Genomic DNA, 55,033 nt, shown 5'->3' on the forward strand with positions numbered 1-55,033 from the left:
AGCCCTGGTCACCGCCCTGCTGTCGGTCACCGCCGTCCGCGACGCGCGCACCCCCGCCGGCGAGTACTGGTTCCTGCTGCTGTCCTCCGCCGCCGGCGCCGCCCTGCTGCCCGCCTCCCGCGACCTCGCCACCCTCATCGTCGCCCTCGAAGTGGCCTCGCTGCCCGCCTTCGCCCTCGTCGGCATGCGCCGCGGCGACCGGCTCTCCTCCGAGGCCGCCCTCAAGTTCTTCCTGTCCTCCGTCACCGCCACCGCCGTCTCCCTGATGGGCGTCAGCTTCGTCTACGCCGCCACCGGCTCCCTGCACCTGTCGCAGGTCGCGGGACGGCTCGAAGAGGTACCCGGGCAGCTCGACACCCTCGCCATGGCGGGCGTCGCCCTCACCCTCGTCGGCTTCGCCTTCAAGACCGCCGCCGTCCCCTTCCACTTCTGGGTCCCCGACACCTACGTCGGCGCCCCCCTCCCCGTCGCCGGCTACCTCTCGGTGATCGGCAAGGCCGTCGGCTTCACCGGCCTCATCCTCGTCACGGTGATCGCCTTCCCCGCCTACTCCGACGTCTGGGGCCCGGCCCTGGCCGTGCTCGCCGCGCTCACCATGACCCTCGGCAACGCCGCCGCCCTGCGCCAGTCCGCCGACCGCGCCCACAGCGCCGTACGCCTCCTCGCCTGGTCCTCCGTCGGCCAGGCCGGCTACCTCCTGGTCCCGATCGCCGCGGCCGCGTACACCGACCGCGACCAGATCGGCTCCACCGTCGCCTACGCGCTCATGTACGCGGCCGTGAACCTCGGCGCCTTCGCCGTGGCCGCCCTCGTGGCCCGTACGAAGCCGCTGCACCGGATCAGCGACTACCGCGGCCTGTACGCGCAGCGCCCGGCCGCCGCCCTCGCGATGGCCTTCTTCCTGCTCTGCCTCGCCGGACTGCCGCCGGGCGTCATCGGCCTCTTCGCCAAGGTCGCCGTCTTCCGCTCGGCCGTGGACGCGGGCCTCGGCTGGCTGGCCGTGCTCATGGCCGTCAACGTGGTCGTCGCCCTGTACTACTACCTGCGCTGGACCGCGCTCCTGTTCCGCAGCCCGGAGCCGGGGACGGAGCCCCAGGCCGCCGTGGACGCGCCCGCCCGCACGAAGGCGCCCTGGCCCGTCGCGGCCGCCATCGCCCTCACCGCGGTGACCGCCCTCGTCCTTTCCGGCGCCCCGCAGCTCGTCCTGCGCTTCGCCTCGGGCAGCCTCTTCCCGCTGTAGCCCACCCGGCCGTGCCCCACGGCCGCACCCCCTCCATGGAGACTCACCCGTACGGAGTAACGCCCGCCGCTGCCCCCCGGCCCGTGCCGGCGGGGCAGCGGCCCCGCCGTGCCCTGGGAACCAGACGCCGCCACCTCGCGTTGACCAGGAAGGGAGGGTCCACTGGACCGAAGTCCCTCAGATCCACGACGGGGCTCCCCTGCCGCACCTTTGGAGGGCTTACCGTGCACCGCCGGCACAACGGGCTGAAGACCGCCGTACTCCTCGGCGGGATGTCCGCACTCATCATCGTCATCGGAAGCTTCTTCGGACGGGGCGGCCTGATAGTCGCCGTCCTCGTCGCCCTGGGGACGAACGCCTACGCGTACTGGAACAGCGACAAGCTGGCTCTACGCGCGATGCGCGCCCGCCCCGTGAGCGAGTTCGAGGCACCCGAGCTCTACCGCATGGTGCGCGAGCTCTCCACTTCCGCGCGCCAGCCCATGCCCCGGCTCTACATCTCCCCGACCGAGGCCCCCAACGCCTTCGCGACGGGCCGCAACCCGCGCAACGCCGCCGTCTGCTGCACCGAGGGCATCCTGCGCATCCTCGACGAGCGCGAGCTGCGCGGGGTCATCGGGCACGAGCTGAGCCACGTCTACAACCGCGACATCCTCATCTCGTCCGTCGCCGGAGCCCTCGCCTCCGTGATCATGTTCCTGGTGAACTTCGCCTGGCTGATCCCGGTGGGCCGCTCCAGCGACGACGAGGGCCCCGGCCTCTTCGGCATGCTGCTGATCATGCTCCTCGGCCCGCTGGCCGCGTCCGTGATCCAGCTCGCCATCAGCCGCTCGCGCGAATACGAGGCCGACGCCTCCGGCGCCCAGCTCACCGGAGACCCGCTCGCCCTGGCCGGCGCCCTGCGCAAGCTCGACGCCGGCACCAAGCAGCTCCCGCTGCCCCCCGAGCCCCGCCTGGAGACGGCGAGCCACATGATGATCGCCAACCCCTTCCGGCCCGGCCAGGGGCTCTCCAGGATGTTCTCGACCCACCCCCCGATGGCCGAGCGCATCGCCCGGCTCGAACAGATGGCAGGACACAGCCGGTGAAAACCCTCCTGAACGTCATTTGGCTCGTGCTCAGTGGGATCTGGCTCTTCCTCGGCTACTGCGTCGCCGGCCTGATCCTCTGCATCACCATCATCGGCATCCCCTTCGGGATAGCCGCCTTCCGCATCGCCCTCTACGCCCTCTGGCCCTTCGGCTACACCACGGTCGAACGCCACGACGCGGGCGCGCCGTCCTGCGTCGGCAACGTCCTGTGGCTGGTCCTGGCCGGCTGGTGGCTGGCCCTCGGCCACATCGTCACCGGCATCGCCCTCTGCGTCACGATCATCGGCATCCCCTTCGGCATCGCCAACTTCAAGATGGTCCCCCTCTCCCTGCTTCCCCTGGGCCGCGAGATCGTCCCCACCGACGCCCCCTTCGCCTCCCGGTGACGGCCGGCTTCCGCTTCGCCCTGCGGGGCGAGGACGACGACCACGAGGACGAGCAGCTCTGGGCGCTGTGCGAGGACGCCGAGAACCTCTTCGCCGACCCGCCGGAGCCCCTGCGGCGCCGCTACGAGCTGCGCGGCTTCACCGCGGAGACCGAACTCCCGGCCGCGCTGGGATTCCTCGTACTGCAACCGCTCCACGAGCACGGCGCACCCACACGCGAGTGGTACCTGGAGGACGCCCGCGTCCTCGCCACCCGCGCCCGTGGCGCGTGGCGGGACGTGACCATCGAGGCCGTCCGCTCCGACCACCAGCCGCCCCACCCGGCGGGCGCCGCCACAGCCGTGGGCTTCAGCCTGTCGGACCACCAGGACCGGATCCTGGGCCACTTCCGCGACCTCGCCGAGGTGGGTCCCGTCGAGGAGCCGCCGCCGCACACCGTGCGCCTCCTGGGGTGCACGGTGCGGGGGCCGCTGCTCGACGTACTGGAAGGCCGGGAGGAGCGGCCTCTCGGCTACCGGCACCTGGACGCCCTGGACGCCTCGGGCGGGCTCCTCGCGCGGGCGGGACACCCGCACGTCGTCGACCGGCAGCCCTCCTCGCGCGGCCCCGGCCTGTACGACCTGACCGTGCACATGGACCCGCAGCCGCCCGTCGTCGCCGACGTCTGGGAACTATGGCGCGAGGGCCGCCCGGCCGTCCCCAACCTGTGGGCGCGCTTCGACGGCACCGGCCGTGAGCTCTGGCTGGACCCGGCCCTGGTCCACCCGAGGGGACCGGACCGCCCGGCCGGCGGCACCTATCACCTCGACGGGCGCCACGTCACCGACGCCGAGGGCTTCTTCTGCGCCCTCGGCGAGGCCGTCAACGGCCCGGGCGGCTACTTCGGCCGCTGCCTGAACGGCGTCGCGGACGCCCTGTGCGGCGGGTTCGGAGCCGGGCCGCCGTTCACCCTCGTCTGGCACGACCACGACGTGGCCCGCCGCAGCCTCGGCCTCCAGCCGCTGGTCTGGCCCCCCGCCACCTTCCCTGACCTCCTCGCATTCCTGGCGGAAGAGGGCGTCGAGGTCGTCCTCGCCTGAGTTGTCCACAGGCCGGGGCGGCTGTCAGTGGGGTGCGCCACCATGAACACATGAACGAAACCGAGCAGTTGCTGGAGCAAGTCACCGACCGCGTCCGAGCCTCCGCGCGCGAGCGCGGCAGCCCCCTTCCCGCACCCCTGCGGGACGGCGAGACCGAACGGGCCGAGCAGGCCCTGGGCTTCGCCCTCCCACCCCTCCTCACCGCGCTCTACACGCGCATCGGTGACGGCGGATTCGGCCCTGAATACGGCCTGCTGCCACTGCGTCAGGTCATCAGGCAATACGAGGCCGGCCGCGCGTCCGACTGGGGCTGGCCCGAGGGCGTCCTGCCGATAGCCGACCTGGGCTGCGCCATGTCCGCCTGCGTGGACTGCCGCTCCGAGACCGCCCGGATCCTGCTCTTCGAGCCGAACCCCGGGGATCGCGACCTCGCCTGGTACCTCAAGTCCCCGAGCCTGGCCCACTGGCTGCGCGACTGGCTCGACGGTACCGGCTGGTTCCGCGACGAAGAGGAATGGGACGAGGACGAGATAGGCCTGACCCCGTGGCCGGAGTTCAGCGCCCGGTGCGAGGCCTGAGTCCGACCCGCACCTTGTAGACCAGCGCGCCCACCGCCAGCACCGCCGCCCCCGAGACCGCCGACGCGAGGGGCAGCGCACACGCCAGCACCACACAGCCGGACAGCCCCACCGCTGCCACGGCCCGGTCCTTGACAGCTGAACCGAGGGTCCACGCGGAAGCGTTCGCGATCGCGTAGTAGACGAGCACTCCGAACGAGGAGAAGCCGATCGCGCCCCGCAGATCGGCGGTGGCCGCGAGCACCGCCACGACCGCACCCACCGCGAGCTCCGCGTGGTGCGGCACCTGACGCCGGGGATGTACGGCCGCCAGCGCGCGCGGCAGATGGCCGTCCCGGGCCATCGCCAGGACCGTGCGCGACACCCCGAGCACGAGGGCCAGCAGAGAGCCCAGCGCGGCCAGCGCCGCGCCCACCCGGACCACGGGGGACAGTCCGGGCCACCCGGCCGCCCGCACCGCGTCGGCCAGCGGGGCGGCCGACGCCGCCAGCCCGTCGCTGCCGAGCACCGACAGGGCCGCCACCGCCACGGCGGCGTACACCAGCAGCGCGATCCCCAGCGCGAGCGGCACCGCGCGCGGGATCGTGCGCTCCGGATCACGCACCTCCTCGCCCAGGGTGGTGATCCGGGCGTAGCCCGCGAAGGCGAAGAACAGCAGCCCCGCCCCCTGCAACAGCCCGGCCGCATCCCACTCCCCGCCGGCCAGGGCCCCCGGATCCGCCGCACCGGAGGTCAGGCACACCACGACGACCCCGGCCAGCACCGCCAGTACCGCCGCCACGATCAGCCGGGCGAGCCGGGCCGACTTCTGCACCCCGCCGTAGCCCGCGGCGGTCAGCGCCACCACCGCCGCGACGGCCACCGCGTGCTGCCGGCCCGGCCACACGTACGCCCCGACGGTGAGCGCCATCGCCGCACAGGAGGCCGTCTTGCCGACCACGAAACCCCAGCCGGCCAGGTACCCCCAGAACGGGCCGAGCCGTTCGCGGCCGTAGACGTAGGTCCCGCCGGACGCCGGATACCGGGCGGCCAGCCGGGCCGAGGACCACGCGTTGCAGTACGCCACCAGGGCCGCCACCGCGAGGGCCGCGAGCAGCCCGCCGCCCGCCGCCCGCGCCGCCGGGGCGAGGGCGGCGAAGATCCCCGCGCCGACCATGGCGCCGAGTCCGACCACGACGGCGTCGGAAACCCCCAGAGTGCGCCTCAGTTCGTTGTCCACGGGCGGAGGGTAGCCGTGCCGGGTTACGGGCCGGCTGAGGGGAGGGCCCCCTAGCTGACGCCCTCCCGGCCAGGGAGCGGCATGCGCGCCCGCTCCCACCCCTCCAGGGCGGTCAGGCAGGCGTGGTCAAGGTGCCGCAGGCCGCTGAGGTCCAGCCGCACCGACGGCCCGTGCGGCAGCGCCTCCAGCGCGTCCAGCAGCTTCGGCAGCCGCAGGAAACTGGCGTTCCCCACGACCCGGACGCACAGCTCGTCGCCCTCCCACACCTCCTCGATGTGCACGTGCGAGGTCTCCCAGGCCGCCTTGGCCACCGCCAGGCCCAGCCCGATCAGGACCCCCTCGAAAAGACTGGTGGCCACGATCGAGACGGCGGTCACCACCAGCACCACCGCCTCGCCCCGGTGGCTCCGCCACAGGGCCGCCACCGCCCGGGCCGGCAGCAGCTTCCAGCCCGCGTGCAGCAGCACTCCGGCGAGCGCCGCCAGCGGGACCACCTCCAGCAGCTGCGGAAAGGCCACCGCGAACAGCAGCAGCCAGCCCCCGTGCATGATCCGCGCCGCCCGGGTACGGGCCCCGGCCTCCACGTTCGCCGAGCTGCGCACGATCACGGCGGTCATCGGCAGCGCCCCGAGCAGCCCGCACACGGTGTTCCCGACGCCCTGGGCCACCAGCTCCCGGTCGTAGTCGGTGCGCGGCCCGTCGTGCATCCGGTCGACGGCCGCGGCGCTGAAGAGGGTCTCGGCGGAGGCGATCAGCGCGAGCGCGATCACGGTCCCGACGGCTCCGACCGACCCCAGCACCCCGAAGCCCGACCATCCCGGCGGGGCCACCGCGTCCAGCACCCCCGTCACCCGGACCCGCTCGACCGGCAGCCGCAGCACCGCGGCCACGACGGTGGCCGCAGCCACCCCGACCAGCGCGCCCGGCACCAGCCGCGCCCGGGCCGGCACCCGGCGCCAGAGCACCAGGACGGCGATGGTCCCCGCACCCAGCGCCACGGCGGCCCAGTCGGCCCGCGCCCCCAGCTCGTGCACCGTGGCCACCTTGGCCAGGGTGTGGCCGGGAGCCTCCACCCCGCCCACGGCGTAGAGCTGCCCGGCGATCAGCACGAGCCCGATCCCCGCCAGCATCCCGTGCACCACCGCGACGGAGATCGCCCGGAACCACCGCCCCAGCCGCAGCACCCCCATGCCCAGCTGGAGCACCCCGGCGGCCAGCACCAGCACCCCGAGCGCGGCCAGTCCGTAGCCCTGCACGGCCTCGTAGACCAGCACGGTCAGCCCGGCCGCGGGACCGCTGACCTGGAGGGCGCTGCCGCGGAACCAGCCGGTGACCAGCCCCCCGACCACCCCGGTGACGATCCCCAGCTCGGCCGGTACACCGGAGGCGACGGCCACCCCCACACAGAGCGGAAGCGCGACCAGCGCGACGACGACGGACGCGCCGAAGTCCGCTCGGAAATTGCCGGCCCCGGGCATGCGGGAACCCCCTCGTCACGCGGTGATGGATGTCACCCAGCGTGGTGGGCGCACCCGCCCCCGCCCAGTCACCACCGGGAGGCCGGGCAGGAGCACGCGCCGCTCACGCCCCGCACACACCTTGCGCTCCCCGCCGGGCCCCATGGCGCGCCTGGCGCGCACGGCGCGCATGACGAAGGGCACAACGCGGGCGGCCGCCGGTGCGCCCGGCGATCCGCCCCCGTTGTGCCCCACGGGTCCGCTCAGTGACGCACGTGCGCCTCAGCGGTGGTTCAGCGGTAGTTCACGAACTGGATCGCGAAGTCCAGTTCCTTGCCCTTGAGGAGGGCCTGGACGGCCTGGAGGTCGTCACGGCTCTTGGAGCTGACGCGCAGCTCTTCGCCCTGGACCTGGGCCTTGACGCCCTTGGGGCCCTCGTCCCGGATGATCTTCGCGACCTTCTTGGCGTTCTCCTGGGAGATGCCCTCCTCGATCGACGCGAAGATCTTGTACTCCTTGCCGGACAGCTGCGGCTCGCCGGCGTCCAGCGCCTTCAGCGAGATCCCGCGCTTGACCAGCTTGGTCTCGAACACGTCGAGGACGGCCTTGACGCGCTCCTCGGAGACCGCCTCCATGAGGATCTTGTCCCCGGACCAGGCGATGGTGGCGCCGGTGCCCTTGAAGTCGTAGCGCTGCGAGAGTTCCTTGGCGGCCTGGTTGAGGGCGTTGTCGACCTCCTGCCGCTCGACCTTCGAGACGATGTCGAAACTGGAGTCGGCCATGTGCTGTGGCTCCTTGAAGTCGGCTGTGATGGGCCCCGGAGGGCCGCGGCCGGACATCCCCGGACCGCTCCGCAAAGCCTAGCCACCACGCCCACGTGGGGCGCTGATCAATCCGGTGGCGAACCACCCCCGAGCATCGGGTATCGTTTACGTCGTTGCCAGGGAACGACGCCGGAAGGCGGAGGAACCGAAGCGACATCCCATGGCGGTGTGCCCGAGTGGCCAATGGGAGCGGACTGTAAATCCGTCGGCTTAGCCTACCCAGGTTCGAATCCTGGCGCCGCCACGCGAGTGGAACCCCCGTTCATCTGCGGAAGCGCAGTGGACGGGGGTTTCTTCGCATACCCCGGCCCAAACCCGGCCGCCCCGGACCGGGGCCCGCTCAGGGTGGGGGCGGGGTGACCGTCAGGTGGTACGTCGTGTCGATCCAGAAACCGTTCGACGCCGCAGCCTCCACCTCCAGGACGAACTGGCCCGGCGGGAGGGGATCGAGGGCGCACCACAGCCCCCAGGCCACCTGCGGCATCCCCCTCAGCGGGAAGGGCTTCGAGGAGAACTCGCGGGGCTCCAGCGGAGAGCTGTTCAGAGCCGCCGCGGCCCGGGTCACCTCCAGCCGCCACGGCCGGGTCAGGAACGGCACCGCCGCCCGCTTGGTGTTCAGCACCGGGAAGAACAGCGGCCGCCCCGACGGGATGCTGCACCGGCGCACCACCCGGCCTCCGTAGGTCCCCGCCAGGAACCACACGTCCCGGGGCTGACGCCACCCGGCGTACGCGCCCGTCGTGTCCCCCACCGGGCTCTCCTCGTCCGGCGCGGACAGGGCCCACCGCCACCACCGCGCCGCGAGCCGGCCGCCCTCCGCCGCGCTGACGCGCCACTCGCCGTCGCCCATCCCCCACCCCGGAAACCCGTACGGCCGCCCCCTGCGGCCGATTTCGGGGTGACCCTATCGGCCCCCCGCCACGCACCGAAGCGGTCGGCCGGTCGTTTCACGGGGCATGACATGGACTTCGGACAAACGCGGCAAAGCCGGAGGCGGCGTACTGCTCGCCCTGCTCGGCGCCGGCATCCCCGCCCTGGTCGGAGCCGCGCTGCACGGCAACACGGGAGAGCCCTACCGGGAGACCCGCCTGCACTTCGCCGCACAGCGCCCCGACGGCCGGGAACCCGTCGCAAAAGGGGAGTTCACCCGGTTCCTCGACCGCGAGGTCACCCCCGCCTTCCCCGAAGGGCTCACCCTCCGCGACACGGACGGCCAGTGGCGCGGCGACGACGGCACCGTCATCCGCGAGCCCGGCTACGAGGTCGTGCTGCTCTACCCCCGCACCGAGGCCGACGAGCGCGGCACCCGCGTCGAACGGATCCGCCGGCATTACGAGAAGCAGTTCCGGCAGCACGCCGTCCGGCGCGTCGACGACGAGGTGCAGGCCGGTTTCTGACAGCCGCTCGGCCCACCGCCCACCACCCACCGCGCACCGCCCCCGCCCACCGCGCGTCAGTTGCCCGCCACGTCCTTCACGGCCACCGAGACCGGCGCCGAGCCCGAGACGAGCTCCAGCGTCAGACCCGCCGTCGCCGGCGTCTCGACCAGCTCCGCCAGCACCGCCGCCACGTCGTCGCGCGACACGGGACCCCGGCCCGTGTGGGCCTCCAGCCGGACCAGCCCCGTACCGGCGTCGTCCGTCAGCTGACCCGGCCGCAGCACCGTCCACTCCAGCCCCAGCCGGGTCCGCAGATGGTCGTCGGCGTCGCCCTTCGCCCGCAGGTACACGTCGAAGACCTCCTCGCCCCCGTGCCGCGGATCGGCACCCATCGTGGAGACCATCAGGAAGCGGCGCACCCGCGCCCGTTCGGCGGCGTCGGCGAACAGCACCGCCGCGCCCCGGTCCACGGTGTCCTTGCGCGCCGCACCGCTGCCCGGACCGGCACCGGCGGCGAACACCGCCACGTCCGCGCCCTGCAGGATCCCCGCGACGTGCTCGACCGAAGCCGACTCCAGATCGCACAGCACCGGTTCGGCACCGGCCTCCCGCAGGTCACCGCCCTGCTCCGGATCACGGATGATGCCCGCGACCTCGTACCCGCGCGCGGCGAGCAGGCGCTCCAGCCGCAGCGCGATCCGACCGTGTCCACCCGCGATGACGATGCGCATGCCCCGACCGTACGACGGCCCGCCCGCCCCCGCCCGCGAACGCCCCGCGAAGCACTACGGCCCCGGCTCCGTACGGCCCTGCCGTGGCAGGTCCAGGGCCACCGCCACCGCCGAGTCGCAGTACTCCCGCACTGCACTCGTACGGGCTACCACCCGCCCCCGGTGGATCACGATGCGGCTGTACGCCAGCAACAGCACCCCGGCGATCCGGTCCCCGCGCACGGCCAGCAGCTCCGCCGGGAAGCCGGCCTCCACCCGCACCTCCGGCAGCCCCATCGCCTCCCGGGCGGCGGCACTCACCGCCTCGTAGGCCTCGCCCGGGCGCAGACCGCCCTGGGAGGCCAGCAGGTACGCCGCTTCGAGCGGATCGCCCCGACCCACCGGATTCCCGGCGTCCCGTATCGCCTTGCTGCCTGCCGCGACACGCACCCCGGCCGAGCGCAGCAGCCGGACGGGGGCCGTGCGCAGCCCGCGGCGCTCCAGGGCCGCGCAGTCCCCCTGGGGCAGGCAGGTGACGCGTACGCCGGCGGCGGCGAGCCGGTCTGCCGCGCGGGTGGCCGAGTCCAGCGGGAGCCGGGACAGGCCGCCGCACGGGCCGATGGTCACCCCGGGCCGCAGCCCCCCGGCCATGGCCGCCAGCCGGGCCAGCCGGCCCGGGTCGTCACCGTCGGTGTGCAGGTCCACCGGGCAGCCGTGCTCCGCGGCCAGCTCCAGGACCGCCTCCAGGAAGCCCGTCGGGTCGGGGTCGAGGTCCGGACAGCCGCCGATCACCGAGGCGCCCATCTTCACGGCGTCGCGCAGCATGGAGAGCCCGTCCGCGCCGGCCACCCCGGTCAGCAGCCGGGGCACCGCCACCGTCGTCAGGTCCGCCAGCCCGCGCAGGGAGCGGCGGGCCTGGAGGACGGCCTCCATGGGTCCCAGCCCGTGCACGTCGCCGATCCGGACGTGGGAGCGCACCGCGGTGGCGCCGTGGCCGAGCTGGAGCAGGGCCGCCTCGGTGGCGCGGCGCTGCACCTCGTCGGGGGCGTACGAGACCGGCCCCTCACCGTCGGCGGTCAGCGCGGTGTCCCCGTGGGCGTGCGGCTCGGCGGGGGCGGGCAGGAGCAGGTAGCCGCGCAGGTCGACCCGCGACAGGGCGGGGGCGGGCAGGCTGCCCGCGGTGCCCACGGCCTGGATGCGGCCGCCGCTGAGCCGGACGTCGACGGTCCGGCCGTCGGTGAGCCGGGCCCCGGTGAGCAGGAGTCCCGTCGCCTCGGCGGCGGGTCCGCCGACGGGATGGCGCGGGGACGGGGAGGGCTGCTGCGGCTGGCTGTCGGACATCGCGCTCCTGCGGTGGCTCGGGCGGTTCCTGTGCCGTGGCCGCAGCCGGCGGCCCAAGATCACGCAGCGTGCTCCGAGCCTAGGGCGCGGGGGTCCCGGGTTCGCGGAGGAGCGCAATAGTCGTACCGGTGTGGCCGGGGGGAGCGGAGTGTGACCCCGGGCACAAACGGGCCGGTTTCCGGGGCGGGGGAGGCCCGAGAGCCCCGTGGGAATGGCCTGGTGGGCGCTTCGGAGCCCAGGCGCCCCAAAGGATTTGGGCGATCGGCTGGCAACCGTGTAATGTCTTCCTCGCTCGCCCCAATAGCTCAGTCGGTAGAGCGTCTCCATGGTAAGGAGAAGGTCTGCGGTTCGATTCCGCATTGGGGCTCTGGTGAGAGAGGTTCCCCACCCTCGGGTGGGGAACGGATCTCATCAAAGCGGCGTAGCTCAGTCGGTAGAGCAAGCGGCTCATAATCGCTGTGTCACCGGTTCAAGTCCGGTCGCCGCTACACCCAGTAGCCGATTGCGGGGTCGGTCTCCCGATCGGCTACTCTTTTATGCGTTCATCCGTCCCAATCCGTCAAGGAGCACTCACGTGGCTGCCACCGACGTCCGCCCGAAGATCACGCTGGCCTGCGTGGAGTGCAAGGAGCGGAACTACATCACCAAGAAGAACCGGCGTAACAACCCGGACCGCATGGAGATGAAGAAGCACTGCCCGCGCTGCAACTCGCACACCGCGCACCGCGAGACCCGCTAGTCATTGGCGAAGTCTCCAATATAGGCACCGTCATGAGGTCGTCCCCTTCAATGGGGGCGGCCTCGTGTCGTTTCCGCACCAGATCTTGATCAGGTGTGCGGTACGCCGCCCCGGGCGCGGCCGGAGCACTCGATTCGTGCGGGCTTCGAGCGCGCCCCTTCACCATGTCCGTGCAACGTGTCCAAACGCGTCCAAACGTGTCCCTGCAACAGGAGGCAGTGAGCCATGGCCCTCGATCAGACCTTCGTGGGGCGGACCTACCCGCCCACCGAGCCGTACGAGGTCGGCCGGGAGAAGATCCGCGAATTCGCGGTCGCGGTGGGTGACGAGAATCCCGTCTACACCGATCCCGAAGCCGCCAAGGCGTTTGGTCACCAGGACGTGATCGCCCCGCCGACTTTCGTGTTCGCCATCACCTTCGCGGCCGCGGGTCAGGTCATCGAGGACCCGCAGCTGGGCCTGGACTACAGCCGCGTCGTGCACGGCGACCAGAAGTTCGCGTACGTCCGCCCCGTGCGGGCGGGTGACCGGCTCACCGTGACCTCCACCATCGAGGCCGTGAAGTCGCTCGCCGGCAACGACATCATCGACATCCGTGGCGAAGTCCACGACGAGTCCGGCGAGCACGTGGTGACGGCGTGGACCAAGCTCGTGTCCCGCGCCCCCGAGGAGGCCTGAGATGACCGCGCAGATCCACTACGCCGACGTCGAGGTCGGCACCGAGCTCCCGGCGGCGTCCTTCCCCGTGACCCGCGCCACCCTCGTCCGCTACGCCGGCGCCTCGGGTGACTTCAACCCGATCCACTGGAACGAGAAGTTCGCCAAGGAGGTCGGACTGCCGGACGTGATCGCCCACGGCATGTTCACCATGGCCGAGGCGATCCGCGTCGTGACCGACTGGGCGGGCGACCCGGGCGCGGTCGTCGAGTACGGCGTCCGCTTCACCAAGCCGGTCGTGGTCCCGAACGACGACCAGGGCGCGCTGATCGAGGTCACCGCGAAGATCGCCGCCAAGCTGGACGACAACCGCGTACGGGTCGACCTGACGGCGCTCAGCGCCGGCCAGAAGGTCCTGGGCATGTCCCGCGCCGTGGTGCGGCTGGCCTGACGGGGCGGGGCCGGTGCGGGCCGGCCATCTCCCCCTCGACCCCCCGGGGTGGGGGTTGCCCACCCGCCTCCCTGTCTGCGGGCCGGTGGTGCGGGGAGCGGTGTCCCCTGAGACCGCCCCGGGGGACGCCGCCCCCGCACCCCCCCTGCTTGACATAGTTAGTGATTGAGTACTAACTTATTGGCATGGCAAGGATGAGTGCGGACGAGCGGCGCGAGAGCGTCATCCGCGCGGCGATCGTGGAGTTCGCCTGCGGCGGCTACTACGGGACCTCCACCGAGGCGATCGCCAAGCGGGTCGGGGTCTCGCAGCCGTACCTCTTCCGGCTGTTCCCCAGCAAGCAGGCCATCTTCCTCGCGGCGGCGGCTCGCTGTATGGAGCGGACCCGGGAGGTGTTCGCGCAGGCGGCCGACGGGCTCGGGGGCGAGGACGCCCTGCACGCCATGTCCGCCGCCTACAACAAGCACATCGCCGACGACCCGCAGGTCGTCCAGATGCAGTTGCAGATGTACGTCACCGTCGCGTCCGCCGAGGCGGCCGGGGACCAGGAGTTCGGCGAGCTGGTGCGTGCCGGCTGGCTGGAGCTCTGGGACACCGTCATGGCCCCGCTCGGCGGGGACGCCAACGAGACGACCACCTTCATGGCCTACGGAATGCTCATCAACACCCTCACCGCGATGGGCTTCCCGCCCAGTCATCGCGTCTGGGAGGGGTTCCCCTCGGCGAGTCCCGAGTGCTGACCCCCGCCCCTGACGGCTCCGCCGTCTTTTTTTGCCCGCGAAAGTTAGTCAGCAATAACTAACAATCCCCAGGGGGGAACCCGTGAACCAGCCAGCCGAGACGAAGCTCAGCAGGCCCGCGATCTGGGCCCTAGTCCTCACGGGCGCCGCCAGCTTCATGGCCGCCCTCGACAACCTCGTCGTCACCACCGCCCTCCCCGCCATCCGCGCCGACCTCGGCGGCGGGCTGGAGGACCTGGAGTGGACGGTGAACGCCTACACGCTCACCTTCGCCGTCCTGCTGATGTTCGGCTCCGCCCTCGGTGACCGCTTCGGCCGGCGCCGGCTCTTCATCGCCGGCCTCGCCGTCTTCACCGGCGCGTCCGCCGCCGGCGCCATGTCCTCCGGGATCGACGCGCTCATCGCGGCCCGCGCCGTGCAGGGCGTGGGCGCGGCGATCATGATGCCGCTCAGCCTCACCCTGCTCACCGCCGCCGTTCCCGCCGCCCGGCGGGGCGTGGCCCTGGGGATCTACGGAGCCGTGAGCGGACTGGCCGTCGCCACCGGGCCCCTCGTCGGAGGCAGCATCACCGAGCACATCTCCTGGCAGTGGATCTTCTGGCTCAACGTGCCCATCGGCCTCGCCGTGATCCCGCTCTCCCGCCTGCGCCTCGCCGAGTCCACCGCCCCCAACTCCCGCCTCGACATCCCCGGCACCCTCCTGATCAGCGGCGGCCTCTTCGGCATCGTCTACGGCCTGGTCAACGCCAACATCCACGGCTGGACCAACGCCACCGTCCTGACCTCCCTCATCGCCGGCGGCGTCCTCCTCGCGGGCTTCGTGGGCCACGGCTTCCGCAGCGCCAACGCCATGCTGCCCATGCGGCTCTTCCGCGACCGGGGCTTCTTCGGGATCAACATCGCCAGCCTGATGATGTACCTCGGCATGTTCGGCTCGATCTTCCTGCTCAGCCAGTTCCTCCAGGGCGTCGTCGGCTACTCGCCCGCCGAGGCAGGCCTGCGCATGCTCCCCTGGACCGGGATGGCGGTCATCGTCGCCCCCATCGGCGGAGTGCTGTCCGACCGGATCGGCGGCCGCCCCGTCGTCGTCGCCGGTCTGGCCTTCCAGGCCGTCGGCCTCGGCTGGTTCGCCATGATCCTGAGCACGGACGTCTCGTACGCCGCCCAGCTCCCGGCGCTCGTCCTGAGCGGGATCGGCATGTCCCTGTTCTTCGCCCCCGCCGGCAACCTGCTGATGTCCACGGTGACCACCGCCGACCAGGGCAAGGCCTCCGGCGCCAACAACGCCCTGCGCGAGGTCGGCGGCGCCCTCGGCGTCGCGGTCCTGGCCTCCGTCTTCTCCGCCCAGGGCGGCTACGAGACCCCCCAGGCCTTCACCGACGGCACCGTCCCCGCCCTGTGGATCGGCGCGGCGGTCCTGGCCGTGGCCTCCGCCCTCGCCCTGCTGCTCCCGCGCAAGGCCGAGATCGCCGCACCCCAGGAGCAGGCCCCGGCCGAAGAGGCCCCGGCCCCGGCTCCGGCGGCCGCCGCCCCCACGCCGGTCCGCGTCGGCTGATCCAGGAGCGCACATGCCCCACCCGCACCTGTACTACCCGCAGAGAAGATGAACCGCTGACGCCGCGTGCGAAGGAGACCCCGTCATGCCCGACATCCCCTGGCTCACGCCCACCCAGGCCGCACCCGGCGCCGAGGTCTACGTCATGGCCTCCCGCTTCGAGACCGCCACGCTCCTCGGCGCCGTCCGGTTCTTCCTCAAGGCGCCCGGCATCATCAGCCAGATCCGCAAGGCCCCCGGCGCCCACGGCGCGGCCCTCCGGGCCCGCGTCCTGGGCCGGACCTTCCTCACCCTCTCCGCATGGGAGGACCGGGAAGCGCTCTACCGCTTCGCGCGCAGCGAGCCGCACCGCTCCAGCGCCCGCGCCGCCAGCGCCTACATGAAGGAATCCGCCTTCACCTTCTGGACCGTCCCGGCCTCCGGACTCCCCATCACCTGGGACGAGGCCGAGCGCCGCCTGGCGGAGCGGAAGCAGGGCTACTGAGTGCCCCGCCGGGATGCGAGGGGGACGGACCGTACTCTTGTCCACGTGCAGGAACTCCACGACGCCCCCCTCGCCCCGCTGACCACCTTCCGCCTCGGCGGCCCCGCGGCCCGGCTGGTCACCGCGACCACCGACGCCGAAGTGGTCGAAACCGTGCGCGCCGCGGACGAGAGCGGTACCCCGCTCCTGGTCATCGGCGGCGGCAGCAACCTGGTCATCGGAGACCAGGGCTTCGCCGGAACCGCCCTGCGCATCGCCACCACCGGGTTCACCCTCGACGGCACCACCCTGGAGCTCGCCGCCGGCGAGAACTGGTCCGACGCCGTCGCCCGCACCGTCGAGGCCGGGCTCGCCGGCATCGAGTGCCTCGCCGGGATCCCCGGCTCGGCCGGCGCCACCCCGATCCAGAACGTGGGCGCGTACGGTCAGGAAGTCTGCGACACCATCACCGAGGTCGTCGCCTACGACCGCACCACCCGCGAGACGGTCACCCTGACCGCCGCCGAGTGCGCCTTCCGGTACCGCAACAGCACCTTCAAGGACCAGCCCGACCGCTACGTCGTCCTCCGCGTGCGCTTCGCGCTGGAGGACGCGGGCGGCCTCTCCGCCCCGATCAAGTACCCCGAGACGGCCCGCGCCCTCGGCGTCGAGGCCGGCGACCGCGTCCCGGCCGCCCTCGCCCGCGAGACCGTACTGCGCCTGCGCGCCGGCAAGGGCATGGTCCTGGACCCCGCCGACCACGACACCTGGTCGGCCGGCTCCTTCTTCCACAACCCGATCCTGACCGACGAGGCCTACGCGGCCTTCCTGGCCCGCGTCCAGGACCGCCTCGGCGCCGACACCGCCCCGCCCGCCTACCCGGCCGGCGAGGGCCGTACGAAGACCAGCGCGGCCTGGCTGATCGACAAGGCCGGCTTCACCAAGGGCTACGGCACCGGTCCCGCCCGCATCTCCACCAAGCACACCCTGGCCCTCACCAACCGGGGCGAGGCCACCACCGAGGACCTGCTGACCCTCGCCCGGGAAGTCGTCGCGGGCGTCCACGCGGCCTTCGGCGTCACCCTCGTCAACGAGCCCGTGACGGTCGGCGTCGACCTCTGACATGCACTGCCCCCTGCACGGGGCCGGTACGGACCCCACACGGCTGGTGGGGCGCGAGATCCGCCGGGTCGTCGCGTCCTGGCACATCTGCGAAGGCGAGCGCTCCGAGGCACCGCTCGACGTCTGGCTGATCGACAGCGTCGGCGAGTGCACGCGCATCACGACCGGGTCCGACCAGTGCCTCATCGTCGAGTGCGCCGAGCCGCACGAGCCGTACGACCTGGGGGAGTGGGGCCGGATCGAGGTCGGCGAGGACCTCGGCGAGCACCCCTTCCTGCGCCACCTCGGCCAGACCGTCGAATCGGTCGCCGAGTTCGCGCTGCCCGAGCAGGGGCGCACCCACCTGGAGATAGGCTTTCCCGACGGTCACCGGGTACGGGCCGACTGCCACGAGGGCGACCTGCGGCTCACCCGGCCAGCCAGTGCTCGATCCCGTCCAGAAGCTTCGCCTTGACCTCCTCCGGCGCCGCCGACCCCCGCACCGACTGACGGGCCAGCTCGGCGAGCTCCGCGTCCGTGAAGGCGTGGTGGCGGCGCGCGATCTCGTACTGGGCCGCGAGCCGGGACCCGAAGAGCAGCGGGTCGTCCGCACCCAGCGCCATCGGCACCCCGGCCTCGAAGAGGGTCCGCAGCGGCACGTCCTCGGGCCGCTCGTACACGCCGAGGGCGACGTTGGACGCCGGGCAGACCTCGCAGGTGATCTGCCGGTCGGCGAGCCGCTTCAGCAGCCGGGGGTCCTCGGCGGCCCGTACGCCGTGCCCGATGCGGGCGGCGTGCAGGTCGTCGAGGCAGTCGCGGACCGAGGAGGGGCCGGTCAGCTCGCCGCCGTGCGGGGCCGCGAGCAGGCCGCCCTCGCGGGCGATGGCGAAGGCCCGGTCGAAGTCGCGGGCCATGCCGCGGCGCTCGTCGTTGGAGAGCCCGAAGCCGACGACGCCGCGGTCGGCGTAGCGGACGGCGAGGCGGGCCAGGGTGCGGGCGTCGAGGGGGTGCTTCATGCGGTTCGCGGCGATCAGGACCCGCATGCCGAGGCCGGTCTCGCGGGAGGCGCTGTCGACGGCGTCGAGGATGACCTCGACGGCCGGGATCATCCCGCCGAGGAGGGGCGCGTAGGAGGTGGGGTCGACCTGGATCTCCAGCCAGCCGCTGCCGTCCCGGACGTCCTCCTCGGCCGCCTCGCGGACCAGCCGCTGGATGTCCTCGGGCTCGCGCAGGCAGTTGCGGGCGGCGTCGTAGAGCCGCTGGAAGCGGAACCAGCCGCGCTCGTCGGTGGCGCGCAGCTTGGGCGGCTCCCCGGCGGTCAGGGCGTCGGGGAGGCGGACGCCGTACTTGTCGGCGAGCTCCAGCAGGGTCGACGGGCGCATCGAGCCCGTGAAGTGCAGGTGGAGGTGGGCCTTCGGCAGAAGCGTGAGATCGCGTACGTGCTCCATCTGGTGATCCTGCCGTATCGGTCACCCGATTGGCAGCGGATTACCTGAACGGGACGTTGCCCGAACATGAATCTGACGCCGTGGGGGCGGGGGCGGGGTGCCGCTGCGCGGGGCCGTCCCCTACCCGCCCTTCCTCCGTTCCCCGGGGCTCCGCCCCGGACCCCGCGCCTCAAACGCCGGCGGGGCTGGTGGGGATCCGGGGGCTCCGCCCCAAACCCCGCGCCTCGGACGCCGGCGGGGCTGGAAATGCCGGAGCGGCGTCGCCCCCGTGGGGGTGACGCCGCTCCGGGTCACGCGGAACCGCCGGAGGCCTAGGCCTTGGCCTCCGCCAGGAGGTTCTGGATGCGGGACACGCCCTCGACCAGGTCCTCGTCGCCCAGGGCGTAGGACAGGCGCAGGTAGCCCGGGGTGCCGAAGGCCTCGCCCGGGACGACCGCGACCTCGGCCTCGTCCAGGATCAGCGCGGCCAGCTCGACGGAGGTCTGCGGGCGCTTGCCGCGGATCTCCTTGCCGAGCAGCTCCTTGACCGACGGGTACGCGTAGAACGCGCCCTCGGGGGTCGGGCAGAAGACGCCGTCGATCTCGTTGAGCATCTTCACCATCGTCTGGCGGCGGCGGTCGAAGGCCTTGCGCATCTCGGCGACGGCGTCCAGGTTGCCCGAGACGGCGGCCAGCGCGGCGACCTGGGCCACGTTGGAGACGTTGGAGGTGGCGTGCGACTGGAGGTTGGTCGCGGCCTTGATGACGTCCTGCGGGGCGATGACCCAGCCCACGCGCCAGCCCGTCATGGCGTACGTCTTGGCGACGCCGTTGACGATGATGCACTTGTCGCGCAGGGCCGGGACCAGCACGGGCAGCGAGGTGAACTTCGCGTCGCCGTAGACGAGGTGCTCGTAGATCTCGTCCGTGAGGACCCACAGGCCGTGCTCGGCGGCCCACTCGCCGATCGCCTTCGCGTCGTCCTCGCTGTAGACCGCGCCGGTCGGGTTGGAGGGGGAGACGAACAGGACGACCTTGGTGCGCTCGGTGCGCGCGGCCTCCAGCTGCTCGACGGAGACGCGGTAGCCGGTGGTCTCGTCGGCGACGACCTCGACCGGGACGCCGCCGGCGAGGCGGATCGACTCCGGGTAGGTGGTCCAGTACGGGGCGGGGACGATGACCTCGTCGCCCGGGTCGAGGATCGCGGCGAAGGCCTCGTAGATGGCCTGCTTGCCGCCGTTGGTCACCAGGACCTGGGAGGCGTCGACCTCGTAGCCGGAGTCGCGCAGCGTCTTGGCGGCGATGGCCTTCTTCAGCTCGGGCAGGCCGCCGGCGGGCGTGTAGCGGTGGAACTTGGGGTCGCGGCAGGCCTCGACCGCCGCCTCGACGATGTAGTCGGGCGTCGGGAAGTCGGGCTCGCCCGCGCCGAAGCCGATCACCGGGCGCCCGGCGGCCTTGAGGGCCTTGGCCTTGGCGTCGACGGCGAGGGTGGCGGACTCGGAGATGGCGCCGATGCGGGCAGACACCCGGCGCTCGGAGGAAGGCGTTGCAGAGGTCATGGGGCCAATCGTCCCAGACGGCCGAGAAGGCCCGCACACCGTTTCAATCACCGGACGGAGCAGATCCGGATGGCTTCTGTTCGACGTCACGGCCCGGACCACGTACACTCACCTGTCGTTGGCCCTCACCAGCCGCCCCAGAGCGTGAGCACTCCGTGCACCCGCCCGGATGCGGTAGGTTGGGGAACGCAACAAAGGGTCGTAGCTCAATTGGTAGAGCACTGGTCTCCAAAACCAGCGGTTGGGGGTTCGAGTCCCTCCGGCCCTGCTTCACACTCCTTCTCGGATGTGTGCGCAGGTACGTACTTCGATGCAACGCCGTGCGGCGCAACCGGGCGCGGCTACGGCCACGACCCGGATTCAGGTGAGAGACGTGACGGACGCCCTGGGCTCCATCGACATGCCTGACGCCGACAGCGACACTCGCGAGAAGAAGGCCCGCAAGGGCGGCAAGCGCGGAAAGAAGGGGCCCCTGGGCCGCCTCGCGCTGTTCTACCGCCAGATCGTCGCGGAACTCCGCAAGGTCGTATGGCCCACCCGTAACCAGCTCTCGACGTACACCACCGTGGTGATTGTCTTCGTCGTCATCATGATCGGTCTGGTGACCGTGATTGACTATGGGTTCCAGGAAGCCATCAAGTTCGTCTTCGGCTGATCCCCGCGGAGGGCGGCGCCTTGATGGGTGCCGCCTTTTTTCGCATGTTCCACCACCTTTTGTATCCAGGAAGAAGCAGCCACCGTGTCTGACCCGAACCTGAACGCGAGCCACGACTCCGTCGAGTCCGTCGAGGACCAGCTCGACATCGTCGAGGCGGCGGACGCTGTGGACCCCGACGAGGTCGAGCTCGCCGACGCCGAGGCGGGCATCGCCGCCGAGGAAGCCGCGCTGCACGTCGAGGACGAGGTCGACGCCGAGGCTGACGAGGAAGTCGACGAGGACGCCGAGGACGAGGGCGACATCGAGGACGAGGCCGCCGTCGAGGCCGACGCCGACGTCGAGGCCGAGGCCGCCGAGGAGGCCGCCCCGGCCGAGCCCGTCGACCCCATCCAGGCCCTGCGCGACGAGCTGCGCCTGCTGCCCGGCGAGTGGTACGTGATCCACACCTACGCGGGCTACGAGAAGCGCGTGAAGGCCAACCTGGAGCAGCGCGCCGTCTCGCTGAACGTCGAGGAGTTCATCTACCAGGCCGAGGTGCCCGAGGAAGAGATCGTCCAGATCAAGAACGGCGAGCGCAAGAACGTCCGGCAGAACAAGCTGCCCGGTTACGTGCTCGTCCGCATGGACCTGACGAACGAGTCCTGGGGCGTCGTCCGCAACACCCCGGGTGTCACGGGCTTCGTCGGCAACGCGTACGACCCGTACCCGCTGACCCTCGACGAGATCGTCAAGATGCTCGCCCCCGAGGCGCAGGAGAAGGCCGCCAAGCAGGCCGCGGAAGAGGCCGGCCTGCCCGCGCCCGCCGTCAAGCGCACCATCGAGGTCCTGGACTTCGAGGTCGGCGACTCGGTCACCGTCACCGACGGCCCGTTCGCCACGCTCCAGGCGACGATCAACGAGATCAACCCGGACTCGAAGAAGGTCAAGGGCCTCGTCGAGATCTTCGGCCGCGAGACCCCGGTCGAGCTGAGCTTCGACCAGATCCAGAAGAACTGATCTTCCGGATTCAAAGCTTCCGAAACAGGTCAGACCAGCCCGTAAAGGGCGGTCTGACCTGCTCGGTTTTTAGCCCCGCGCCCATACCCGTTATCGTGGTGCGGTATGCCTCCATCCGGATGACCGGACGGACGGCTGAAAACTCTCACTAGGACCCGGAGAGAGCAATGCCTCCCAAGAAGAAGAAGGTCACGGGGCTTATCAAGCTCCAGATCAAGGCCGGTGCGGCCAACCCGGCTCCGCCGGTCGGCCCCGCGCTCGGTCAGCACGGCGTCAACATCATGGAGTTCTGCAAGGCCTACAACGCCGCGACCGAGTCGCAGCGTGGCATGGTCGTGCCGGTGGAGATCACGGTCTACGAGGACCGTTCCTTCACCTTCATCACCAAGACGCCGCCGGCCGCGCGCCTCATCCTGAAGAGCGCCGGCATCGAGAAGGGCTCCGGCGAGCCGCACAAGACCAAGGTCGCGAAGCTCACGCGTGACCAGGTCCGCGAGATCGCCACGATCAAGATGCCCGACCTCAACGCGAACGACATCGACGCCGCCGAGAAGATCATCGCCGGCACCGCCCGTTCGATGGGTATCACGGTCGAGGGCTGATCCAGCCCCTCGCAGTTCCCCAGTGGTAGGGCCAAGCGCTGGTCCGTACCACGACTCCATGCCTGAAGCACTTACACAGGAGCAGAAGTGAAGCGCAGCAAGACTCTCCGCGCTGCGGACGCCAAGGTCGACCGGGAGAAGCTGTACGCCCCGCTCGAGGCCGTCCGTCTCGCCAAGGAGACCTCCACCACCAAGTTCGACGCCACCGTCGAGGTTGCCTTCCGCCTGGGTGTCGACCCGCGCAAGGCCGACCAGATGGTCCGCGGCACCGTGAACCTCCCGCACGGCACCGGTAAGACCGCCCGGGTCCTGGTCTTCGCGACCGGTGACCGTGCTGCGGCCGCGGAAGCCGCCGGCGCCGACATCGTCGGCGACGACGAGCTGATCAACGAGATCGCCAAGGGCAACCGCCTCAACGAGTTCGACGCCGTCGTGGCGACCCCGGACCTCATGGGCAAGGTCGGCCGCCTCGGCCGCGTGCTCGGTCCGCGTGGTCTCATGCCGAACCCGAAGACCGGCACCGTCACCATGGACGTCGCCAAGGCTGTCACCGAGATCAAGGGTGGCAAGATCGAGTTCCGCGTCGACAAGCACTCGAACCTGCACTTCATCGTCGGCAAGGTCTCCTTCACCGACGAGCAGCTGGTCGAGAACTACGCGGCCGCTCTGGACGAGATCATCCGTCTGAAGCCGTCCGCCGCCAAGGGCCGCTACATCAAGAAGGCCGCCCTGAGCACCACGATGGGCCCCGGCATCCAGCTGGACTCCAACCGCACCCGGAACCTCCTCGTCGAGGAAGACCCGGCTGCTGTCTGAGCCCCACGGCTCGCCTGAGTGGCTGAACGGGCCCCTCGCTCCCTCGGGAGCGGGGGGCCCGTTTCCGTTTCTCCTGGCCGATATTCCGTACGACCTTTGCGTGTATCTGCCATATGGTCGGACGGTTCGACGATCACACCAGGGGTGGGGACTCCATGCTCACGTACCGCAAGAAGACCGCAGGTGCCGCGCTGGCCGCCGTACTGCTCGTGGGCGGGGCCACGACGGCCTGCGAGGACGGGAAGAAGGCCGACGGCGGCAAGGCGGCGTCCGCGCCGTCCGCGCAGGCCTCCCCGTCCGCCTCCAAGGCGGCCGGGGGCGCCGCGGACGCCACGCCGGCCGCGTTCCTGCAGAAGGCCAAGAAGACCTCCGAGGAGATCACCTCCCTCCGCTACACCCTGACGGGGACGGCCTCGGGCCAGCAGGTCTCCTCCGAGGCCTCCATGCGGCTCAAGCCGTCCGTGGCGATGTCGATGAAGGCCACCTCGCAGGGCGCCGAGTCCGGCACCGTCGAGATCCGGATGATCGACGGGGCCATGTACCTGGGCTCCGAGGGCACGTGGCTCAAGTTCGACATGAAGGCACTCGACCCGGCGACGGCCAAGAAGATGGAGAGCGCCCAGGGCGGCGCGAGCAGCTCCGGCGAGAACCCGGGGGACCGGGCCGACCAGCTGATGGGCGCCAAGGACCTCAAGACGGTCGGCGAGGAGAACGTCGACGGCGTGAAGACCACGCACGTCTCCGGGACCATCACGACCGAGCAGATGCGCGCCGGCGTCGCGACGACCTCCACCCCGGAGGCCCGGGAGCGCCGGGAGAAGAGCCTCAAGCAGCTGGAGGGCGAGGGCATCAAGAGCCTCGCCGTCGACATGTGGATCGACGAGTCCGGCCACACCAAGCAGGTCCGTACCCGCGGTGAGGGCACCAAGGGCCCGCTGGACACGACGATCAAGTTCCTGGACTTCAACAAGCCGGTCGAGATCACGGCCCCGTCGGCCGACCAGGTCGTCGACCTCGCCGAGATGATGAAGCGCTCGCGCGAGGGCTCCGGCACGGAGCAGGGCTGACCAGGCACGACGTGCGAGCGGATCCGCCGTACGGGCGGATTTGCTCTGCAACGGATGGTTCGCGTACTCTTCCTGAGAAGCCAAAGACCGCTGGTCGTTGCCGCGCCTGGAAGGGTGCGGTGGCCGAAGGATCCGTTGAGTGCGGACGACCCGCGTAGGTGACTGTGGAAGGTTCCCGGAATCTCGTTCCGGTTGAGCCGTGCCCTGGCGCCTGCGCCGGGGCGTTTCGTTTTTCAGCCCCTTCTGAGCGGTCCTCATCACCCGGAAGGAGGCGAACGCACCATGCCGACGCCCAACAAGGCTGCATCGGTAGCCGAGCTCAAGGACGCGTTCCAGAGCTCGAACGCCGCCGTGCTGACCGAGTACCGGGGTCTCACCGTCGCGCAGCTCAAGACGCTGCGTCGCTCCCTTGGTGAGAACGCCCAGTACGCCGTGGTGAAGAACACGCTGACCAAGATTGCGGCCAACCAGGCCGGGATCACCGCGCTGGACGAGCACTTCGCTGGTCCGACCGCGGTCGCCTTCATCACCGGTGACCCGGTGGAGTCGGCGAAGAGCCTGCGTGACTTCGCCAAGGACAACCCCAACCTGATCATCAAGGCGGGTGTCCTTGATGGTAAGGCGCTCTCCGCCGATGACATCAAGAAGCTTGCGGACCTCGAGTCCCGCGAGGTTCTGCTCAGCAAGCTGGCCGGCGCGTTCAAGGGCAAGCAGTCTCAGGCTGCCCAGCTCTTCCAGGCGCTGCCGTCGAAGCTCGTCCGCACCGTGGACGCGCTCCGTGCCAAGCAGGCCGAGCAGGGCGGTGCCGAGTAATTCGGCTCGCGCATTGATCCACGCCGCCTAGTGCGTGGGTCGTAGCGGGCCGTTACGCCCGCCTCTATACACATCCGGCACCTGCCGAATTAGTGGAAGGATCGCCCATCATGGCGAAGCTCTCTCAGGACGACCTCCTCGCCCAGTTCGAGGAGATGACCCTCATCGAGCTCTCCGAGTTCGTGAAGGCCTTCGAGGAGAAGTTCGACGTCACCGCCGCCGCGGCCGTCGCCGTTGCCGCCCCGGGTGCCCCCGGCGCCGTGGCCGAGGCCGAGGAGGAGAAGGACGAGTTCGACGTCATCCTCACCGGTGCCGGCGACAAGAAGATCCAGGTCATCAAGGTCGTGCGCGAGCTGACCTCCCTGGGTCTGAAGGAGGCCAAGGACCTCGTCGACGGCACCCCGAAGCCGGTCCTCGAGAAGGTCAACAAGGAGGCCGCTGACAAGGCCGCCGAGGCCCTCAAGGCCGCCGGTGCGGGCGTCGAGGTCAAGTAACACCTCTGAGGCCGTCTGACGGCCTCTGCGAAGGGCGATCACCCGTAAGGGTGGTCGCCCTTTGGCGTATCCGCAGTGCCTGACTTGCCCTCCTCTCGTTGGGGAGTAGGGTGATCTTCGTTGTCCCGAAGCAGGGTCCGGAGATGATCCGCTCGGAGCACGGGGCCTTGACGAACGGCCAGCGGCGCGCAATTCTCAGTCCCGTCGTGAGGTCGGCCGGTGCGATCCGAGATCCGAGGCATGGATCGAGGCATGGATCGACTACGAAGAGGGCAGTACTGATACGCGCTCTGTGAACGAGAGCCGCAGCGTGTTGGTTGAACAACGGTAGGGAAGGGCCTGTTGCCGGTTTCCGGAAACCTGGTCTGGACATCAGTGAGCCGAGTGGCTACACTGACCCTTTGCGCTGCCTGTTAGCTGTCCCCTGCCCGTCGCCAGGGGCATGCCCACGCTCGAGCACATCTGACTGACCGCCTCTGACCTGGTCTTTTGCCAGATCGGGAGCACCTTGTCTTCTGTGTCGGCTGGGACCGGTACGCGCGTAGTGAGTCCGAGCCCTCGGAAGGACCCCCTCTTGGCCGCCTCGCGCAACGCCTCGACCAATACGAACAACGGTGCCAGCACCGCCCCGCTGCGCATCTCCTTTGCAAAGATCAAGGAGCCCCTCGAGGTTCCGAACCTCCTGGCGCTGCAGACCGAGAGCTTTGACTGGCTGCTCGGCAACGCCGCCTGGAAGTCCCGCGTCGAGTCGGCGCTTGAGAGTGGACAGGACGTCCCCACCAAGTCCGGTCTGGAAGAGATCTTCGAGGAGATCTCGCCGATCGAGGACTTCTCCGGGTCGATGTCGCTGACGTTCCGCGACCACCGGTTCGAGCCGGCGAAGAACTCCGTCGACGAGTGCAAGGAGCGCGACTTCACGTACGCGGCGCCGCTCTTCGTCACGGCCGAGTTCACGAACAACGAGACCGGTGAGATCAAGTCTCAGACGGTCTTCATGGGCGACTTCCCGCTCATGACCAACAAGGGCACCTTCGTCATCAACGGCACCGAGCGCGTCGTCGTGTCGCAGCTCGTCCGTTCCCCGGGTGTCTACTTCGACTCCTCCATCGACAAGACGTCCGACAAGGACATCTTCTCCGCCAAGATCATCCCGTCCCGGGGTGCCTGGCTGGAGATGGAGGTCGACAAGCGCGACATGGTCGGCGTCCGCATCGACCGCAAGCGCAAGCAGTCCGTGACCGTCCTCCTGAAGGCTCTCGGCTGGACCACCGAGCAGATCCTCGAGGAGTTCGGCGAGTACGAGTCCATGCGCGCCACCCTGGAGAAGGACCACACCCAGGGCCAGGACGACGCGCTGCTCGACATCTACCGCAAGCTGCGCCCGGGCGAGCCGCCGACCCGCGAGGCCGCTCAGACGCTGCTCGAGAACCTCTACTTCAACCCGAAGCGCTACGACCTCGCCAAGGTCGGCCGCTACAAGGTGAACAAGAAGCTCGGCGCCGACGAGCCGCTCGACGCCGGTGTGCTCACCACCGACGACGTGATCGCGACGATCAAGTACCTCGTCAAGCTCCACGCGGGCGAGACCGAGACCATCGGTGAGTCGGGCCGTTCGATCGTCGTCGAGACCGACGACATCGACCACTTCGGCAACCGTCGTCTGCGCAACGTCGGCGAGCTCATCCAGAACCAGGTCCGCACGGGTCTGGCTCGTATGGAGCGCGTCGTGCGCGAGCGCATGACCACCCAGGACGTCGAGGCGATCACGCCCCAGACCCTGATCAACATCCGGCCGGTCGTCGCCTCCATCAAGGAGTTCTTCGGCACCAGCCAGCTGTCGCAGTTCATGGACCAGAACAACCCGCTGTCGGGTCTGACGCACAAGCGTCGTCTCTCGGCGCTGGGTCCCGGCGGTCTGTCCCGTGAGCGGGCCGGCTTCGAGGTCCGTGACGTGCACCCGTCGCACTACGGCCGCATGTGTCCGATCGAGACCCCCGAAGGCCCGAACATCGGTCTGATCGGCTCGCTCGCGTCCTACGGCCGCGTCAACGCGTTCGGTTTCATCGAGACCCCGTACCGCAAGGTCGTCGACGGCCAGGTCACCGACGAGGTCGACTACGTCACCGCCGACGAGGAAGACCGCTTCGTCATCGCCCAGGCGAACGCCCGCCTGGACGACGAGCTGCGCTTCACCGAGAACCGCGTCCTGGTCCGCAAGCGTGGCGGCGAGGTCGACTACGTCGAGCCGTCCGACGTGGACTACATGGACGTCTCGCCGCGCCAGATGGTGTCCGTCGCCACCGCGATGATCCCCTTCCTCGAGCACGACGACGCCAACCGCGCCCTCATGGGCGCGAACATGATGCGCCAGGCCGTTCCGCTCATCAAGGCGGAGGCCCCGCTCGTCGGCACCGGCATGGAGTACCGCTGCGCGGTCGACGCCGGCGACTCGATCAAGGCGGAGAAGGACGGTGTCGTCCAGGAGGTCTCGGCCGACTACATCACCGTCGCCAACGACGACGGCACGTACACCACGTACCGCGTCGCCAAGTTCTCCCGCTCGAACCAGGGCACCTCGGTCAACCAGAAGGTCATCGTCAACGAGGGTGACCGGATCATCGAGGCCCAGGTCCTCGCCGACGGTCCGGCGACCGAAGAGGGCGAGATGGCCCTCGGCAAGAACCTGCTCGTCGCGTTCATGCCGTGGGAAGGCCACAACTACGAGGACGCGATCATCCTGTCGCAGCGCCTCGTGCAGGACGACGTCCTCTCCTCGATCCACATCGAGGAGCACGAGGTCGACGCCCGTGACACCAAGCTGGGCCCCGAGGAGATCACCCGGGACATCCCGAACGTCTCCGAGGAGGTCCTCGCCGACCTCGACGAGCGCGGCATCATCCGCATCGGTGCGGACGTCGTCGCCGGCGACATCCTCGTCGGCAAGGTCACGCCCAAGGGTGAGACCGAGCTGACCCCCGAGGAGCGCCTGCTCCGCGCGATCTTCGGTGAGAAGGCTCGCGAGGTGCGTGACACCTCGCTCAAGGTCCCCCACGGTGAGATCGGCAAGGTCATCGGCGTCCGCGTCTTCGACCGCGAGGAGGGCGACGAGCTTCCCCCGGGCGTGAACCAGCTGGTCCGCGTCTACGTCGCCCAGAAGCGCAAGATCACCGACGGTGACAAGCTCGCCGGCCGCCACGGCAACAAGGGTGTTATCTCGAAGATCCTTCCGATCGAGGACATGCCGTTCCTCGAGGACGGAACTCCGGTCGACATCATCCTGAACCCGCTGGGTGTCCCGTCCCGAATGAACCCGGGACAGGTCCTGGAGATCCACCTCGGCTGGCTCGCCAGCCGCGGCTGGGACGTCTCCGGCCTCGCGGACGAGTGGGCGCAGCGCCTCCAGGCGATCGGCGCCGACCAGGTCGCCCCCGGCACCAACGTCGCCACCCCCGTCTTCGACGGTGCGCGTGAGGACGAGCTGGCCGGCCTGCTCCAGCACACGATCCCGAACCGCGACGGCGAGCGCATGGTGCTCCCGACCGGTAAGGCGCGTCTGTTCGACGGCCGCTCCGGCGAGCCGTTCCCGGACCCGATCTCGGTCGGGTACATGTACATCCTCAAGCTGCACCACCTGGTCGACGACAAGCTCCACGCCCGTTCGACCGGTCCGTACTCGATGATCACGCAGCAGCCGCTGGGTGGTAAGGCGCAGTTCGGTGGTCAGCGCTTCGGTGAGATGGAGGTGTGGGCGCTCGAGGCGTACGGCGCCGCTTACGCGCTCCAGGAACTCCTGACGATCAAGTCCGACGACGTGACCGGCCGCGTGAAGGTCTACGAGGCCATCGTCAAGGGCGAGAACATCCCCGAGCCGGGCATTCCCGAGTCCTTCAAGGTGCTCATCAAGGAAATGCAGTCGCTCTGCCTCAACGTGGAGGTGCTGTCCTCGGACGGCATGTCCATCGAGATGCGCGACACCGACGAGGACGTCTTCCGCGCGGCGGAGGAGCTCGGTATCGACCTGTCCCGGCGCGAGCCGAGCAGCGTCGAAGAGGTCTGACGGGCCTGGCCGGGGGATCCGCGTGATCCCCCGGCCGCCCCGGGACCGTTCAGACCATGATTGAGACTCGACCCCGAAAGAGGGATTGACGCACAGTGCTCGACGTCAACTTCTTCGACGAGCTGCGGATCGGCCTTGCCACCGCGGACGACATCCGAACCTGGTCGCACGGCGAGGTCAAGAAGCCGGAGACCATCAACTACCGCACCCTCAAGCCCGAGAAGGACGGACTCTTCTGCGAGAAGATCTTCGGTCCGACCCGGGACTGGGAGTGCTACTGCGGCAAGTACAAGCGTGTCCGCTTCAAGGGCATCATCTGTGAGCGCTGTGGCGTCGAGGTCACGCGCGCCAAGGTGCGCCGTGAGCGCATGGGCCACATCGAGCTCGCCGCTCCCGTCACCCACATCTGGTACTTCAAGGGCGTCCCGTCGCGCCTGGGCTACCTGCTGGACCTCGCGCCGAAGGACCTCGAGAAGGTCATCTACTTCGCCGCGTACATGATCACGTTCGTCGACGACGAGCGCCGTCAGCGCGACCTGCCGTCGCTGGAGGCCCACGTCTCCGTCGAGCGCCAGCAGATCGAGAACCGCCGTGACGCGGACCTCGAAGGCCGTGCCAAGAAGCTCGAGAGCGACCTGGCCGAGCTGGAGGCCGAGGGCGCCAAGGCCGACGTGCGCCGCAAGGTGCGCGAAGGCGCCGAGCGCGAGATGAAGCAGCTCCGCGACCGCGCCCAGCGCGAGATCGACCGCCTCGACGAGGTGTGGAACCGCTTCAAGAACCTCAAGGTCCAGGACCTCGAGGGCGACGAGCTCCTCTACCGCGAGCTGCGTGACCGCTTCGGCACGTACTTCGACGGTTCGATGGGTGCGGCTGCTCTGCAGAAGCGCCTGGAGTCCTTCGACCTGGAGGAGGAGGCCGAGCGCCTCCGCGAGATCATCCGTACCGGCAAGGGCCAGAAGAAGACCCGTGCGCTCAAGCGCCTCAAGGTCGTCTCCGCGTTCCTGCAGACCAGCAACAGCCCCAAGGGCATGGTCCTGGACTGCGTCCCGGTCATCCCGCCGGACCTGCGTCCGATGGTGCAGCTGGACGGTGGCCGCTTCGCGACCTCCGACCTGAACGACCTGTACCGCCGCGTGATCAACCGCAACAACCGCCTGAAGCGCCTTCTCGACCTCGGTGCCCCCGAGATCATCGTGAACAACGAGAAGCGCATGCTCCAGGAGGCGGTCGACGCCCTCTTCGACAACGGCCGTCGCGGTCGCCCGGTGACGGGCCCCGGCAACCGTCCGCTGAAGTCCCTCAGCGACATGCTGAAGGGCAAGCAGGGTCGATTCCGTCAGAACCTCCTCGGCAAGCGCGTGGACTACTCCGCGCGTTCCGTGATCGTCGTCGGTCCGCAGCTGAAGCTGCACCAGTGTGGTCTGCCCAAGGCCATGGCGCTGGAGCTCTTCAAGCCGTTCGTGATGAAGCGCCTGGTCGACCTGAACCACGCGCAGAACATCAAGAGCGCGAAGCGCATGGTCGAGCGCGGCCGCACGGTCGTGTACGACGTGCTCGAAGAGGTCATCGCCGAGCACCCGGTGCTGCTGAACCGTGCGCCCACGCTGCACCGTCTCGGCATCCAGGCCTTCGAGCCCCAGCTGGTCGAAGGCAAGGCCATCCAGATCCACCCGCTCGTCTGCACCGCGTTCAACGCGGACTTCGACGGTGACCAGATGGCCGTCCACCTGCCGCTCTCCGCGGAGGCGCAGGCCGAGGCCCGCATCCTGATGCTGTCCTCGAACAACATCCTCAAGCCGGCCGACGGCCGTCCGGTCACGATGCCGACGCAGGACATGGTCCTGGGTCTGTTCTTCCTGACCACCGACGGTGAGCTCCGCGACGTCAAGGGCGAGGGCCGCGCGTTCGGCTCGACCGCCGAGGCGATCATGGCGTTCGACGCCGGCGAGCTCGCGCTGCAGTCGTCCGTCGACATCCGCTTCCCGGTGGGCACCATCCCGCCGCGCGGCTGGGTGCCGCCGGTCGCCGAAGAGGGCGAGCAGGAGTTCCAGCCGGGCGACAGCTTCCGTCTGAAGACGACCCTGGGTCGCGCGCTCTTCAACGAGCTGCTGCCCGAGGACTACCCGTTCGTCGACTACTCGGTGGGCAAGAAGCAGCTCTCCGAGATCGTCAACGACCTGGCGGAGCGCTACCCCAAGGTCATCGTGGCGGCGACGCTCGACAACCTGAAGGCGGCCGGCTTCCACTGGGCGACCCGTTCGGGCGTCACCGTGGCCATCTCCGACGTCGTCGTGCCCGAGGCCAAGAAGGCCATCGTCGCGGGCTACGAGGCTCAGGACGAGAAGGTCCAGAAGCAGTACGAGCGCGGTCTGATCACCAAGGACGAGCGCACGCAGGAGCTCATCGCGATCTGGACCAAGGCGACCAACGAGGTCGCCGAGGCGATGAACGCGAACTTCCCCAAGACGAACCCCATCTTCATGATGGTTGACTCGGGTGCCCGAGGAAACATGATGCAGATGCGACAGATCGCCGGTATGCGTGGTCTGGTGTCGAACGCGAAGAACGAGACCATCCCGCGTCCGATCAAGGCGTCCTTCCGTGAGGGCCTCACCGTTCTGGAGTACTTCATCTCCACGCACGGTGCCCGTAAGGGTCTGGCGGACACCGCCCTGCGTACCGCCGACTCGGGTTACCTCACCCGTCGTCTGGTGGACGTCTCGCAGGACGTCATCATCCGCGAGGAGGACTGCGGCACCGAGCGCGGCCTCAAGCTCAAGATCGGTGTCAAGGACGAGACCGGTGTCCTCCGCAAGGCGGACGACGTCGAGACCTCCGTGTACGCCCGCATGCTGGCCGAGGACGTCGTCATCGACGGCAAGGTCATCGCGCCGGCGAACGTGGACCTCGGCGACGTGCTCATCGACGCCCTCATCGCGAACGGCGTCGAGGAGGTCAAGACCCGCTCGGTCCTGACCTGCGAGTCCGCGGTCGGCACCTGTGCCTTCTGCTACGGCCGCTCGCTGGCCACCGGCAAGCTCGTCGACATCGGCGAGGCGGTCGGCATCATCGCCGCCCAGTCCATCGGTGAGCCCGGTACCCAGCTGACGATGCGTACCTTCCACACCGGTGGTGTGGCCGGTGACGACATCACGCAGGGTCTGCCGCGTGTCGTCGAGCTCTTCGAGGCCCGTACCCCGAAGGGTGTCGCCCCGATCTCCGAGGCCGCCGGCCGCGTGCGGATCGAGGAGACCGAGAAGACGAAGAAGATCGTCATCACGCCCGACGACGGCAGCGAGGAGACGGCCTTCCCGATCTCCAAGCGCGCCAAGGTCATCGTGCACGAGGGCGACCACGTCGAGGTGGGCCAGAAGCTCACCATGGGTGCCACCAACCCGCACGACGTGCTGCGCATCCTCGGCCAGCGTGCCGTCCAGGTCCACCTGGTCGGCGAAGTCCAGAAGGTCTACAACTCGCAGGGCGTGTCGATCCACGACAAGCACATCGAGATCATCATCCGGCAGATGCTGCGCCGCGTGACGATCATCGAGTCCGGCGACGCGGAGCTCCTGCCGGGCGAGCTCGTCGAGCGCTCGAAGTTCGAGACCGAGAACCGTCGCGTGGTCACCGAGGGCGGTCACCCCGCCTCCGGCCGCCCGCAGCTGATGGGTATCACCAAGGCCTCGCTGGCGACGGAATCCTGGCTGTCGGCCGCCTCCTTCCAGGAGACGACCCGAGTCCTGACGGACGCGGCGATCAACGCCAAGTCCGACAGCCTCATCGGCCTCAAGGAGAACGTCATCATCGGTAAGCTCATCCCGGCCGGTACGGGTCTGTCCCGCTACCGCAACATCCGGGTCGAGCCGACCGAGGAGGCCAAGGCCGCGATGTACTCGGCCGTCGGTTACGACGACATCGACTACTCCCCCTTCGGCACCGGCTCCGGCCAGGCTGTCCCGCTGGAGGACTACGACTACGGCCCGTACAACGGCTAAGAGCTCGTAAGACGAAGCCCCCCACCGCTCCGAGAGGAGTGGTGGGGGGCTTCGTCGTGTCCGGGGCCGCCGCGCGGGCTCCGGTGAGGGGAGGCGGCCCGGGGGCCGCCTCCCCGGCCGGTCAGGCGCCGCGCCGGCGCCTGACGTAGGCCGCCGTGGTCACCGAGGTCAGGGTGAGGAGGGCCAGGGCGGCCGCTGCGAGGCCCGGGGGGAGGCCCTTCGGGGTGAAGGTGCAGGAGAGGGTGCGGGTGGCCGGGGTGACCGGGAGGGAGAGGAGGCCGTGGAAGTCGCGGATCGGGGCCGAGCACTGCCAGCCGGGGATGTTCGTCACCGCGAGGACGGCGGTGCCGGTGGTGTCCGGGGGGAGGGTGGCTTCCAGGGTGTGGCCGCCGACGTGGACCGAGGTGGCGCCCGTCGACTTCAGGGCGGCGACCCTGGCGTCCAGGGCGGCGCGGTCCAGGCAGCCGATGGGGGTCGTGCCGGCCGTGGCGTTCTCCGTGCGGGTCTCCACCGTCGCGGTGACCTCGCCCGAGGCGGGGACCGGGCCCAGGGGGACGACGCCCGTCATGCGGTCCATGAGGGGGAGTTCGGAGGTCGGCGTGCGGAGGGTGCCGTAGAGCTCGGGGGAGTACCAGTAGGCCTCGGCGCCGGGGGTGCACCGGGCGGCGTACGTCTGGCTGGTGGGGGTGCCCGTGCGGGTGGTCCGCGGGACCTCGTAGACCGTCGCGCCCAGGACGTTCTCCTGGTGGGCGTAGACCGAGTCCGCGGGGTTGGGGGAGGTGTAGGGGGTGGTACGGAGCGTGACCAGGGGCGGAGCGGGCTGCTTCATCGTCGTCCAGCTGCCCGGGGTGGGGCCCGGGTGGACGCGGGCGCCGATCGAGAAGATCGCGTCGAGCACCGGGTTGTCGGCGCCGAAGAAGGTCCGGCCGTCGTTCTTGAAGCCGTAGCCCAGGGGCTCCAGGGCCCGGTACGTGGCCTCGGGGAGGTAGCTGCTGTAGTACTGCGGGCCCTCGGCCCGCAGGGCGAGGGCGTCGTTGTACGAGGTCTGCGGCGCGCCCGAGTCCGTCCGGTAGGCGGGCCAGCCGTCCACGCTCCGGACCGCTTCGAAGTGGTTCGTGATCGAGCGGTTCGAGGTCGGGACGGGGGCCGCCCAGCGCTCGCGGGAGCGGCGGGCGTCCGCGTTGGCCGCGGCGACCGTGGATTCGGCGAAGACCACGCCGGTCATGAGGAGGGCCGCCAGGGGGAGGAGGGCCCGGTGCTTGTCCGCCCTCGTGAGGAGGAGCAGGGCGAGCAGGGAGGCCGCGCCGCCGGCCAGGACGGCCGGCCAGGTCCAGCCGCCGAAGTCGTTCGTGTGGCGCAGGACGAACGTGGCCAGGAGCAGCAGGGCCGCCGACAGGGCCAGGTGGAGGGGGCGGGGGCGGTTGGCCAGGGCGAGCCAGGCCAGGACGACGACCATCCCGCTGAACACGAACGCCTCGCGGTACGGGTTGCCGTTCGGCACCGCCAGCCCGTGCCACACGTACTGCGTCGGGGGGAACTGGAAGGAGACGAGGACGAGGAGGGTGGCCGCGGCCCACGTCAGGCGGGTACGGGCCGCGATGCGGGTGTTCAGGAGGAAGCTGCCTGCCAGGATCAGGCCCAGCGAGGCCACGTACAGGCGCGGGCGGCCGCCCCACAGGTGCGTGGCGGGGAGCATGCCCGCGAGGAAGACCTCGATCCGGACGGGGTCGAAGGCGCCGGCCTTGGTGGGCTGCGCCGCCCCGCTGGACAGGAACGACGGCAGCAGGAGCGGGAGGGTCAGGAGGATGCCCACCCCCGCCGCGGTCGCCGCGCGCCACAGGGCGCGCAGGCGCTGGGCGCCGGTCAGGTCCAGGGTGATCAGGCGGACGGCCAGCAGTACGCAGGCGGCCATCGTGGCCATCATGGCGGTGTAGAAGTTCCCGAACCAGGCGAGGGCGACCAGCAGCGCCACCCCCGTCCAGCGGCGTCCTTCCAGGCACCACTCGACGGCGATGCCGAGCAGCGGGAGGGCCACCAGGCCCCAGAGCCACATGGGGATGTACGAGGCGTCGCTGAGGGCCCAGCCGCACAGGCCGTACGTGGCCCCGAGCACGCCGCGCTGCCACCACGGGCCGGGGTGCAGCTTGCCGAGGTAGACGGCCATCACCGCGGCCGCGGTGCCCATGGTGACCGGGGTGACCACGAAGACGGCGAGGTCGACGTGCTCGCGGGGCACGAGGACGGCCAGCCAGGAGAAGGGGTTGCCCAGGTAGGTGTAGTAGTCGGACAGGAACTGTTGTCCGAAGCCTCCCCGCCAGGTGAAGAGGACGTCGCCGGCGGCCTGGCCGTGGACCAGGTCCCACAGGGCGCGGTGGAAGGGGACGTACTGGTTGGCCTGGTCGTTGATGGCCCGGCCCTTGTCCCCGAAGGGGAAGGTGCCCCGGGCCGCCCAGGCGGCGCAGAAGGCACCCGAGGCGAGGAGGAAGGCGAGCAGGGGCCCGTACAGCCGGGAGAGCGCGGCGCGCCGCCGTGACGTGGGGGTTCGGCCGCCGTCGGGGGGCGGGTTCTCCGCCGTCGTCGGCTGCGGTGTGACCGTCCCCAATGTCCTGCTCCTGGCGCTCGTACGTTTTGGACTGACTCGCTGGGATTCGCTGGGCAGTGTAGTTCGCCCTCCCTACCACGCCGGTGCGCGGTCCGCGCGCCGACCCCGCCCCGGGCCGTCCCGCCCGTGCGGCGCCTGAGCTGTGCGGTCGTCGCGGCGGTGGCGGTGCGGCTTATGTTTTGACCGGAGTGGATGCGGTGGGTACGCTCAGACCTTGTGCCTGGGGTGTGCCTGGGCTCCCGTGCGTGTCCATCAACCGCACGCGAGCGTCAACGGCCACCGCGATCCATGCGTCTTTCCGCACGTGCGGGGAGGTCCGCCGGATCCGACACACCCGACCGCGTGGGTCGGCAAAGTTCCAGGTTAGCTTCACTACACGGCACACAGAAACCGGAGAAGTAGTGCCTACGATCCAGCAGCTGGTCCGTAAGGGCCGGCAGGACAAGGTCGAGAAGACAAAGACCCCCGCGCTCGAGGCCTCGCCCCAGCGCCGCGGCGTCTGCACGCGTGTGTTCACGACCACCCCGAAGAAGCCGAACTCGGCGCTCCGTAAGGTCGCGCGTGTGCGTCTGACCTCCGGCATCGAGGTCACCGCTTACATTCCGGGTGAGGGACACAACCTGCAGGAGCACTCGATCGTGCTCGTGCGTGGTGGCCGTGTGAAGGACCTGCCGGGTGTTCGTTACAAGATCATCCGCGGTGCGCTTGACACCCAGGCTGTCAAGAACCGCAAGCAGGCCCGCAGCCGCTACGGCGCCAAGAAGGAGAAGTAAGAATGCCTCGTAAGGGCCCCGCCCCGAAGCGCCCGGTCATCATCGACCCGGTCTACGCATCTCCTCTGGTGACCTCGCTCATCAACAAGATCCTGCTGAACGGCAAGCGCTCCACCGCCGAGCGCATCGTCTACGGCGCCATGGAAGGCCTCCGCGAGAAGACCGGCAACGACCCGGTCATCACGCTGAAGCGCGCGCTGGAGAACGTCAAGCCGTCCCTCGAGGTCAAGTCCCGCCGTGTCGGTGGCGCGACCTACCAGGTCCCCGTCGAGGTCAAGCCGGGTCGCCAGTCGACCCTGGCCCTCCGCTGGCTCGTGGGTTACTCCCGCGCCCGCCGCGAGAAGACCATGACCGAGCGCCTGATGAACGAGCTTCTCGACGCCTCGAACGGCCTCGGTGCGGCCGTCAAGAAGCGTGAGGACACGCACAAGATGGCCGAGTCCAACAAGGCCTTCGCGCACTACCGCTGGTAGTCCCCACCCACATCGAGACCGAGAGAAGACTGAGCCGATATGGCTACCACTTCGCTTGACCTGGCCAAGGTGCGCAACATCGGCATCATGGCCCACATCGACGCGGGCAAGACGACCACCACCGAGCGCATCCTGTTCTACACCGGTGTGTCTTACAAGATCGGTGAGGTCCACGACGGCGCTGCCACGATGGACTGGATGGAGCAGGAGCAGGAGCGTGGTATCACCATCACGTCCGCCGCTACGACCTGCCACTGGCCGCTCGAAGAATGTTGACCACACCATCAACATCATCGACACCCCCGGTCACGTCGACTTCACGGTCGAGGTAGAGCGTTCGCTCCGCGTCCTCGACGGCGCCGTCACCGTCTTCGACGGTGTCGCCGGTGTCGAGCCGCAGTCCGAGACCGTTTGGCGTCAGGCGGACCGCTACGGCGTCCCGCGCATCTGCTTCGTCAACAAGCTCGACCGCACCGGCGCCGAGTTCATGCGCTGCGTCGACATGATCAAGGACCGCCTCGGTGCGGTTCCGATCGTGATGCAGCTCCCGATCGGTGCCGAGGCCGACTTCCAGGGTGTCGTCGACCTCGTCCGCATGAAGGCCCTCGTGTGGTCCGCCGAGGCCACCAAGGGCGAGATGTACGACGTCGTCGACATCCCGGCCTCGCACACCGAGCTGGCCGAGGAGTGGCGCGCCACCCTCGTCGAGCAGGTCGCCGAGAACGACGAAGAGATGATGGAGCTCTTCCTCGAGGGCGTCGAGCCCACCGAGGAGCAGCTGCACGCGGCCGTGCGCCGCATCATCCTCGGCTCCGGCAAGGGCAAGGGCGAGCCCACGATCACCGCGGTGTTCTGCGGTACGGCGTTCAAGAACAAGGGCGTCCAGCCCCTGCTCGACGCCGTCGTGCGCTACCTCCCGTCGCCGCTCGACATCGAGGCCATCGAGGGCCACGACGTCAAGGACGCCGAGGTCGTCGTCAAGCGCAAGCCGTCGGACGAGGAGCCCCTCGCCGCGCTCGCGTTCAAGATCATGAGCGACCCGCACCTCGGCAAGCTCACCTTCGTCCGGGTTTACTCGGGCCGCCTGGAGGCCGGCACCGCGGTGCTGAACTCCGTCAAGGGCAAGAAGGAGCGCATCGGCAAGATCTACCGCATGCACGCGAACAAGCGTGAGGAGATCGACGCGGTGGGCGCCGGCGACATCGTCGCCGTCATGGGCCTGAAGCAGACCACCACCGGTGAGACGCTTTGCGACGAGAAGGCCCCCGTGATCCTGGAGTCCATGGACTTCCCGGCTCCGGTCATCCAGGTCGCCATCGAGCCCGCCTCGAAGGGCGACCAGGAGAAGCTGGGTGTCGCCATCCAGCGCCTCGCGGAAGAGGACCCGTCGTTCCACGTCCACTCGGACGAGGAGACCGGCCAGACCATCCTCGGCGGTATGGGCGAGCTGCACCTCGAGGTGCTGGTCGACCGTATGAAGCGCGAGTTCAAGGTCGTCGCCAACGTCGGCAAGCCGCAGGTCGCGTACCGCGAGACGATCCGCAAGGCCGTCGAGCGTCACGACTACACCCACAAGAAGCAGACCGGTGGTACCGGTCAGTTCGCCAAGGTGCAGATCGCGATCGAGCCGATCACGGACGCCGATGGTCCGGCGTACGAGTTCGTCAACAAGGTCACCGGTGGCCGCGTGCCGAAGGAGTACATCCCTTCGGTCGACGCCGGTGCGCAGGAAGCCATGCAGTTCGGCATCCTGGCCGGCTACGAGATGACTGGCGTTCGCGTCACGCTTCTCGACGGTGGCTACCACGAGGTCGACTCCTCCGAGCTCGCCTTCAAGATCGCCGGTTCGCAGGCCTTCAAGGAGGCCGCGCGCAAGGCTTCTCCCGTGCTCCTCGAGCCGATGATGGCCGTCGAGGTCACCACGCCGGAGGAGTCCATGGGTGACGTCATCGGCGACATCAACTCCCGCCGTGGCCAGATCCAGGCCATGGAGGACCGTCACGGAGCCAAGATCGTCAGGGGCCTCGTGCCGCTGTCGGAGATGTTCGGCTACGTCGGCGACCTCCGCAGCAAGACCTCGGGTCGCGCCAGCTACTCGATGCAGTTCGACTCCTACGCCGAGGTTCCCCGGAACGTCGCCGAGGAGATCATCGCGAAGGCCAAGGGCGAGTAACTCTTCCGAGTACACGCTTTAGGCTTGTCACCGGAGCCTCTGGGGCAACAGGAGCAAACCTCCCGTTGCCCCGGGGAACCCGGCTTTCCAGCAAAGATCACCTGGCGCCGATCTGTAAGGCGTACAGAACCACTCTCCAGGAGGACCCCCGTGGCGAAGGCGAAGTTCGAGCGGACTAAGCCGCACGTCAACATCGGCACCATCGGTCACATTGACCACGGTAAGACGACCCTCACGGCCGCCATTACCAAGGTGCTGCACGACGCGTACCCGGACCTGAACGAGGCCTCGGCCTTCGACCAGATCGACAAGGCTCCTGAGGAGCGCCAGCGCGGTATCACCATCTCCATCGCGCACGTCGAGTACCAGACCGAGGCGCGTCACTACGCCCACGTCGACTGCCCGGGTCACGCGGACTACATCAAGAACATGATCACCGGTGCCGCGCAGATGGACGGCGCCATCCTCGTGGTCGCCGCCACCGACGGCCCGATGCCGCAGACCAAGGAGCACGTGCTCCTGGCCCGCCAGGTCGGCGTTCCGTACATCGTCGTCGCCCTGAACAAGGCCGACATGGTGGACGACGAGGAGATCCTGGAGCTCGTCGAGCTCGAGGTCCGTGAGCTGCTCTCCGAGTACGACTTCCCGGGCGACGACCTGCCGGTCGTCCAGGTCTCCGCGCTCAAGGCGCTCGAGGGCGACAAGGAGTGGGGCGAGAAGCTCCTCGGCCTCATGAAGGCCGTCGACGAGTCGATCCCGACCCCGCCGCGTGACACCGAGAAGCCGTTCCTCATGCCCGTCGAGGACGTCTTCACGATCACCGGTCGTGGCACCGTCGTCACCGGTCGTATCGAGCGTGGTGTCCTGAAGGTCAACGAGACCGTCGACATCATCGGCATCAAGACCGAGAAGACCACCACCACGGTCACCGGCATCGAGATGTTCCGCAAGCTGCTCGACGAGGGCCAGGCCGGCGAGAACGTCGGTCTGCTCCTCCGTGGCATCAAGCGCGAGGACGTCGAGCGCGGCCAGGTCATCATCAAGCCCGGTTCGGTCACGCCGCACACCGAGTTCGAGGCCGCCGCGTACATCCTGTCGAAGGACGAGGGTGGCCGTCACACCCCGTTCTTCAACAACTACCGCCCGCAGTTCTACTTCCGTACCACGGACGTGACCGGCGTCGTTACCCTCCCCGAGGGCACCGAGATGGTCATGCCGGGCGACAACACCGACATGTCCGTCCAGCTGATCCAGCCGGTCGCCATGGAGGAGGGCCTGAAGTTCGCCATCCGTGAGGGTGGTCGCACCGTCGGCGCCGGCCAGGTCACCAAGATCACGAAGTAATTCGTGTTCTGACCTGGTAGCCCGCACCCGTGGGCACCATGTTTGAGGCGAGGGCCCCTTTCCCACCGCTCCGGCGGCGGGGGAGGGGCCCTTGTCGTACCCCCCGGTAACGGCGGGACGGCGGGGCCGTGAGAGGCTCCGGCGCGGATCGAGTACGGACGTTCGGGGTGGGGAGCATGGGGCGACAGGACGCCGGGGGGTCGGGGATCTCCGACGAGGAGTGGGAGCGGTTCGGCGAGCAGATCGCGCGGGAGGTCCGGGAAGCCGCGGACGCGCCCAAGGAGCCCTCGGCGCGGGCGCGGATGGTCACCGAGCGGCTGCGGCGCGAGGAGCGGGAGCGGGCCGCGGCGGCCGGGCGGCGCGGCGCCTCGGGGCGCCGGGGGCGGCCCGCGCCGAGCGACCCGCCGGGGTGGCGCACGGGCCCGTCCTGGCAGGAGGCGGAGGTCCGCAGGCGGCGGCGGGGCCTCATGGCCGCCGCCGCGATCGTGGGCATCGCGGCCCTGGCGCTGGTCGTCGTACGGCCGGGGCTGCTCATCGACCGGCTGACCGGCAAGACGGAAGCCCGTGAGGCGGCCGCCGGGGCCTCGCCGCTGCCCGGCGAGTCGGTACGTCCGACCGCGGCCCCGGACGCCGTGTACCCGGACCGTCCGACCCTGAAGGAGCCCTTCCGGGGTTCGCCGGCCGCCCAGTGGGCCGACGGCGCCGCCGGCATCGAGGTCCCGGAGGCGGCCGCGGTCGGCGGGTGGTCCCGCGAGGCTGTGGCGGACGCCCTGTCGAAGGCCAAGCGGTTCCTGGTCGCGGCCAACCTGGATCCGAGGACCCTGCGGGGGGAGCGTCCGGAGGCCGCGATGGCGCTCCTCGATCCCCGGCAGCCCGAGGTTCCCGCCCGGCTGGAGCGGTCGCTGACGCAGCCCGGCGCCGGCGAGAACAGCCCCGCCATCCTGTTCACCCGCTTCGACCCCGCCGAGGCCCAGCCGGTGGGCGACGTGGTGAAGGTGCGCGGGGGCATGCGCGCGGAGGCGGGGGACCCCGGCGAGCTGCTGGTGGTGACCGACTACACCTTCGTGCACCCGATGGCGCGGGCGGACCGGAGCGTCCAGCGGACGATCGTGCGCCGGCAGATCACCTTCTCGGTGCTGGACCCGGCGCGCTGGCGGGCCACTGCTGGGCGGCTGCAGCTGCACACGTACAAGGCGGAGTGGTCGAACGTGCGGTGCGAGCCCACCGGCGGGTTCCTGCACCCGGACTTCCCGCAGGACCGGACGGGCGGAACTCATCCCTCCGGGCCGGCCACGGATCCGTACGACCGCAGCGGGGACATTCAGGGCGAGGGGTGCGGGACCGTCACAAGGTCCTGACCAGGGATCCCCGCCGCGTGGCGCGGTTTGACGTGTCCGCGTGGCGGGGTATTCTCTTCGGCCCGATTGGCCAGGTACGTGTCTCGTATGGCAGACTACTCAAGTTGCTCGGTTGAGTGCCGATGCTGTGCGCCTCCCGCCGGGAGGACCGGAAGCGAGTCCCACAGTACTCGTCGTCCTTAATCTGCCTTTCGGGGCAGCAATGAGGGCGGACGTACGGGAATCTTCTGGGAAGTGTCAGCACGGTGCCCACCAGGCACTCGGTGGGTGTTTCTCCCCCGAGACGCGGTCAGGACCGCATCCCCTTGGACGAGGGAATTTCCGTATGGGAATTTTCTGTAGAGGGTGTGCGACACGCCCGACCGCGTGGGTCGGAGAGAAGCCGCGGAACCCCGTTCCGCAGCCTCCCGGGAGCCAGAGCGTTTCCACACAGAGACAGGACTACGGAGTAGCCATGGCGGGACAGAAGATCCGCATCCGGCTCAAGGCCTACGACCACGAGGTCATCGACTCCTCGGCGAAGAAGATCGTCGAGACGGTGACCCGCACTGGTGCGTCGGTCGCGGGCCCGGTGCCGCTGCCCACTGAGAAGAACGTGTACTGCGTCATCAAGTCGCCGCACAAGTACAAGGACTCGCGCGAGCACTTCGAGATGCGCACGCACAAGCGCCTGATCGACATCCTCGACCCGACGCCCAAGACCGTTGACTCGCTGATGCGCCTGGACCTTCCGGCCGGCGTTGACATCGAGATCAAGCTCTGAGAGGCGTCGAGAAGATGGCAAAGCAGATCAAGGGCGTCCTGGGCGAGAAGCTCGGCATGACCCAGGTCTGGGACGAGAACAACCGTGTCGTCCCGGTGACCGTCGTCAAGGCCGGACCCTGCGTCGTGACCCAGGTCCGTACGAACGACATCGACGGCTACGAGTCGGTCCAGATCGCCTTCGGCGAGATCGACCCGCGCAAGGTGAACAAGCCCCTCAAGGGCCACTTCGCCAAGGCCGACGTGACCCCCCGCCGCCACCTGGTGGAGCTCCGCACCTCCGACGCCAGCGAGTACACGCTCGGCCAGGAGATCACTGCTGAGGTGTTCGAGTCCGGCGTCAAGGTTGACGTCACGGGCAACAGCAAGGGCAAGGGCTTCGCCGGTGTCATGAAGCGGCACAACTTCCGGGGCCTCGGCGCCGGTCACGGTGTGCAGCGCAAGCACCGCTCCCCCGGTTCGATCGGTGGCTGCGCCACCCCTGGGCGTGTCTTCAAGGGCATGCGCATGGCCGGTCGCATGGGTAACGAGCGCGTCACCACCCAGAACCTGACCATCCACGCGGTTGACGCGGAGAAGGGTCTGCTCCTCATCAAGGGCGCGGTCCCCGGTCCGAACGGCGGCCTCGTCCTGGTCCGTACCGCGGCCAAGGGGGCTTGAGGTAATGAGCACCATTGACATCCTTTCGCCGGCAGGCGACAAGGCCGGTACCGTCGAGCTCCCCGCGGAGATCTTCGACGCGAAGACCAGCGTTCCGCTGATCCACCAGGTCGTCGTCGCCCAGCTGGCAGCTGCCCGTCAGGGCACGCACAAGACCAAGACCCGTGGCGAAGTCCGTGGTGGTGGCAAGAAGCCTTACCGCCAGAAGGGCACCGGCCGCGCCCGTCAGGGTTCGACCCGCGCTCCGCAGTTCGCCGGCGGTGGCGTCGTCCACGGCCCGCAGCCGCGTGACTACTCGCAGCGGACCCCCAAGAAGATGAAGGCCGCCGCCCTCCGCGGTGCCCTCTCGGACCGTGCGCGTCACTCCCGCATCCACGTCGTCACCGGCGTGGTCGAGGGTGCCGCCTCCACCAAGGCCGCCAAGACGCTGTTCGGCAAGATCTCGGAGCGCAAGAACCTGCTCCTGGTCGCCGAGCGCTCTGACGAGCTGGCGTGGCTGTCCGCCCGCAACCTGCCCCAGGTTCACATCCTGGAGCCGGGCCAGCTGAACACGTACGACGTGATCGTCTCTGACGACGTGGTCTTCACCCAGGCCGCGCTCGAGTCCTTCGTGTCTGGCCCCAAGGCCGATGAGACCGAAGGGAACGAGGCCTGATGTCTGAGGCGACCGTTACCAGCAAGACCTTCACCGACCCGCGCGACCTGCTGATCAAGCCGGTCGTCTCGGAGAAGAGCTACGCGCTGCTGGACGAGAACAAGTACACGTTCATCGTCGCGCCCGGCGCCAACAAGACCCAGATCAAGCAGGCCGTCGAGGCGGTCTTCTCGGTCAAGGTCACCGGGGTCAACACGATCAACCGTCAGGGTAAGCGCAAGCGCACCAAGACCGGTTTCGGCAAGCGTGCCAACACCAAGCGCGCCATCGTGACCCTTGCCGAGGGCAACCGTATCGACATCTTCGGCGGCCAGGCCTCCTAACGGAGGTCTAGTCGTCCGGAATCGGACGAGGACTGAGAAATGGGTATCCGCAAGTACAAGCCGACGACCCCGGGCCGTCGTGGCTCCAGCGTCGCCGACTTTGTCGAGATCACGCGGTCCACGCCGGAGAAGTCGCTGGTCCGCCCCCTGCACAGCAAGGGCGGCCGTAACAACACCGGTCGTGTGACCGTTCGCCACCAGGGTGGCGGACACAAGCGCGCCTACCGCGTGATCGACTTCCGTCGTCACGACAAGGACGGCGTGCCGGCCAAGGTCGCGCACATCGAGTACGACCCCAACCGCACCGCGCGCATCGCGCTGCTGCACTACGCCGACGGCGAGAAGCGCTACATCATCGCGCCGCGCGGTCTGCAGCAGGGTGACCGGATCGAGAACGGCCCCACGGCCGACATCAAGCCGGGCAACAACCTCGCGCTCCGCAACATCCCGGTCGGTACCACGATCCACGCGATCGAGCTCCGTCCCGGTGGCGGCGCCAAGTTCGCCCGCTCCGCCGGTGCCTCCGTGCAGCTGCTCGCGAAGGAGGGCGTGATGGCCCACCTCCGCATGCCGTCCGGTGAGATCCGTCTCGTCGACGCGCGCTGCCGCGCCACCGTCGGCGAGGTCGGCAACGCCGAGCAGTCGAACATCAACTGGGGCAAGGCCGGCCGCATGCGCTGGAAGGGCGTCCGCCCGACCGTCCGCGGTGTCGCGATGAACCCGGTTGACCACCCGCACGGTGGTGGTGAGGGCAAGACCAGCGGTGGTCGCCACCCGGTCTCCCCGTGGGGTCAGAAGGAGGGTCGTACTCGCTCGCCGAAGAAGGCTTCGAGCAAGTACATCGTCCGCCGCCGCAAGACGAACAAGAAGCGCTAGGAGCGGGTTTAGATGCCGCGCAGTCTCAAGAAGGGGCCCTTCGTCGACGACCACCTCGTAAAGAAGGTGGACGCCCAGAACGAAGCCGGCACCAAGAACGTCATCAAGACCTGGTCCCGTCGCTCGATGATCATCCCCAGCATGCTGGGTCACACGATCGCGGTGCACAACGGCAAGACCCACGTCCCGGTGTTCGTCACCGAGTCGATGGTCGGCCACAAGCTCGGCGAGTTCTCGCCGACTCGCACCTTCCGCGGCCACGTCAAGGACGACCGGAAGTCGAAGCGCCGCTAATCGCGGGGTGGTTTACGACTATGACTAACACCGAAGGGACAACCATGGAAGCCAGGGCCCAGGCGCGGTACATCCGCGTCACGCCCATGAAGGCCCGCCGCGTGGTGGACCTCATCCGTGGCATGGATGCCACGGAGGCTCAGGCGGTCCTGCGTTTCGCCCCGCAGGCCGCGAGCGTGCCGGTCGGCAAGGTGCTTGACAGCGCCATTGCCAACGCCGCGCACAACTACAACCACCCGGACGCCTCCACGCTGGTCATCAGCGAGGCGTACGTGGACGAGGGCCCGACCCTGAAGCGGTTCCGTCCGCGTGCCCAGGGCCGTGCCTACCGGATCCGCAAGCGGACCAGCCACATCACCGTGGTCGTCAGCAGCAAGGAAGGTTCCCGGTAATGGGCCAGAAGGTAAACCCGCACGGGTTCCGACTCGGCATCACCACGGACTTCAAGTCCCGCTGGTACGCCGACAAGCTGTACAAGGACTACGTCAAGGAAGACGTCGCCATCCGTCGGATGATGACGTCCGGCATGGAGCGCGCCGGCATCTCGAAGGTTGAGATCGAGCGCACCCGTGACCGCGTGCGTGTGGACATCCACACCGCCCGTCCCGGCATCGTCATCGGCCGCCGTGGCGCCGAGGCCGACCGCATCCGCGGTGACCTCGAGAAGCTCACGGGCAAGCAGGTCCAGCTGAACATCCTCGAGGTCAAGAACCCCGAGCTCGACGCTCAGCTCGTTGCCCAGGCCGTTGCCGAGCAGCTCTCCTCCCGCGTCTCCTTCCGTCGTGCCATGCGCAAGAGCATGCAGGGCACCATGAAGGCCGGCGCCAAGGGCATCAAGATCCAGTGTGGTGGCCGTCTCGGCGGCGCCGAGATGTCCCGCTCCGAGTTCTACCGCGAGGGTCGTGTGCCGCTGCACACGCTGCGCGCGAACGTGGACTACGGCTTCTTCGAGGCCAAGACCACCTTCGGCCGTATCGGTGTGAAGGTCTGGATCTACAAGGGCGACGTCAAGAACATCGCCGAGGTTCGCGCCGAGAACGCTGCGGCCCGTGCGGGTAACCGCCCGGCCCGTGGTGCCGGCGCTGGCGACCGTCCCGCCGGCCGTGGTGGCCGTGGTGGCGAGCGCGGCGGCCGTGGTGGCCGCAAGCCGCAGCAGGCTGCTGGTGCCGAGGCCCCCAAGGCCGACGCTCCCGCCGCCGCTCCGGCTGAGAGCACCGGAACGGAGGCCTGACCGACATGCTGATCCCTCGTAGGGTCAAGCACCGCAAGCAGCACCACCCGAAGCGCAGCGGTATGGCCAAGGGCGGTACTGAGGTCTCGTTCGGCGAGTACGGCATCCAGGCGCTCACCCCCGCCTACGTGACGAACCGCCAGATCGAGGCGGCTCGTATCGCGATGACCCGCCACATCAAGCGTGGCGGCAAGGTCTGGATCAACATCTACCCGGACCGTCCGCTGACGAAGAAGCCTGCCGAGACCCGCATGGGTTCCGGTAAGGGTTCCCCGGAGTGGTGGATCGCGAACGTGCACCCGGGCCGGGTCATGTTCGAGCTGTCCTACCCGAACGAAAAGATTGCGCGTGAGGCTCTCACTCGTGCGGCCCACAAGCTGCCGATGAAGTGCCGCATCGTCAAGCGCGAGGCAGGTGAGTCGTGATGGCGACGGGAACCAAGGCGTCCGAGCTCCGCGAGCTCGGCAACGAGGAGCTCGTTGCCAAGCTGCGCGAGGCCAAGGAGGAGCTGTTCAAGCTCCGTTTCCAGGCGGCCACCGGCCAGCTGGAGAACAACGGCCGGCTCAAGTCCGTCCGTAAGGACATCGCTCGCATCTACACCCTGATGCACGAGCGTGAGCTCGGTATCGAGACGGTGGAGAACGCCTGATGAGCGAGAACAACGTGACTGAGAAGACCGAGCGCGGTTTCCGCAAGACCCGTGAGGGTCTGGTCGTCAGCGACAAGATGGACAAGACCGTCGTCGTCGCCGTCGAGGACCGTGTGAAGCACGCGCTGTACGGCAAGGTCATCCGCCGTACGAACAAGCTCAAGGCGCACGACGAGCAGAACGCTGCCGGCGTCGGCGACCGCGTCCTCATCATGGAGACGCGTCCGCTGTCGGCGACGAAGCGCTGGCGCATCGTCGAGATCCTCGAGAAGGCCAAGTAATCACTTGAAGGGGTAACCCTTCAGGTTCGTTCCGCCAGGCTCGGCCGGGGCTTCTGTGAAGCCCCGGCCGGGAACCGGCAGACAAACAGGAGATAGACGTGATCCAGCAGGAGTCGCGACTGCGTGTCGCCGACAACACTGGTGCCAAGGAGATCCTTTGCATCCGTGTTCTCGGTGGCTCCGGTCGCCGCTACGCGGGCATCGGTGACGTCATCGTCGCCACCGTCAAGGATGCGATCCCCGGTGGCAACGTGAAGAAGGGTGACGTCGTCAAGGCGGTCATCGTTCGCACCGTCAAGGAGCGCCGCCGCCAGGACGGCTCGTACATCCGCTTCGACGAGAACGCCGCCGTCATTCTGAAGAACGACGGCGACCCTCGCGGCACCCGTATCTTCGGCCCCGTCGGCCGTGAGCTGCGCGAGAAGAAGTTCATGAAGATCATCTCGCTCGCGCCGGAGGTGCTGTAAGCATGAAGATCAAGAAGGGCGACCTGGTCCAGGTCATCACCGGTAAGGACAAGGGCAAGCAGGGCAAGGTCATCGCGGCCTTCCCGACCGAGTCCCGCGTCCTCGTCGAGGGTGTCAACCGGGTCAAGAAGCACACCAAGGCTGGCCAGAACCAGGCCGGTGGCATCGTGATCACCGAGGCCCCGGTCCACGTCAGCAACGTTCAGCTGGTTGTGGAGAAGGACGGCAAGAAGGTCGTCACCCGCGTCGGTTTCCGCTTCGACGACGAGGGCAACAAGATCCGCGTTGCCAAGCGCACGGGTGAGGACATCTGATGGCTACCACTCCGCGTCTGAAGACGAAGTACCGCGAGGACATCGCGGGCAAGCTGCGTGAGGAGTTCTCCTACGAGAACGTCATGCAGATCCCCGGCCTCGTCAAGATCGTCGTGAACATGGGTGTCGGCGACGCCGCCCGTGACTCGAAGCTGATCGACGGTGCCATCCGCGACCTGACGACGATCACCGGTCAGAAGCCGGCCGTCACGAAGGCCCGCAAGTCCATCGCGCAGTTCAAGCTGCGCGAGGGTCAGCCGATCGGCTGCCACGTCACCCTCCGTGGTGACCGCATGTGGGAGTTCCTGGACCGTACGCTGTCGCTCGCGCTGCCGCGTATCCGTGACTTCCGTGGTCTGTCGCCGAAGCAGTTCGACGGCCGTGGCAACTACACCTTCGGTCTCACGGAGCAGGTCATGTTCCACGAGATCGACCAGGACAAGATCGACCGTACCCGGGGTATGGACATCACCGTGGTCACCACGGCGACCAACGACGACGAGGGCCGCGCGCTCCTTCGTCACCTCGGCTTCCCCTTCAAGGAGGCGTAAGCGAGATGGCGAAGAAGGCTCTCATCGCGAAGGCTGCCCGCAAGCCCAAGTTCGGTGTGCGTGCGTACACCCGCTGCCAGCGCTGCGGTCGCCCCCACTCCGTGTACCGCAAGTTCGGCCTGTGCCGCGTGTGCCTTCGTGAGATGGCTCACCGTGGCGAGCTGCCGGGCGTGACCAAGAGCTCCTGGTAATTCCCTCCAGTCCGTAAGGACTTGGGGAAGTTCCAGAGACTCTCGGTAAGCATCTGGTCGGCGGATGCCCGGCCGCGCATGCCTTAGGCTTGTGTGGTTGGGCGTCCGCCGCCCATAACGACTTACTACGCCGTAGGTCCCCGCACCGCACCCGTCCCGCCTCTGAGCGGGGAGAGGGATGGCGCATACAGGAAACCCCGGCGAGAGAGGCCGAAGGCCACTTCATGACCATGACTGACCCGATCGCAGACATGCTCACGCGTCTGCGTAACGCTAACTCGGCGTACCACGACACCGTCGTGATGCCGCACAGCAAGATCAAGTCGCACATCGCGGAGATCCTCAAGCAGGAGGGTTTCATCACCGGCTGGAAGGTCGAGGACGCCGAGGTCGGCAAGAACCTCGTCCTCGAGCTGAAGTTCGGGCCGAACCGTGAGCGCTCCATCGCGGGCATCAAGCGGATCTCGAAGCCCGGTCTGCGCGTGTACGCGAAGTCCACCAACCTGCCGAAGGTCCTCGGTGGCCTGGGCGTGGCGATCATCTCCACGTCGCACGGTCTCCTGACCGGCCAGCAGGCAGGCAAGAAGGGCGTAGGTGGGGAAGTCCTCGCCTACGTCTGGTAGTCGGGAACGGAGGAAAAGCAATGTCGCGAATCGGCAAGCTCCCCATCCAGGTTCCCGCCGGTGTGGACGTCACCATCGATGGCCGCACGGTTGCGGTGAAGGGCCCCAAGGGTCTGCTCACCCACACCGTTGCCGCGCCGATCGAGATCGTCAAGGGTGAGGACGGCGTTCTGAACGTCACCCGTCCGAACGACGAGCGTCAGAACAAGGCCCTGCACGGCCTGTCCCGCACGCTGGTGGCGAACATGATCACCGGCGTGACCCAGGGATACGCCAAGGCCCTCGAGATCAGCGGTGTCGGTTACCGCGTGGCCGCGAAGGGCTCCGACCTGGAGTTCCAGCTCGGCTACAGCCACCCGATCCTGGTCACGGCGCCCGACGGCATCTCGTTCAAGGTCGAGTCCCCGACCAAGTTCTCGGTCGAGGGCATCGACAAGCAGAAGGTCGGCGAGGTCGCCGCCAACATCCGCAAGCTGCGGAAGCCCGACCCGTACAAGGCCAAGGGTGTCAAGTACGCCGGCGAGGTCATCCGCCGCAAGGTCGGAAAGGCTGGTAAGTAGCCATGGCATACGGTGTGAAGATCGCCAAGGGCGACGCGTACAAGCGCGCTGCCAAGGCTCGCCGCCACATCCGCATCCGCAAGAACGTCTCGGGTACGGCGGAGCGTCCGCGCCTCGTCGTGACGCGTTCGAACCGCAACATCGTTGCTCAGGTCATCGACGACCTCAAGGGTCACACCCTTGCGTCGGCGTCGACCCTGGACGCTTCGATCCGCGGTGGCGAGGGCGACAAGAGCTCCCAGGCCCAGGCCGTCGGCGCGCTCGTCGCCGAGCGTGCCAAGGCCGCGGGTGTCGAGACCGTCGTCTTTGACCGCGGTGGCAACCGATACGCCGGGCGCATTGCCGCTCTGGCTGACGCCGCCCGCGAAGCCGGGCTGAAGTTCTAAGCCCCGGTTCCGGGACTCACGGACGTAACAGAGAGAGGTAATCCAATGGCTGGACCCCAGCGCCGCGGCAGCGGTGCCGGTGGCGGCGAGCGGCGGGACCGGAAGGGTCGCGACGGTGGCGCTGCCGCCGAGAAGACCGCTTACGTTGAGCGCGTTGTCGCGATCAACCGTGTCGCCAAGGTTGTCAAGGGTGGTCGTCGCTTCAGCTTCACCGCGCTCGTCGTGGTGGGTGACGGTGACGGCACCGTAGGTGTCGGTTACGGCAAGGCCAAGGAAGTTCCCGCGGCCATCGCCAAGGGCGTCGAGGAAGCCAAGAAGAACTTCTTCAAGGTTCCCCGCATCCAGGGCACCATCCCGCACCCGATCCAGGGCGAGAAGGCGGCCGGCGTTGTCCTGCTGAAGCCTGCTTCCCCCGGTACCGGTGTTATCGCCGGTGGCCCGGTGCGCGCCGTTCTGGAGTGCGCCGGCGTTCACGACATCCTGTCGAAGTCGCTCGGCTCCGACAACGCGATCAACATCGTGCACGCGACCGTGGAGGCCCTGAAGGGCCTGCAGCGTCCCGAGGAGATCGCGGCTCGCCGTGGTCTGCCGCTCGAGGACGTCGCTCCCGCGGCCCTGCTTCGTGCGCGCGCTGGGGCGGGTGTCTGATGGCCCGCCTCAAGATCACGCAGACGAAGTCGTACATCGGCAGCAAGCAGAACCACCGCGACACCCTCCGTTCGCTCGGGCTCAAGCGCCTGAACGACGTGGTCGTCAAGGAGGACCGCCCCGAGTTCCGCGGAATGGTGCACACCGTCCGCCACCTCGTGACGGTTGAGGAGGTTGACTAATCATGGCTGAGAACAGCCCGCTGAAGGCTCACAACCTCCGTCCGGCCCCCGGTGCCAAGACCGCGAAGACCCGTGTGGGTCGCGGTGAGGCGTCGAAGGGTAAGACGGCTGGTCGTGGTACCAAGGGTACGAAGGCCCGCTACCAGGTTCCGCAGCGCTTCGAGGGTGGGCAGATGCCCCTCCACATGCGCCTGCCGAAGCTGAAGGGCTTCAAGAACCCGTTCCGCACCGAGTTCCAGGTCGTGAACCTGGACAAGCTCGGTGCCCTCTACCCCGAGGGTGGAGAGGTCACGGTGGCCGACCTGGTCGCCAAGGGCGCGGTTCGCAAGAACAGCCTCGTCAAGGTCCTGGGCCAGGGCGAGCTCTCCGTGGCGCTGACGGTTTCGGTTGACGCCGTCTCCGCCTCCGCCAAGGAGAAGATTGCCGCCGCCGGCGGCACCGTCACCGAGCTCGTCTAAGACGAAACTCTTGTGACAAATAGCTAGAAACCCGACCGGGGATGCCTCACAAAAGGGGCATCCCCGGTTGGTCGTTCCACGGGGGGTGCACTCGCCGGTAAGGTGGCGTGCACCTTTGCTTGTACGTATTCGTCGATCCTTCAGACCGTCACCTCTGACGCAGTAGCGCGGGGGTCGCAGGAGGCACCGTGCTCACCGCGTTCGCCCGGGCGTTCAAGACGCCCGACCTGCGCAAGAAGCTGCTCTTCACACTCGGCATCATCGTGCTGTATCGGCTCGGGTCCCACATCCCGGTACCCGGCGTGAGCTACAAGAACGTCCAGATCTGTGTCGACCAGATGGGGAGCAGCAACAGCCTCTTCGGTCTGGTCAACATGTTCAGTGGCGGTGCGCTGCTGCAGATCACGATCTTCGCGCTCGGCATCATGCCGTACATCACGGCGAGCATCATCCTGCAGCTGCTGACCGTGGTCATCCCGAAGCTGGAGAACCTCAAAAAAGAGGGTCAGTCCGGCACGGCGAAGATCACTCAGTACACGCGCTATCTGACGGTCGCGCTCGCGATCCTCCAGGGCACCGGCCTCGTCGCCACCGCGCGTACCGGCGCCCTCTTCGGAACCTGCCCGGTCGCTCGCGAGATCGTCCCGAACCACTCGATCTTCACCACCATCACCATGGTGCTGACCATGACCGCCGGTACCTGTGTCGTCATGTGGCTCGGTGAGCTGATCACCGACCGCGGCATCGGCAACGGCATGTCCATCCTGATGTTCATCTCGATCGCGGCCGGCTTCGTCGGCGCCCTGTGGACCATCAAGCTCCAGGGCAAGATCGCTGATGGCTGGGTGGAGTTCGCGGTCGTCATCCTCGTGGGTCTCGCGATGGTGGCGCTGGTGGTCTTCGTCGAACAGGCGCAGCGCCGGATCCCGGTCCAGTACGCGAAGCGCATGATCGGCCGCCGGGCTTACGGCGGTACGTCCACCTACATCCCGCTCAAGGTGAACCAGGCCGGTGTCATCCCGGTCATCTTCGCCTCGTCGCTGCTGTACATCCCGGCGCTGATCGTGCAGTTCAGCGGCTCGACGGCGGGCTGGGCGACCTGGATCCAGAAGCACTTCGTCAAGGGCGACCACCCGTACTACATCGCCGCCTACTTCCTCCTGATCGTTTTCTTCGCGTTCTTCTACGTGGCGATCTCGTTCAACCCCGAGGAAGTTGCCGACAACATGAAGAAGTATGGTGGGTTCATCCCGGGCATCCGCGCCGGCCGGCCTACCGCCGAGTACCTGAGCTACGTACTCAACCGGATCACTTGGCCGGGGTCGCTGTACCTGGGTCTGATCGCTCTTGTGCCGACGATGGCGTTGGCCGGCTTCGGAGCGAACCAGAACTTCCCGTTCGGCGGGACGAGCATCCTCATCATCGTGGGTGTCGGTCTGGAAACCGTGAAGCAGATCGAGAGCCAGCTCCAGCAGCGCAACTACGAAGGGTTCCTCCGCTGATGCGAATCGTCCTCGTCGGGCCCCCCGGTGCGGGCAAGGGAACGCAGGCCGCGTTCCTTGCCAAGAACCTGTCGATCCCGCACATCTCCACGGGTGACCTCTTCCGCGCCAACATCAGCCAGAACACCGAGCTGGGCCGCCGCGCGAAGGCGTTCATGGACGCCGGTGAGCTCGTCCCGGACGAGATCACCATCGGCATGGCCAAGGACCGGATGGAGCAGCCGGACGCCAAGGGCGGCTTCCTGCTCGACGGCTTCCCGCGCAACGTCGCCCAGGCCGAGGCGCTCGACGCGATGCTCAAGGAAGCGGGCATGAAGCTCGACGCCATCCTCGACCTGGAGGTCGAGGAGGACGAGGTCGTCAAGCGGATCGCCGGCCGGCGCATCTGCCGCAAGGACTCCGCGCACGTCTTCCACGTGATCTACGCGGCGCCGGAGGTCGAGGGCGTCTGCGACAAGTGCGGGGGCGAGCTCTACCAGCGCGACGACGACTCCGAGGCCACGGTCCGCAACCGGCTGGAGGTCTACCACACGCAGACCGAGCCGATCATCGACTACTACAAGGCCCAGGGCCTGCTGGTGACCATCTCCGCCCTCGGCGAGGTGCACGAGATCACCAAGCGGGCGATGGACGCCCTCAAGAAGTAGTCACTCCAGTTCGTGACCGACAGTACGGCCGCGGTGTCCCTCGGGCATCGCGGCCTTACTGTTGATGAAGACCCGTTTTCGAAGGTGGAAGGTCCCCGTTCATGGTTCAGCTGAAGACCCCCGAGCAGATCGCGAAGATGCGGGAGGCAGGGCTGGTCGTCGCCGCGATCCACGCGGCGACCCGTGAGGCGGCCGTGCCGGGCTCCACGACGCGGGACCTGGACATGGTGGCCCGGAAGGTGATCGCCGACGCCGGCGCGAAGTCGAACTTCCTCGGGTACGGCGGTTTCCCCGCGACCATCTGCACCTCGGTGAACGAGGTCGTCGTCCACGGCATCCCGGACGACAAGACGGTCCTGAAGGACGGCGACGTCATCTCCATCGACGCCGGCGCGATCGTGGACGGCTGGCACGGCGACGCGGCGTACACGGCCTTCGTGGGCACCGGACACGCTCCGGAGCTGGTCGAGCTGTCCCGCGTCACGGAGGAGTCGATGTGGGCCGGCATCGCGGCCATGAAGCTCGGCAACCGCCTGGTGGACATCTCGAAGGCGAT

60 protein-coding genes, 4 tRNA genes and 1 pseudogene (1 of these 65 running past the window's edge) are annotated in these 55,033 nt (G+C 68.9%); 56 read left to right on the forward strand and 9 right to left on the reverse strand.

Annotated elements, in window-relative coordinates; genetic code table 11:
• The 5 genes from SSNG_RS20790 to SSNG_RS20810 all read left to right on the forward strand — a co-directional run.
• Positions 1-1,240, forward strand: a 1,240-nt coding sequence (locus SSNG_RS20790; RefSeq protein ID WP_063749964.1) for an NADH-quinone oxidoreductase subunit N, incomplete at its 5' end; no start/stop codon positions are given.
• A gap of 224 nt (positions 1,241-1,464) precedes the next feature.
• Positions 1,465-2,328, forward strand: a complete 864-nt coding sequence (gene htpX, locus SSNG_RS20795) for a zinc metalloprotease HtpX (protein ID WP_007265862.1) — start codon at positions 1,465-1,467, stop codon at positions 2,326-2,328.
• Entirely contained in the window at positions 2,325-2,717 is a 393-nt protein-coding gene (locus SSNG_RS20800; RefSeq protein WP_007265863.1) for a YccF domain-containing protein, read from the forward strand. The genes htpX and SSNG_RS20800 overlap by 4 nt, the downstream gene beginning before the upstream one ends.
• A complete protein-coding gene (locus SSNG_RS20805) occupies positions 2,714-3,796 on the forward strand; it encodes a barstar family protein (protein ID WP_007265864.1) in 1,083 nt (360 codons plus the stop codon). Before SSNG_RS20800 ends, SSNG_RS20805 begins: the two co-directional genes overlap by 4 nt.
• A gap of 50 nt (positions 3,797-3,846) precedes the next feature.
• The gene (locus SSNG_RS20810) at positions 3,847-4,374 is read left to right on the forward strand and encodes an SMI1/KNR4 family protein (RefSeq protein ID WP_042801545.1); all 528 of its coding nucleotides are present in this window, start codon (positions 3,847-3,849) and stop codon (positions 4,372-4,374) included.
• On the opposite strand, the gene SSNG_RS20815 is transcribed toward SSNG_RS20810, so the two are convergent.
• From SSNG_RS20815 to SSNG_RS20825, 3 genes are all read right to left on the reverse strand, one after another.
• Positions 4,352-5,593, reverse strand: a complete 1,242-nt coding sequence (locus SSNG_RS20815; RefSeq protein WP_007265866.1) for an APC family permease — start codon at positions 5,591-5,593, stop codon at positions 4,352-4,354. The genes SSNG_RS20810 and SSNG_RS20815 overlap by 23 nt on opposite strands.
• Before the next feature lie 50 nt (positions 5,594-5,643).
• A complete protein-coding gene (locus tag SSNG_RS20820) occupies positions 5,644-7,071 on the reverse strand; it encodes a SulP family inorganic anion transporter (protein WP_007265867.1) in 1,428 nt (475 codons plus the stop codon).
• Between the two features lie 272 nt (positions 7,072-7,343).
• Positions 7,344-7,832, reverse strand: a complete 489-nt coding sequence (locus SSNG_RS20825) for a YajQ family cyclic di-GMP-binding protein (protein ID WP_007265868.1) — start codon at positions 7,830-7,832, stop codon at positions 7,344-7,346.
• Positions 7,833-8,036: 204 nt separating this feature from the next.
• Here SSNG_RS20825 and SSNG_RS20830 point away from each other — a divergent pair.
• Positions 8,037-8,118 (forward strand) — tRNA-Tyr (locus tag SSNG_RS20830).
• Positions 8,119-8,214: 96 nt separating this feature from the next.
• Here the strand turns inward: SSNG_RS20830 and SSNG_RS20835 are convergent.
• Complete coding sequence (locus SSNG_RS20835) at positions 8,215-8,724, reverse strand: hypothetical protein (RefSeq protein ID WP_007265869.1); 510 nt, start codon at positions 8,722-8,724, stop codon at positions 8,215-8,217.
• Between the two features lie 106 nt (positions 8,725-8,830).
• On the opposite strand from SSNG_RS20835, the gene SSNG_RS20840 reads away from it, so the two are divergent.
• The gene (locus SSNG_RS20840; protein ID WP_007265870.1) at positions 8,831-9,271 is read left to right on the forward strand and encodes a DUF3574 domain-containing protein; all 441 of its coding nucleotides are present in this window, start codon (positions 8,831-8,833) and stop codon (positions 9,269-9,271) included.
• A gap of 56 nt (positions 9,272-9,327) precedes the next feature.
• Here SSNG_RS20840 and SSNG_RS20845 read toward each other — a convergent pair whose 3' ends face one another.
• Both SSNG_RS20845 and SSNG_RS20850 read right to left on the reverse strand, forming a co-directional pair.
• Positions 9,328-9,984 carry an SDR family oxidoreductase gene (locus tag SSNG_RS20845; protein ID WP_007265871.1) on the reverse strand — a complete coding sequence of 219 codons (657 nt, stop codon included), beginning with the start codon at positions 9,982-9,984 and terminating at the stop codon, positions 9,328-9,330.
• Between the two features lie 54 nt (positions 9,985-10,038).
• A complete protein-coding gene (locus SSNG_RS20850; protein WP_007265872.1) occupies positions 10,039-11,304 on the reverse strand; it encodes an amidohydrolase family protein in 1,266 nt (421 codons plus the stop codon).
• Positions 11,305-11,598: 294 nt separating this feature from the next.
• Here SSNG_RS20850 and SSNG_RS20855 point away from each other — a divergent pair.
• The 10 genes from SSNG_RS20855 to SSNG_RS20900 all read left to right on the forward strand — a co-directional run bounded on the left by SSNG_RS20855 (position 11,599) and on the right by SSNG_RS20900 (position 17,485).
• Positions 11,599-11,671, forward strand: a tRNA-Thr gene (locus tag SSNG_RS20855).
• Positions 11,672-11,719: 48 nt separating this feature from the next.
• Positions 11,720-11,792, forward strand: a tRNA-Met gene (locus SSNG_RS20860).
• Positions 11,793-11,878: 86 nt separating this feature from the next.
• A complete protein-coding gene (rpmG, locus tag SSNG_RS20865; protein WP_007265873.1) occupies positions 11,879-12,043 on the forward strand; it encodes a 50S ribosomal protein L33 in 165 nt (54 codons plus the stop codon).
• 225 nt (positions 12,044-12,268) lie between these two features.
• The gene (locus SSNG_RS20870) at positions 12,269-12,721 is read left to right on the forward strand and encodes a MaoC family dehydratase N-terminal domain-containing protein (protein WP_007265874.1); all 453 of its coding nucleotides are present in this window, start codon (positions 12,269-12,271) and stop codon (positions 12,719-12,721) included.
• A gap of 1 nt (position 12,722) precedes the next feature.
• Entirely contained in the window at positions 12,723-13,151 is a 429-nt protein-coding gene (locus SSNG_RS20875; RefSeq protein WP_007265875.1) for a MaoC family dehydratase, read from the forward strand.
• 185 nt (positions 13,152-13,336) lie between these two features.
• Complete coding sequence (locus tag SSNG_RS20880; RefSeq protein ID WP_007265876.1) at positions 13,337-13,891, forward strand: TetR/AcrR family transcriptional regulator; 555 nt, start codon at positions 13,337-13,339, stop codon at positions 13,889-13,891.
• 82 nt (positions 13,892-13,973) lie between these two features.
• Positions 13,974-15,446, forward strand: a complete 1,473-nt coding sequence (locus SSNG_RS20885; protein WP_007265877.1) for a DHA2 family efflux MFS transporter permease subunit — start codon at positions 13,974-13,976, stop codon at positions 15,444-15,446.
• Positions 15,447-15,531: 85 nt separating this feature from the next.
• Positions 15,532-15,930 carry a DUF3291 domain-containing protein gene (locus SSNG_RS20890; RefSeq protein WP_007265878.1) on the forward strand — a complete coding sequence of 133 codons (399 nt, stop codon included), beginning with the start codon at positions 15,532-15,534 and terminating at the stop codon, positions 15,928-15,930.
• Positions 15,931-17,031 carry a UDP-N-acetylmuramate dehydrogenase gene (locus SSNG_RS20895; RefSeq protein WP_007265879.1) on the forward strand — a complete coding sequence of 367 codons (1,101 nt, stop codon included), beginning with the start codon at positions 15,931-15,933 and terminating at the stop codon, positions 17,029-17,031.
• Position 17,032: 1 nt separating this feature from the next.
• Positions 17,033-17,485 carry a hypothetical protein gene (locus SSNG_RS20900; protein ID WP_050779686.1) on the forward strand — a complete coding sequence of 151 codons (453 nt, stop codon included), beginning with the start codon at positions 17,033-17,035 and terminating at the stop codon, positions 17,483-17,485.
• Here SSNG_RS20900 and SSNG_RS20905 read toward each other — a convergent pair.
• Both SSNG_RS20905 and SSNG_RS20910 read right to left on the reverse strand, forming a co-directional pair.
• Positions 17,439-18,458 (reverse strand): adenosine deaminase, encoded by a 1,020-nt coding sequence (locus SSNG_RS20905; RefSeq protein ID WP_007265881.1) that lies wholly within the window; start codon positions 18,456-18,458, stop codon positions 17,439-17,441. The two genes, SSNG_RS20900 and SSNG_RS20905, sit on opposite strands and share 47 nt — an antisense overlap.
• A 311-nt stretch (positions 18,459-18,769) precedes the next feature.
• On the reverse strand, positions 18,770-19,996 hold the full coding sequence (locus SSNG_RS20910; RefSeq protein WP_007265882.1) for a pyridoxal phosphate-dependent aminotransferase: 1,227 nt from the start codon (positions 19,994-19,996) through the stop codon (positions 18,770-18,772).
• 195 nt (positions 19,997-20,191) lie between these two features.
• Here SSNG_RS20910 and SSNG_RS20915 point away from each other — a divergent pair.
• The 10 genes from SSNG_RS20915 (at position 20,192) to SSNG_RS20960 (ending at position 33,494) form a co-directional block, all read left to right on the forward strand.
• Positions 20,192-20,264: transfer RNA gene (locus tag SSNG_RS20915), tRNA-Trp, on the forward strand.
• Positions 20,265-20,369: 105 nt separating this feature from the next.
• Positions 20,370-20,651, forward strand: a complete 282-nt coding sequence (secE, locus tag SSNG_RS20920; protein ID WP_042801552.1) for a preprotein translocase subunit SecE — start codon at positions 20,370-20,372, stop codon at positions 20,649-20,651.
• A gap of 84 nt (positions 20,652-20,735) precedes the next feature.
• A complete protein-coding gene (gene nusG / locus SSNG_RS20925; protein WP_007265884.1) occupies positions 20,736-21,650 on the forward strand; it encodes a transcription termination/antitermination protein NusG in 915 nt (304 codons plus the stop codon).
• A 167-nt stretch (positions 21,651-21,817) separates the two neighbouring features.
• Entirely contained in the window at positions 21,818-22,252 is a 435-nt protein-coding gene (gene rplK / locus SSNG_RS20930; RefSeq protein ID WP_007265885.1) for a 50S ribosomal protein L11, read from the forward strand.
• Positions 22,253-22,339: 87 nt separating this feature from the next.
• A complete protein-coding gene (gene rplA, locus SSNG_RS20935; RefSeq protein WP_007265886.1) occupies positions 22,340-23,068 on the forward strand; it encodes a 50S ribosomal protein L1 in 729 nt (242 codons plus the stop codon).
• Positions 23,069-23,223: 155 nt separating this feature from the next.
• Positions 23,224-24,135, forward strand: coding sequence for an LppX_LprAFG lipoprotein (locus SSNG_RS20940; protein WP_042801555.1), 912 nt, complete (start codon positions 23,224-23,226; stop codon positions 24,133-24,135).
• A 282-nt stretch (positions 24,136-24,417) separates the two neighbouring features.
• Entirely contained in the window at positions 24,418-24,948 is a 531-nt protein-coding gene (gene rplJ / locus SSNG_RS20945; protein ID WP_007265888.1) for a 50S ribosomal protein L10, read from the forward strand.
• Positions 24,949-25,058: 110 nt separating this feature from the next.
• Complete coding sequence (rplL, locus tag SSNG_RS20950; RefSeq protein ID WP_042801558.1) at positions 25,059-25,442, forward strand: 50S ribosomal protein L7/L12; 384 nt, start codon at positions 25,059-25,061, stop codon at positions 25,440-25,442.
• Positions 25,443-26,016: 574 nt separating this feature from the next.
• Positions 26,017-29,499, forward strand: a complete 3,483-nt coding sequence (gene rpoB, locus SSNG_RS20955) for a DNA-directed RNA polymerase subunit beta (RefSeq protein ID WP_007265890.1) — start codon at positions 26,017-26,019, stop codon at positions 29,497-29,499.
• Positions 29,500-29,594: 95 nt separating this feature from the next.
• On the forward strand, positions 29,595-33,494 hold the full coding sequence (locus tag SSNG_RS20960; protein WP_007265891.1) for a DNA-directed RNA polymerase subunit beta': 3,900 nt from the start codon (positions 29,595-29,597) through the stop codon (positions 33,492-33,494).
• Between the two features lie 121 nt (positions 33,495-33,615).
• Here SSNG_RS20960 and SSNG_RS20965 read toward each other — a convergent pair whose 3' ends face one another.
• Positions 33,616-36,096, reverse strand: coding sequence for a YfhO family protein (locus tag SSNG_RS20965; protein ID WP_165365019.1), 2,481 nt, complete (start codon positions 36,094-36,096; stop codon positions 33,616-33,618).
• A 401-nt stretch (positions 36,097-36,497) separates the two neighbouring features.
• Here SSNG_RS20965 and rpsL point away from each other — a divergent pair, with 401 nt between their 5' ends.
• The 29 genes and pseudogenes from rpsL to map all read left to right on the forward strand — a co-directional run.
• On the forward strand, positions 36,498-36,869 hold the full coding sequence (gene rpsL / locus SSNG_RS20970) for a 30S ribosomal protein S12 (protein ID WP_007265893.1): 372 nt from the start codon (positions 36,498-36,500) through the stop codon (positions 36,867-36,869).
• Positions 36,870-36,871: 2 nt separating this feature from the next.
• Complete coding sequence (gene rpsG, locus SSNG_RS20975) at positions 36,872-37,342, forward strand: 30S ribosomal protein S7 (RefSeq protein WP_007265894.1); 471 nt, start codon at positions 36,872-36,874, stop codon at positions 37,340-37,342.
• A 39-nt stretch (positions 37,343-37,381) separates the two neighbouring features.
• Positions 37,382-39,515, forward strand: a pseudogene (gene fusA, locus SSNG_RS20980) (elongation factor G).
• Between the two features lie 150 nt (positions 39,516-39,665).
• Positions 39,666-40,859, forward strand: a complete 1,194-nt coding sequence (gene tuf / locus SSNG_RS20985) for an elongation factor Tu (RefSeq protein WP_007265897.1) — start codon at positions 39,666-39,668, stop codon at positions 40,857-40,859.
• Between the two features lie 176 nt (positions 40,860-41,035).
• Positions 41,036-42,217, forward strand: a complete 1,182-nt coding sequence (locus tag SSNG_RS20990) for a hypothetical protein (protein WP_007265898.1) — start codon at positions 41,036-41,038, stop codon at positions 42,215-42,217.
• A 454-nt stretch (positions 42,218-42,671) separates the two neighbouring features.
• Positions 42,672-42,980 (forward strand): 30S ribosomal protein S10, encoded by a 309-nt coding sequence (gene rpsJ / locus SSNG_RS20995; RefSeq protein ID WP_003948644.1) that lies wholly within the window; start codon positions 42,672-42,674, stop codon positions 42,978-42,980.
• A 14-nt stretch (positions 42,981-42,994) separates the two neighbouring features.
• Complete coding sequence (gene rplC, locus SSNG_RS21000) at positions 42,995-43,639, forward strand: 50S ribosomal protein L3 (RefSeq protein WP_007265899.1); 645 nt, start codon at positions 42,995-42,997, stop codon at positions 43,637-43,639.
• Between the two features lie 4 nt (positions 43,640-43,643).
• Positions 43,644-44,294 (forward strand): 50S ribosomal protein L4, encoded by a 651-nt coding sequence (gene rplD, locus SSNG_RS21005; RefSeq protein WP_007265900.1) that lies wholly within the window; start codon positions 43,644-43,646, stop codon positions 44,292-44,294.
• Positions 44,294-44,617, forward strand: coding sequence for a 50S ribosomal protein L23 (gene rplW, locus SSNG_RS21010; protein ID WP_007265901.1), 324 nt, complete (start codon positions 44,294-44,296; stop codon positions 44,615-44,617). Before rplD ends, rplW begins: the two co-directional genes overlap by 1 nt.
• A 39-nt stretch (positions 44,618-44,656) precedes the next feature.
• Positions 44,657-45,493: a 50S ribosomal protein L2 gene (gene rplB / locus SSNG_RS21015; RefSeq protein ID WP_007265902.1), complete on the forward strand. Its 837-nt coding sequence runs from the start codon at positions 44,657-44,659 to the stop codon at positions 45,491-45,493.
• Positions 45,494-45,505: 12 nt separating this feature from the next.
• A complete protein-coding gene (gene rpsS, locus SSNG_RS21020; RefSeq protein ID WP_007265903.1) occupies positions 45,506-45,787 on the forward strand; it encodes a 30S ribosomal protein S19 in 282 nt (93 codons plus the stop codon).
• A 44-nt stretch (positions 45,788-45,831) separates the two neighbouring features.
• A complete protein-coding gene (rplV, locus tag SSNG_RS21025; protein WP_007265904.1) occupies positions 45,832-46,179 on the forward strand; it encodes a 50S ribosomal protein L22 in 348 nt (115 codons plus the stop codon).
• Positions 46,179-47,018, forward strand: coding sequence for a 30S ribosomal protein S3 (rpsC, locus tag SSNG_RS21030; protein WP_007265905.1), 840 nt, complete (start codon positions 46,179-46,181; stop codon positions 47,016-47,018). Before rplV ends, rpsC begins: the two co-directional genes overlap by 1 nt.
• A 5-nt stretch (positions 47,019-47,023) precedes the next feature.
• The gene (gene rplP / locus SSNG_RS21035) at positions 47,024-47,443 is read left to right on the forward strand and encodes a 50S ribosomal protein L16 (RefSeq protein ID WP_007265906.1); all 420 of its coding nucleotides are present in this window, start codon (positions 47,024-47,026) and stop codon (positions 47,441-47,443) included.
• Complete coding sequence (gene rpmC / locus SSNG_RS21040; protein ID WP_007265907.1) at positions 47,443-47,667, forward strand: 50S ribosomal protein L29; 225 nt, start codon at positions 47,443-47,445, stop codon at positions 47,665-47,667. Before rplP ends, rpmC begins: the two co-directional genes overlap by 1 nt.
• Entirely contained in the window at positions 47,667-47,948 is a 282-nt protein-coding gene (gene rpsQ, locus SSNG_RS21045; RefSeq protein ID WP_007265908.1) for a 30S ribosomal protein S17, read from the forward strand. The genes rpmC and rpsQ overlap by 1 nt, the downstream gene beginning before the upstream one ends.
• A 98-nt stretch (positions 47,949-48,046) precedes the next feature.
• Complete coding sequence (gene rplN / locus SSNG_RS21050; RefSeq protein WP_003956455.1) at positions 48,047-48,415, forward strand: 50S ribosomal protein L14; 369 nt, start codon at positions 48,047-48,049, stop codon at positions 48,413-48,415.
• 2 nt (positions 48,416-48,417) lie between these two features.
• The gene (gene rplX, locus SSNG_RS21055; RefSeq protein ID WP_007265909.1) at positions 48,418-48,729 is read left to right on the forward strand and encodes a 50S ribosomal protein L24; all 312 of its coding nucleotides are present in this window, start codon (positions 48,418-48,420) and stop codon (positions 48,727-48,729) included.
• Positions 48,729-49,280: a 50S ribosomal protein L5 gene (gene rplE / locus SSNG_RS21060; protein WP_030298216.1), complete on the forward strand. Its 552-nt coding sequence runs from the start codon at positions 48,729-48,731 to the stop codon at positions 49,278-49,280. The genes rplX and rplE overlap by 1 nt, the downstream gene beginning before the upstream one ends.
• 5 nt (positions 49,281-49,285) lie before the next feature.
• Complete coding sequence (locus tag SSNG_RS21065; protein ID WP_003956452.1) at positions 49,286-49,471, forward strand: type Z 30S ribosomal protein S14; 186 nt, start codon at positions 49,286-49,288, stop codon at positions 49,469-49,471.
• A 224-nt stretch (positions 49,472-49,695) separates the two neighbouring features.
• Positions 49,696-50,094, forward strand: coding sequence for a 30S ribosomal protein S8 (rpsH, locus tag SSNG_RS21070; protein ID WP_007265911.1), 399 nt, complete (start codon positions 49,696-49,698; stop codon positions 50,092-50,094).
• Between the two features lie 20 nt (positions 50,095-50,114).
• On the forward strand, positions 50,115-50,654 hold the full coding sequence (gene rplF, locus SSNG_RS21075) for a 50S ribosomal protein L6 (RefSeq protein ID WP_007265912.1): 540 nt from the start codon (positions 50,115-50,117) through the stop codon (positions 50,652-50,654).
• A gap of 2 nt (positions 50,655-50,656) precedes the next feature.
• Positions 50,657-51,040 carry a 50S ribosomal protein L18 gene (gene rplR / locus SSNG_RS21080; RefSeq protein ID WP_007265913.1) on the forward strand — a complete coding sequence of 128 codons (384 nt, stop codon included), beginning with the start codon at positions 50,657-50,659 and terminating at the stop codon, positions 51,038-51,040.
• 45 nt (positions 51,041-51,085) lie between these two features.
• A complete protein-coding gene (gene rpsE, locus SSNG_RS21085; RefSeq protein ID WP_007265914.1) occupies positions 51,086-51,688 on the forward strand; it encodes a 30S ribosomal protein S5 in 603 nt (200 codons plus the stop codon).
• Positions 51,688-51,870: a 50S ribosomal protein L30 gene (gene rpmD / locus SSNG_RS21090; protein WP_005313525.1), complete on the forward strand. Its 183-nt coding sequence runs from the start codon at positions 51,688-51,690 to the stop codon at positions 51,868-51,870. Before rpsE ends, rpmD begins: the two co-directional genes overlap by 1 nt.
• Before the next feature lie 2 nt (positions 51,871-51,872).
• Positions 51,873-52,328 (forward strand): 50S ribosomal protein L15, encoded by a 456-nt coding sequence (gene rplO, locus SSNG_RS21095; RefSeq protein WP_007265915.1) that lies wholly within the window; start codon positions 51,873-51,875, stop codon positions 52,326-52,328.
• A 188-nt stretch (positions 52,329-52,516) separates the two neighbouring features.
• Entirely contained in the window at positions 52,517-53,830 is a 1,314-nt protein-coding gene (secY, locus tag SSNG_RS21100) for a preprotein translocase subunit SecY (protein WP_007265916.1), read from the forward strand.
• Positions 53,830-54,477, forward strand: a complete 648-nt coding sequence (locus SSNG_RS21105) for an adenylate kinase (protein WP_007265917.1) — start codon at positions 53,830-53,832, stop codon at positions 54,475-54,477. Before secY ends, SSNG_RS21105 begins: the two co-directional genes overlap by 1 nt.
• A gap of 101 nt (positions 54,478-54,578) precedes the next feature.
• A protein-coding gene (gene map / locus SSNG_RS21110) for a type I methionyl aminopeptidase (protein WP_007265918.1) crosses the window boundary here: on the forward strand, positions 54,579-55,033 show its 5' portion. 397 nt of this gene lie beyond the right edge of the window; 455 of the gene's 852 nt are visible here — the first part of the coding sequence; its start codon is at positions 54,579-54,581; the stop codon falls past the right edge of the window.

The organism is Streptomyces sp. C (genome assembly GCF_000158895.1).
Lineage (GTDB): Bacteria > Actinomycetota > Actinomycetes > Streptomycetales > Streptomycetaceae > Streptomyces > Streptomyces racemochromogenes.

Bases quoted from the DNA above. Each gene is read 5' to 3' on its own strand.
- rplX (WP_007265909.1), top strand. From the start codon at position 48,418: ATGAAGATCAAGAAGGGCGACCTGGTCCAGGTCATCACCGGTAAGGAC.
- rplW (WP_007265901.1), top strand. From the start codon at position 44,294: ATGTCTGAGGCGACCGTTACCAGCAAGACCTTCACCGACCCGCGCGAC.
- rplR (WP_007265913.1), top strand. From the start codon at position 50,657: ATGGCATACGGTGTGAAGATCGCCAAGGGCGACGCGTACAAGCGCGCT.
- rpsH (WP_007265911.1), top strand. From the start codon at position 49,696: ATGACCATGACTGACCCGATCGCAGACATGCTCACGCGTCTGCGTAAC.
- SSNG_RS20840 (WP_007265870.1), top strand. From the start codon at position 8,831: ATGACATGGACTTCGGACAAACGCGGCAAAGCCGGAGGCGGCGTACTG.
- SSNG_RS20875 (WP_007265875.1), top strand. From the start codon at position 12,723: ATGACCGCGCAGATCCACTACGCCGACGTCGAGGTCGGCACCGAGCTC.
- SSNG_RS20845 (WP_007265871.1), bottom strand. From the start codon at position 9,984: ATGCGCATCGTCATCGCGGGTGGACACGGTCGGATCGCGCTGCGGCTG.
- SSNG_RS21105 (WP_007265917.1), top strand. From the start codon at position 53,830: ATGCGAATCGTCCTCGTCGGGCCCCCCGGTGCGGGCAAGGGAACGCAG.
- rplC (WP_007265899.1), top strand. From the start codon at position 42,995: ATGGCAAAGCAGATCAAGGGCGTCCTGGGCGAGAAGCTCGGCATGACC.
- rplL (WP_042801558.1), top strand. From the start codon at position 25,059: ATGGCGAAGCTCTCTCAGGACGACCTCCTCGCCCAGTTCGAGGAGATG.
- rpsE (WP_007265914.1), top strand. From the start codon at position 51,086: ATGGCTGGACCCCAGCGCCGCGGCAGCGGTGCCGGTGGCGGCGAGCGG.
- rplD (WP_007265900.1), top strand. From the start codon at position 43,644: ATGAGCACCATTGACATCCTTTCGCCGGCAGGCGACAAGGCCGGTACC.
- rpsC (WP_007265905.1), top strand. From the start codon at position 46,179: ATGGGCCAGAAGGTAAACCCGCACGGGTTCCGACTCGGCATCACCACG.
- SSNG_RS20910 (WP_007265882.1), bottom strand. From the start codon at position 19,996: ATGACCTCTGCAACGCCTTCCTCCGAGCGCCGGGTGTCTGCCCGCATC.
- SSNG_RS20940 (WP_042801555.1), top strand. From the start codon at position 23,224: ATGCTCACGTACCGCAAGAAGACCGCAGGTGCCGCGCTGGCCGCCGTA.
- rpmC (WP_007265907.1), top strand. From the start codon at position 47,443: ATGGCGACGGGAACCAAGGCGTCCGAGCTCCGCGAGCTCGGCAACGAG.
- rplK (WP_007265885.1), top strand. From the start codon at position 21,818: ATGCCTCCCAAGAAGAAGAAGGTCACGGGGCTTATCAAGCTCCAGATC.
- rpsQ (WP_007265908.1), top strand. From the start codon at position 47,667: ATGAGCGAGAACAACGTGACTGAGAAGACCGAGCGCGGTTTCCGCAAG.
- rpsG (WP_007265894.1), top strand. From the start codon at position 36,872: ATGCCTCGTAAGGGCCCCGCCCCGAAGCGCCCGGTCATCATCGACCCG.
- rplB (WP_007265902.1), top strand. From the start codon at position 44,657: ATGGGTATCCGCAAGTACAAGCCGACGACCCCGGGCCGTCGTGGCTCC.
- SSNG_RS20905 (WP_007265881.1), bottom strand. From the start codon at position 18,458: ATGGAGCACGTACGCGATCTCACGCTTCTGCCGAAGGCCCACCTCCAC.
- SSNG_RS21065 (WP_003956452.1), top strand. From the start codon at position 49,286: ATGGCGAAGAAGGCTCTCATCGCGAAGGCTGCCCGCAAGCCCAAGTTC.
- rpsS (WP_007265903.1), top strand. From the start codon at position 45,506: ATGCCGCGCAGTCTCAAGAAGGGGCCCTTCGTCGACGACCACCTCGTA.
- SSNG_RS20835 (WP_007265869.1), bottom strand. From the start codon at position 8,724: ATGGGCGACGGCGAGTGGCGCGTCAGCGCGGCGGAGGGCGGCCGGCTC.
- SSNG_RS20990 (WP_007265898.1), top strand. From the start codon at position 41,036: ATGGGGCGACAGGACGCCGGGGGGTCGGGGATCTCCGACGAGGAGTGG.
- rpsJ (WP_003948644.1), top strand. From the start codon at position 42,672: ATGGCGGGACAGAAGATCCGCATCCGGCTCAAGGCCTACGACCACGAG.
- rplV (WP_007265904.1), top strand. From the start codon at position 45,832: ATGGAAGCCAGGGCCCAGGCGCGGTACATCCGCGTCACGCCCATGAAG.
- SSNG_RS20870 (WP_007265874.1), top strand. From the start codon at position 12,269: ATGGCCCTCGATCAGACCTTCGTGGGGCGGACCTACCCGCCCACCGAG.
- SSNG_RS20810 (WP_042801545.1), top strand. From the start codon at position 3,847: ATGAACGAAACCGAGCAGTTGCTGGAGCAAGTCACCGACCGCGTCCGA.
- SSNG_RS20900 (WP_050779686.1), top strand. From the start codon at position 17,033: ATGCACTGCCCCCTGCACGGGGCCGGTACGGACCCCACACGGCTGGTG.
- rplP (WP_007265906.1), top strand. From the start codon at position 47,024: ATGCTGATCCCTCGTAGGGTCAAGCACCGCAAGCAGCACCACCCGAAG.
- SSNG_RS20825 (WP_007265868.1), bottom strand. From the start codon at position 7,832: ATGGCCGACTCCAGTTTCGACATCGTCTCGAAGGTCGAGCGGCAGGAG.
- SSNG_RS20850 (WP_007265872.1), bottom strand. From the start codon at position 11,304: ATGTCCGACAGCCAGCCGCAGCAGCCCTCCCCGTCCCCGCGCCATCCC.
- rplE (WP_030298216.1), top strand. From the start codon at position 48,729: ATGGCTACCACTCCGCGTCTGAAGACGAAGTACCGCGAGGACATCGCG.
- rplO (WP_007265915.1), top strand. From the start codon at position 51,873: ATGGCTGAGAACAGCCCGCTGAAGGCTCACAACCTCCGTCCGGCCCCC.
- rplF (WP_007265912.1), top strand. From the start codon at position 50,115: ATGTCGCGAATCGGCAAGCTCCCCATCCAGGTTCCCGCCGGTGTGGAC.
- rplJ (WP_007265888.1), top strand. From the start codon at position 24,418: ATGCCGACGCCCAACAAGGCTGCATCGGTAGCCGAGCTCAAGGACGCG.
- rpmD (WP_005313525.1), top strand. From the start codon at position 51,688: ATGGCCCGCCTCAAGATCACGCAGACGAAGTCGTACATCGGCAGCAAG.
- SSNG_RS20880 (WP_007265876.1), top strand. From the start codon at position 13,337: ATGGCAAGGATGAGTGCGGACGAGCGGCGCGAGAGCGTCATCCGCGCG.
- SSNG_RS20890 (WP_007265878.1), top strand. From the start codon at position 15,532: ATGCCCGACATCCCCTGGCTCACGCCCACCCAGGCCGCACCCGGCGCC.
- SSNG_RS20820 (WP_007265867.1), bottom strand. From the start codon at position 7,071: ATGCCCGGGGCCGGCAATTTCCGAGCGGACTTCGGCGCGTCCGTCGTC.